The sequence below is a fragment of the Bacillus horti genome (genome assembly GCF_030813115.1).
In the GTDB taxonomy this organism is placed as follows: Bacteria; Bacillota; Bacilli; order Caldalkalibacillales; family JCM-10596; genus Bacillus_CH; species Bacillus_CH horti.
In genome coordinates, this window is sequence record NZ_JAUSTY010000022.1 from 1 (window position 1) to 57,671 (window position 57,671).

A 57,671-nucleotide genomic window follows, 5' to 3' on the forward strand; every position below is an offset into this window, starting at 1 on the left:
CTGTCACATAGAATAATGATTAGAAAGCTGAAAACAGTAATGATTTGCTTCTTACATAATATATTTTTAATAATTACTTTGACAGGTAGAGTAATATGCTGTACTATTACTCTGTCACATAGAATAATGATTAGAAAGCTGAAAACAGTAATGATTTGCTTCTTACATAATATATTTTTAATAATTACTTTGACAGGTAGAGTAATGTGAGTTATGATTATTCTATCTAATAGAGTAATTTTCGGTGGTAAGCAGGGAGGGGTTCGTCATTCGAAGTGATATTATTCGTGGACATTTAGAGCCGATTATATTGCGCCTGATTCTGGAAAGAGATCAATATGGCTATGAGATCTCTAAGGAAATCAGTTTACGAACAAAAAATAGATTTCACATAAAAGAAGCCACTTTATATGCTGTGTTTCAAAGGCTTGAACGTAAGGAACTTATCGAATCCTACTATGGTGATATCTCATATGGAGGAAAGCGGAAGTACTATCGTATCACTTCATTAGGCAAAGCCTACCTCAGGGAAACCATTCATGAGTGGCATGAAACTAAGGAAATCATTGATTTGTTTATGGAGGGGTTATAGTGAAGAGAATCAAACAGCATATAGATGAGCTATTCAAGGGTGTACCCAAAAGCGAAAAACGAGAGAAAATCAAGGAAGAAATCGTAGAAAATCTAGAGGAGAAAGTCTTTGATTTAATGGAGCAAGGGAAGGCTGAAGAGGATGCTATTAATAAAGCTCTTGTTGAATTTGGTGATATTGAAGAGATCAAGAAAGAGCTAGGGGAACGACATCCAAAGAAAAATACCTCCAAATATAATTTAGGGTTCTCCTTATGGGGAAGCGCACTAATTATCTTACTATTCGTTTTTATCAACCTTTATTATACGCCTAATCATATTTGGTTTGTATATCCTACATTTGTAGTATTATGGTGGCCTTTATCCTTATTTTATTATTGGCTGCGATCGAGATGAGGAGGTTTCATAAGTGGATAAATCTAAAGTAGGCTTTGTAGTAGCAGGAGGAATCATGACCATTCTCTTTTTATTGGTTGTTAATCTTCTTACTAGCACCCTTTTCATATGGTTTATCTATCCTGCTTTTGGTATTTTGCTGCTGATTATGAATATTGTTTTTATTAATAATAGACAATATAAGCTTCAGGCCGTGTTAGCAAGTGCTTTTCTAATAGGATTTCTTGTAACGGTTAATATGGTTCATAGTCCTTCCTACCCTTGGTTCATTTATGCTGTTTTTCCGATCATTTGGTGGCCGATCTCAGCCTTCATTGGAAGAAAAGCAGGAACCGTTACGTTTGCTCTAGTAGCGAGTACAAGTATAGTCCTATATTACGTCATATTGAACAATGTCATGGGTCACTCATATCCATGGGCTATCTATCCAGCTTTTGCAATTTTGTGGTGGCCATTAACGTTATACTACGTCAGGAAAAAAGAGTACTTCCGATTTTCCGTTGTCGCTGCTACCTTTGTCATCCTGTTTTTCACCACAGTAAACGTGGTTTCAACACCACATACAATTTGGGCGGTATATCCTATGTTTGCTGTGTTATGGTGGCCGTTAAGCATGTATTATTTTTACGTAAAAAAGCATGATCGTACACCTGTAGAGGAATAGTCAGCTTTAAGTATGTTAAACAAAAACAAAATAAATAAACACCTAAGGGAGGAAATTCATGCACAATCAAACTCATCGTCATTTGCTCAAGGAAGTTGCACCCTATGAGAAATCGAATTTGAAGGCAAGTATTTGGCAAGTTTGCAACACCCTTATTCCATTTTTTGTTCTTTGGTACTTAGCGTATCTAAGCTTAGATGTTTCGTATTGGTTAACCCTACCTTTAGCTGTGCTGGCTGCTGGCTTTTTAATCCGAGTATTTATTCTGTTTCATGATTGCTGTCATCATTCTTTTTTTAAGAACCGAGTAGCCAATGAAATATTAGGGACCATCACTGGTGTCTTGACGTTTTTTCCTTACCATAAATGGAAGAATGAGCACAATATTCATCATGCTACTAGCAGTAATTTAGACAAAAGAGGAGTAGGGGATATCTGGATCCTAACTGTAGAGGAGTATATGACGGCATCGATTTGGACGCGTATGGCCTATCGGATGTATAGAAATCCATTTGTTATGTTTGGATTAGGGCCGATCTTTATGTTCCTGTTCAAAAATAGATTTAATAGACCGAAAGCTAGGAAAGCGGAACGTCTAAATACGTATCTGACTAATATCATCATTGTAGGTGTAACGGCCCTGTTATGCTGGGCTATTGGCTGGCAAGCTTTCCTACTGATTCATGGACCTATCTTCTTGATCTCGGGAGCAGCGGGAATATGGTTGTTCTATGTGCAGCATCAGTTTGAGGAAACGTATTTTGAGCATGACGATGAGTGGAGCTATGTTAAAGCGGCTACAGATGGGAGCTCCTATTATAAGCTACCAAAGGTTTTGCAGTGGATAACAGGTAACATTGGCTATCATCACGTGCATCATTTAAGCCCTAGGGTTCCAAACTATTACTTGGAATCAGCTCATACAAATACCCCACCGTTACAGCACGTTACAACAATCACGATTTTGGGCAGCTTACAAGCGATTCGCTTTCGTTTGTGGGATGAAGCCAATAAGCAATTTATTAGCTTTCAGCAGTTTAAAAAAGGGCTAGCTACTAATCAATTTATTACCCCGCCTATTGAAAAAACAAAATCTGCGAGCTAGAGAGGCTCTAAGAGAGAAGGGCGTCAACAGAATACACATTCATGAAAACATCCTAAAATGCCTAGAGCTGAGGGATGTTTTTATACTTTCTGGCTGGCTGCATGGAAAGCTTCCTCTAATGATGGACTAGACAACCTCTTCGAGAGGGCTTTAATAGAAGCTTTTCTTATATGGGATACAGGCTTGCCAAGGCATGATAGGTTAATCCTAGGTTTAAGTAGTAAAAAAGTAGTGAAACACTCCCTTTACAACGTAACAGTGTTATGTTACATTGGATGAGAAGGGAGTAGTTAGAATTGAATGAAGAACTAATATCTAAGAAGGATATTCTTCAGCAGACGGGCATTTCCTATGGTCAGCTATACAGGTGGAAGCGGAAGAATTTAATACCAGAGGATTGGTTTATTCGGAAATCAACCTTCACGGGTCAGGAGACCTTTTTTCCCAAGGATAAAATACTAGAACGAATAGACAAAATTCAATTGATGAAGGATAAGCTGTCTCTTGATGAATTAGCCAGCCTATTCTCACCCAAACTTTCTGAATTAAATATGACTGAGGATGAGGTCATTCAGCAGGGAATAGCCTCCGAGAAGACTGTTCAGCTTTTTAAACAAGTTATAGAGATAGAGAGCTTCAGTACACGATCTATTCTTATCCTCTGTATAGTGGAAAAGAGTCTACAGATTAAGGGGATAAGTCCACTGGTTGGTAAAATGATCATCGAGCTCCTGCTTCAACACGAGCTATTAGAGGATATTGATCAGCTTAAGAAGAGCTCGCCAAGCCTTATTGTGATCCGTAAGCAAGATGTCACAAGTGCTCTCCTTCTTACACATACTGATAGAGTTTATACAGAAAGAGAAACAGAGCTTTTGGCCCACGTTTTTTTAATGGACTACATGGAAGAAATAAAAATGATCTTATTTTAGAAAGGAGATACAAAATTCATGACAACAACAAAAAATAAGCTAAGCATTCAAGGAATTGGCAGCGCCAGTGGCGGTGAATTTGATAAAGTACATGTAAATGGAAAAGGGACGATTGATGGGGATGTAGATTGTCAGGAATTTGACCTGAATGGGGCTGGAACGGTCCATGGAGATATTAAAAGTGAAGCATTTCGAGTCAATGGCTCAGCTAGCATAGATGGCAAGGTTGAGGTGGAGGATGGAAGACTAGATGGTGCTACTAAGCTTCAACACGAGCTTATTTTTAAAAGCTTTGAAGTCAATGGATCGATAACTGTTGGTGGGTTTGTTCAGGGTGAGAAGATGAATGTAAAAGGACGGTTAAAGGCTGGAGGAAATTGTGAGGTTGACGATTTTAAGCTAGAGGGTGCATTCAAGATTAATGGCCTTTTAAGTGCTGATCATGTAGATGCAGTTCTTTATGGTCAATCAAATGCGCGAGAAATTGGTGGACAAAAAATTGTCGTTAAGCGCCAACGAAAGGTTCTAAGCATATTTCAAGCCTTCTTTAAGACAAACCTGAAAGTTGAGTTGATTGAAGGAGACGATATTGAGCTTGAAAATACAGAAGCAGATAAAGTTTGTGGTAAAAATGTGGTTATCGGAGAAAACTGTAATATTGGAATCGTAGAGTATAGCGGTACGATTAGCAAGCATAAAAATTCTGTTGTACAAGAGAGTAAGAAGGTCTAAGGATAAACATAGTGAGTTTTAGAAAAAGACTTTTCTCGGAAGCTGATATATACAGCTTTGGAAAAGTCTTTTTATTTTTGCTTTGTTTGTTGTTCTATATAGGGGGAAAATGTATCCAATAACCTCGAAAGCTATCTGATTTTTGTAAAATCACTAAATAATTTTTAAACAATGAATTGACTATAAAGAATGAAAGTGGTAATCTTTTTAATAAGTTAAGTGACACTTAAATTTTATTATAAAATATAACTTATTTTTAAGTGTTATTGAAACAAAAATAGGGGGAACCCTGGCTACAAGTAGCTTAAGAAGATTGAAGACAAAAGGGGAGGAATTACAGTGTTGAAAAATTCTCGATGGTTACTCGCATTAATGATCGTATTTACGGTAGCGCTTGTTGGGTGTACAGCGGAAACACCTGCTGATCAAAACGCTACGGAAGGAACAGAAAATAACTCAACTGGGGAAACAGAATCGAATACAGAGACTGGTTCAGCTGAGCAGCTTTTACGTATGGTTATTCAGGAGGAACCTACAAATCTAGACCCACAAGTGGGGACAGATGGATACTCCATGATTGTGAATAACGCTGTATTAGAAGGGCTAGTACGCTTCCACGATGGGGAAATCATTCCTGGTATTGCTGAAGAGTGGGAGGTCTCAGAGGATGGTCTTACGTATACATTCCACTTGAGAGATTCCGTATGGAGTGACGGAACAGAGCTGACAGCAGAGGATTTTAAAGACTCGTTCATTCGACTTATCGACCCTGCTACTCAATCTCCATATGCGTATGTAGGCTACTATGTGGAAAATGCTCAAGCCTTTAATGAGGGAGATATCACAGATGCGGAGCAGGTTGGAGTAAACGTCATTGACGCAAACACTCTTGAATTTACGCTAGTATCACCGACAAAGCAATTCTTATCGTTAATGAGCTTCCTATCATACTTACCATCTAACGCTGGTGCGGTAGAGGAATTTGGACAAGAATACGCAGCAGATCCAAATAAAATGCTGTATAACGGACCATTTGTATTAACGGAGTGGAAGCACCAGGAGTCATTAACGCTAGAAAAAAATCCAAACTATTGGAACAGTGACGCTATCACCCTAGAAAAGGTTGAGATTAATATCGTTCCTGATGACGGTACGGCTTCTGGAATGTTTGAAACAGGAAATATTGACTTAGTATTAATTGGTCGTGAGTATATCGAGAAGTATGAAAGTGAAGGCAAAGCAAACTTCTACAATAAAGGAACGGTTCAATTCGTACAATACAACTTCGATAGTGAGGTTGGGGAGTTCCTAAGAAATGCAAACTTCAGAAAAGCCATCTCTCATGCTATTGATCGTGAAGGCTTAGTGAATGGAGTATTGAAGAACGGGTCTTCTCCAGCTCAGCGTTATGTTATGCCTACAACACTAGGAAAAGAAACAGATTTTGGAGAAGAGTATCCTTTCAGTCCATTCCCAGCTCAGGTTGATGTGGCGAAAGCAGAAGAGTATTTAGAAGCAGCGTTAAGTGAACTTGGAAAATCAAAGGATGACATCCCAACAATTGAATTCCTAGCGAGTGATCGTCCTGATGATCGCATTATCTCTGAGGCGATTCAGGATATGCTAGCTCAAAATCTAGGGATTAGCATTGATATTAGTGTAGCTCCACATAGCCAAAGACTACAAATGATGCTGGATTCCAATTATCAGATGATGTGGGGGGGCTGGGGACCAGACTTTAATGACCCAATGACCTATTTAGATATCTTTACAAGCTCAAGCGGATACAACACCACTGGCTTCCAAGACGAAATCTATGATGGATTAGTAGCTGAAGCGAATGCAAAAGCGGATGTTGAGCTTCGTGGAGATCTATTGTTTATGACTGAGCAACACCTTGTTGAGCATGGTCCTGTGACTACAGTATTTTTCGCAGGTGGTGCTTATGCGAAAGCAGACAACCTAGAAAACGTGAAAATGAACCATATCGGAGCAGAAATTGATTTCATTTTTGCTGAATTTAGATAAAGAGATTAATGATAGAGGGAAGCAAACAGCTTCTTAAGCTGTTGCTTCTCTCTCATTTTCTTTTTCCTACGAAAGGAAGTGAGCCTATGGCCAAGTATTTTTTGCAGCGTATCTTTATTGCACTTTTAACTATTTTTATCCTTGTCGTTGCAACCTTCTTCCTAGTTAAGCTTCTTCCAGGAGATCCATTCCTAGATCCCAAGCTACCGGATGAAACTAGACAGAATATGATCGAGTACTACGGTCTAGATAAGCCTGTCTATATTCAATTCTTTCAATATCTAGGGAACTTAGTGCAGGGCGATTTGGGTTATTCCTTAACGTATAAAAACCAGACGGTAAATCAGGTCATTGCCAACGCTTTTCCTAAATCTATGGAGTTAGGCTTAATCGCTTTAGTTATTTCGTTAATCATAGGATTGATATTAGGCATTATATCTGCCTTACAGCATAATAAAGCACTGGATTATATCAGTATGCTTATTGCAATTATTGGTATCTCCGTCCCAAGCTTTATTATCGGAGCCTTATTCCAATATGTATTTGCTGTTCGTCTTCAGTGGTTTCCTGTGGCACAGTGGCTTGGCTTTGAATACACCATACTTCCTGCCTGTGCTCTAGCCTTAGGAAGCGTAGCCCTAATTGCACGTCTGATGAGAACCAGTATGCTTGATATCGTTTCTTTAGATTATGTGAAAACGGCCGACGCAAAAGGACTTTCACAGGCACAAATTACAATGCGTCACCAAATTAGGAACGCTTTACTCCCTGTTTTAACTGTTTTAGGCCCGCTTGTGGCTCGCCTTGTAACAGGTACGTTTGTTATTGAACAGATTTTCGCTATACCAGGGCTTGGTCGTCACTACGTACAGAGCATGCAAACGTTAGATTACACCATGATCATGGGGTTAACGATTTTCTTTGGTGCGTTTTTAGTTGTGATGAATCTGTTAGTTGATCTTTCCTACGGTTTAGTTGATCCACGTATACGGGCGAGAAAATAAGGGGGTGCACAAAGTGGAAATATCTAAGGATAAGTTTCGGCATATAGGCTTAAATGAGCAAAAAAGCGAGGAAATTGTAAGGCCGAGCATGAGCTATTGGCAGGATGTTTGGCGTCGTTTAAAGGCGAACAAGATAGCGATGACTTCCCTTTTCTTTCTAATAGGTCTATCGATCATGGCTATTATTGGCCCGATGCTCACACCGTATAGCTACAATGTTAACAATCTCTCCTTTACCAATCAGCCGCCAAGTGCCGAGCATTGGTTTGGAACAGACTCATTAGGTCGAGACATGTGGGCTAGGGTTTGGGTAGGAGCCCGTGTTTCATTAGCTATCGGTATCGTCGCTGCTTTCTTCCAAACGGTTATAGGTGTAGTAGTTGGAGGCATAGCAGGATTTTACGGTGGAAGAATTGATATGATCATCATGCGCTTTATCGATGTGATGATTTCCATTCCATATTTAATTTTTGTTATTTTAATTATGGTCATCATGGGAGCTGGTATTATCCCGATTGTAATTGCCATAGCGATAACAGGCTGGCTTGAGATGGCCCGTCTGGTTCGGGGTCAAATTATGCAATTAAAGAATGAAGAATTTATTATCTCAGCTATTTCATTAGGAGCAAGCTCCTTTCGATTAATCTTTAAGCATCTAATTCCAAATACGTTAGGCGTTATTATCGTATCGTTAACGATGGCTATTCCTGCCGCTATTTTCTCTGAGGCGTTTCTTAGCTTTATCGGAATAGGTGTAAAGCCTCCGATGACTAGTTGGGGGCAGCTCGCTAATCTGGGGACATCTGTCATGCAAATTCATCCCTATCAGCTATTGATTCCTGCATTTTTTATCAGTATAACGATGCTTTCCCTGCAATTATTAGGGGATGGTCTTAGGGATGCGCTTGATCCGAAATTAAGAAAGTAGAGGGTGAGAAAAGTGAAAAAGGAAAAGGTGCTTGAGGTAAAGGATTTACAAATATCCTTTGACACATACGCTGGAGAGGTTCAGGCTGTACGGGGAATTTCCTTTGACGTTCACCGTGGTGAAGCGATCGCCATTGTTGGTGAATCCGGAAGTGGAAAAAGTGTAACGGTACAAGGCATCATGAAGCTTTTACCTACACCCCCTACTCGATATAAAAATGGGAGCGTCATTCTAGAGGGTGAGGATATTTCTGCCTACTCTAAAAAGAAGATGGAGAAAATCAAAGGCTCTAAGATGGCTATGATCTTCCAGGACCCGATGACTTCACTCAATCCAACAATGAAAATTGGCAGACAAATTGCCGAAGGAATTGAAAAGCATACGAAGCTGAATAAGGAACAGGTACGAGCACGTGTCATCGAGCTACTGCGTTTGGTTGGAATTCCAACTCCAGAGGACAGACTAGAGCAGTATCCACATGAGTTTAGTGGCGGAATGAGGCAGCGTGTCATGATTGCTATTGCGTTAGCGTGTGAGCCTAAGCTTCTCATTGCAGATGAGCCAACAACCGCTTTGGATGTAACCATTCAGGCTCAGATTTTAAACTTGATGAAAAACTTAAATGAAGAGCTAGGCACATCGATTATCTTAATTACCCATGATTTAGGCGTCGTAGCAAGAATGGCAGAACGTATTATTGTGATGTATGCCGGTAAACCGGTTGAAATCGCTGAAAAGCATGATTTGTTTTATAGAGCGAAGCATCCGTACACCTGGGGCTTATTAAGAGCTATCCCACGGATAGATTCCAATAAAAAGGATCCCTTGAAGTCCATTCCTGGTACACCGCCTAACTTAGTGTCTCCACCCGTAGGCTGTGCCTTTGCTAGCCGCTGTGAGTACGCCATGGAGATCTGCTACGAGCAGCAGCCAGAGCTTTCTGAGCATGGAGCTGGACACCAAGCCGCCTGTTGGCTGCACCATCCCTATGCCAAGGAAAGGTTAGATCAGATTATGGCAGAGCGTGAGGCAGAAGGGAGGAATGAGCATGGGCAGTCCACAACATTCTAAGAAACTACTTGAGGTTAAAGGATTAAAGAAGCACTTTCGGATGAATGGCGGAGCTGTGCTCAAGGCTGTAGATGATGTATCCTTTGATATTTTTGAAGGGGAAACACTCGGAATTGTTGGAGAATCTGGCTGTGGAAAGTCCACGACAGGTCGGGCCATAAAAGGTATTTATGAGCTAACTGATGGTGAGGTTGTATTTGATGGACGGCCTTTGACAAAGATGAACAAGAAAGAAAAGCTGGCCTTTACGAGAGACGCTCAAATGATCTTTCAAGATCCCTATTCCTCTCTCAATCCAAGGATGACCGTTGGTGAGTTGATTGGTGAAGGAATCGATATTCATCAACTGATGAAGGGCAAGGAAAAGCTGGAGCGGGTACGTGAGCTCATCAAATTAGTGGGTCTGAATGAAGAACATCTAAGCCGTTTTCCTCATGAATTTAGTGGAGGACAGAGGCAAAGGATAGGAATCGCACGAGCACTTGCTGTTGAGCCAAGGTTTATCGTCTGTGATGAACCCATTTCGGCCTTGGATGTATCGATTCAAGCACAGGTTATCAATCTGTTGGACGAACTACAGAAAAAGCTAAAGCTAACATATCTGTTTATTGCTCACGATCTATCAATGGTTCGGCATATTTCTGATCGGGTGGGCGTGATGTATTTAGGAAAGCTGATTGAGCTTGCTCCTACAGAAGAGCTGTATACGAATCCGCTACATCCATACACCAAGGCGCTAATGTCTGCTATTCCTATTCCAGATCCAATAGCTGAAGAGCAAAGAGATCCGATTCAGCTGACAGGTGATCTACCAAGTCCAATGAATATCCCGACAGGCTGTCCGTTCAGAACAAGATGCCCAATCGCTACAGCAGAGTGTGCTAAGGAGGTTCCAGAATTTCGTGAAGTCATTCCTGGACACTGGGTTTCTTGTATTCATGTCTAAGAGGAGGAAATTCCATGAAATTTAGAGTAAGTGAGGAACAGTATAGACAATGTATTGAATCGCTACAGGAACTAATCCGTATCCCCAGCGTGAAAGCGGCGCCTACCGAAGGAAATCCATTTGGTGAGCAGATTGGAAAAGCATTGGATTTCTTCTTAGGGCATGCCAAGCAATTAGGCTTTACTGTACGTGATATAGATCGGTATGTGGGGATTGTAGAGATGGGTGAAGGGGATGAAGAGCTAGGCATTCTTGTGCATATAGACGTTGTCCCTGAAGGAGATCATTCAGCTTGGCGTTTTGCTCCATATTCAGCAGAGATCCATGACGGCTCCATATGGGGTAGAGGAACCTTAGATGATAAAGGACCAGCGATGGCCGTTTTATACGCTATGAAGCTTCTAGCAGATCAAAATATCCAGTGGAATAAAAGAGTGCGTCTAATTATCGGTACTGATGAGGAAAGCTCATGGCAGGATATCGCTTATTATAAGCAAAAAGAAAAGCCACCAACTATTGCCTTTACACCAGACGGCTGTTTCCCTGTGACGAATAGCGAGAAGGGAATTTTGACATTAGGCTATGAAAAGCAAAGGGAACAAGCCTCAATTGCTTCTATTGTTAAAGAAGTACAGGCTGGTGAAAGGCATAATGTGACACCTGGAGTAGCCAAAGCTGTTATCCAGCTTTCTCATGAATCTTCTATTGAAGCTTTTAAAAGCACTGATCAGATTTCCATAGAGCTGCAATCTGACGGAAGGATCCTTATTACAGCAAAGGGAGTAGCAGGTCGTACAAGTGATCCAAACGTAGAGACAAATGCGATTCATATTCTATTAACCTATTTAAAGCAGTGTCTTCCGAAAAATGATGGCTTTAGAGAGGTCATTGACTTTTACAAGACGTATGTACAGGATTCAAACGGTGCAGGACATGATTGTCAGCTGTCCGACGAAATCTCTGGAGAGCTAACTCTTGCTCCTTGTGTTCTTGAATGGAACAGCTTTAGAGTCAATTTAGTGAGCAATATACGTTACCCTTCATCACTACAGCTAGAGGAGATATTGGATCGAGTGAGAGGTAAGCTAGCGTCTAGCTCGTTTACTTGGAGTGTAGTGGAGCACAAAGCACCCATCTTCGTTCCTAAGGATGATCCGTTTATTACGAAGCTAATGCATGTTTACACGAGCTATTTTAATCGTCAGGATGAGCCTTTATCCATTTCTGGAGGCACCTATGCAAGAGCTTTTCCCAACACAGTAGCCTTTGGTGCGCTTATTCCAGGGAAGCCTCTTAATGCTCATGAAGCAAACGAGCATGTGGAGCTTAAGGTCGTACAGGACTGGATTCAAATTTATGCTAACGCCATCTATGCGCTTGTGGCAAAAATCGAGTAGGTGACGGGCATGGAGAAAACCTTTTTTATTCAGAATCGAAAAAAAGTAGCCAAGCTTTTAGAATACGGTATTGTCCTCCTCCATTCGGGGGTGAAAGCTAGGGTTTCTTCACAGGAGACGTACGATTTTAGACCAAATAAAATGTTTTATTATTTAACTGGATTAAGCGAGCCAAACCTGGTGCTTATGTTATGCATAGAGCATGCAGAAGTGAAGGAGTTTTTACTTATTCCTGAACTTGATCCAGTTAAGCAAGCGTGGGATGGCAAGCAGCTTGATAAAGACTCAGCTGCTCAAATATCAGGAGTTGAGCATATTTTTGACCTTGGCGAGCTACAGCGAGTGTGGGATTATCTTCTATATGAATATAGCTATCTACCTATATGGATGAATATAAAGGATGGACAGTTAAGAGAGCTGTGTACGCATTTTAATCTAGCGTTTGAAACAGAGCATATTGAGTGTATTCATGAAAAGCTATCCTTTTTGAGAAGCTTTAAGGAGCCCGAAGAGATCGAAAAGCTATCTCAGGTCAGTAAAGTGGCTGCTTTAGGAGTGCAGGAAGCGATAAAGAAAAGCAAACCCGGCCTTTATGAGTATCAGGTGGAAGCCTTTCACGATTATGTAATGAAGTCCAACGGGCTAAAGCCCGGTCATTATAAAACCATTCTTGCAGCAGGCCAAAACGCAACGATTCTTCATTATCTTGATAACGATTCTATCATAGAGGGAAATGACTTAATTCTAATGGATATAGACGTAGAGATAGAACAGTATCATTGCGATTGTACAAGGGTTTTTCCGGCCAGTGGACGCTTTACCGAACGACAGAAGCAGATCTACTCAGCCGTATTACACGTTCAAAAAGGATTAATTTCATATCTTAAGCCTGGGGTGACGTACGGTGAGCTAAATGAGTACGCTAAAGCTTTATTAGGAAAAGCATGCCAAAAACTGAATGTCCTCCATGAGCATAATAAGCTAGAAGACTACTATTTCCACCAAGTAGGGCATGCCATCGGATTAGATACACATGATGTTGGTGTGCTGGAGGAGGATACCGTTCTTAAACCCGGTATGGTCTTGACGATAGAGCCTGGTCTATATATTCAGGAGGAGCAGATCGGTGTACGGATAGAGGATATGGTGGCTGTTACAGAGAATGGTAATATAAATCTAACTGAGCATCTTGTAAAGGAAATAGAGGATATCGAACAGTTAATGGCAAGGGGTTAATACAATTTTTTTATGAACGAAAAAAAGGAGGGGTCTACGTTGTTGAATATTCAAAGCGATGATCGTTCTGTGGGTATCTTACCGCTAGCGAAGCAGGAAGCGATTAGAGATCAATGGCTAGGTATTCGTCTGGATACAGTGCTAAAGGAAGCTATGGAAAAAGCTGATCTTCCGATGTGGATTGTAGTAAGTAAGGAATATAACGAGGACCCGGTAGTAGAGTCGCTTACACCTTGCGAGCATGACAGCTCCAGACGTTTATCTATCTTTGTGTTTGTATTAGATAAGGAGACGCAAGAGGTAAGCCGTTATTTAATTGGTTCTCCCCATCCAGCTCTAGCTGGGCTGTATTCCTTCATTTGGAACAGGCAGGAGGAGACACAGTGGGAACGGTTAAGAACACTGGTTGAGGAAAAAAATCCAGCTAAAATTGGAATTAATATGTCCGCACATATTGCTGTGGCTGATGGCTTGACTCACTCTTTATACGAAACGCTGCTGGAGTCTCTTGGGAGCAGTTGGTCAGAAAGACTTGTTTCAGCAGAGGAATTAGTGATCCATTGGTTCCTAAAAAGAAGTGAAGAAGAAATGGTAACCTATCCTTTCTTAGCTGATTTAACGAGTAATCTAGCCAAAAAAGCTCTCTCAAATGAGGTTATTTATCCAGGAATTACATCGACCAGAGATGTTGTAGATTGGATTAGACAAAAGGTGCTTGATTTAGGACTAAAAACATCTTTCTATCCCACAGTGGACATTCAACGTAAGGGTGCTGAGGTAGATCGGCTTGCTCCGGCAGTCATTATGCCCGGGGATATTGTTCATCTGGACTTTGGCTTAGAATATTTGGGATTAGCTACAGATACACAGCAACTAGCGTATGTGCTTAAGCAGGGAGAGCTAGAAGCCCCTCAGGGTCTGCGTGACGCCTTTGAGCAAGCGCTAGTGATGGAGGATATCGTGATGTCCTACCTGAAACCAGGTTTATCTGGTAACGAAGTGTTTGAAAAAAGTATCGCAGAGTCAAAAGAGGAATCTATTCAAGCCATGCTTTATTCTCACCCGCTGGGGCCGCATTGTCATGAGGCAGGGCCGACAATAGGCTTGTATGACCAGCAAAGAAAGATTCCTTTTAAGGGAGATATTCAGGTCGTAAGCAGATCAGCGTATGCTCTGGAATTTAATATTAAGGCTTATATCCCTGAGTGGGAGCAAGAAACATACATGTATTTAGAGCAGCCTGTCGCCGTTTACGAACAGCATGCAGATTATTTAACTCCAAGACAGGAAACCTTCTATTTAATTCGCTAATAGAAAAGAGAGAATTTCCAGTAGGTACTAGGAACAAAGAGAGACCTAGGTCCTGCTAAACCGATAAATAGATTAGTTTGAAGTGGAGGAGTTCCAATGGAGAATATAGGTGATCGTCTTAAAAGTGTAAGAAAAAGCAAAAAAATGACGTTAAAGCAAATCTCGGAGAAAACAAACCTTTCGATTAGCTTTTTATCACAGGTGGAGCATGCCAAATGCTCTGTTACCTTAGAATCCTTAATGAAAATATCAGAAGCGCTTGAGGTTAGTCCGAGCTTTTTCTTCTCCGATCAAAAGGGTCAGGAAATAAAAAGTAAAATTGCCGTCCATAAACAGCAGTCATTAGAGGAAGACATGGCCGTCTCAAACTTTACGTACAAGGACCTGTCTGGGAATTTTCCAAACCAAACCTTTTTACCGACACTCGTTACTCTCCAGCCCCGGAACGAAGGGGGCAGAGCTTTAGCCCATAATGGTCAAGAATTTATCTTTGTGTTAGAGGGAACCTTGACGGTTATTTTTGAGGATGGTGAGCTAGCTCTGCAGGCTGGAGAAAGCCTTCATATGGAATCTACGACACCGCATAACTGGCTGAATAAAACAAATGAAGCGATTAAGTTTTTATATGTAAGCTCTAGATAAGCCGCTTTACTCTTAAGACAACAAGTACAGCAGCTTTAGTGAAGATTGGGAGATGATGAATGATGGATAAACATTCTGTAGAGTGGAAGGGCTATCTACCAGCGATTTCTACGCCGTTTTTAGAGAATGGTGAGGTTGACTGGTCTGGTTGGAGAAGCTTATTAGAATGGCTTGTGGAGGAAGGGATGCACGGCCTAGTTCTTAACGGAACGACAGGTGAGTGGTTCAGTCAAAGCTTAGAGGAAAAGAAAGAAATCTTTAAGGTGGCTGCTGAAGTGGTTGAAGGCAGGATTCCTTTGATTGGGGGCTGTACAGCCTATACAGCGTTAGAGGTTGCTGAGCAAGCGGCTGCTGCTAAAGCAGTGGGACTTGACGGGATATTAGTAGCACCATCGCCTTATATTGTACCTACTGATGATGAGTTAGTTGCCTTCTACGAAAATGTAAGTGAGCTTGTAGAGCTACCGATTTGTATCTATAATTGGCCAAGAGGAGCGAACCTAGATATGAGCGCTGAATTGGTCAGTCGATTAGCGGATATAGAAAAGGTTGTAGCCATCAAAAACTCTACGCCTAGTTTACAAAACTTTGTATCTACGTTTTTTGCTGTGAAGGATAAGCTTCGTTATTTCGGCTTTCCGATGAATGAGCTGGGTCTTACATTGATTAAAGAGTACGGCGGAGACGGAACAATGGGAGCAGGAGCTGTACTTGGCCGTGTCCATCCTAATTTTTATAACTTTATCTGGCAGGGGGATGTTGAGCAGGCCCTGCAATGTGGGCGTAAGGATCAATTCCTGTTTCAATCTTGGTTTAATCAGGACTTCTCCGCTAAATACGGCTCACCGCAAGCGATTGTTAAAACCGCTTTAAATCTCAGGGGCTTGCCAGGTGGCTATCCGCGTCTGCCGATTCTACCATTAACCACAGAGCAGCAGCTTAAGGTTAAAGAAACACTAGAACAGGTTGAACAGGTTGAATATCAGTAAACGGCCTAGCCTGATTAAATGATTAAACATCCTGAGATGGATATTGGGTATTCATAGGAGGACGTGGACATGGTCCAAAGAGCAGATGTATTTGTCATTGGAGGAGGACTAGTTGGCTGTGCCACGGCTTACCATTTAGCTAAGCGTGGTGCTCAGGTGGTTCTCTCTGAACGGGGACAGCTTAATCGTCAGGCTTCTGGACAGAACGCCGGTAGCTTGCATTTTCAGCTTGAATTTCGGATGGTTAGGTTCTGGAAAGAGCTTGAGAAGGAGATGGGAGAGCTTATTCCCATGTCTATCACTTCAGAAAAAATGTGGCAAGGACTTGAAGAAGAGCTGCAAGCGGACATGGAAGTGATTCAGCATGGCGGCTTTATGGTGGCGGAAACGGCAGAAGAGCTTGAGCTTTTAAAGAAGAAATATGAGCTGGAGAAGAAGTGGAGCTTGAACACAGAGCTCTTGACGGGAGAGGAAGCCAGAGGGCTTGCGCCTTATCTGTCTAAGCGAGTGATCGGTGCTGCTTTTTGTCCCCTTGAGGGACATGCAAATCCACGTTTGGTTACGCCACAATATGCAAAGAGAGCCAGTGAGTTTGGCGCTACTATTTTAACAGAATCCAGAGTAACAGATCTGACAAGACGAAAAGGGAAATGGCTAGTACAGGTCAATGGGGAGGAGCGCTACGAGGCTGAACATATTGTCCTCGCTGCTGGAGCATGGATTGAGGATTTAGCTGAAATGCTGGGACTGCATATCCCTATGTTTGCTGTGCCCTTAACGATGAACGTAACTGAGCCAACAACTCCGTTTATTCATCATATGATACAGCATGTAGGGAAACGCATTACGCTAAAGCAGGTTAGAGATGGAAACGTCCTTATTGGTGGGGGCTGGTCCTCTAAATTTGCCAAGCGTGCAGGTAAGCTTGATTTCTCCCAAGCTCCTATCATTCTACCAGAGGCTGTGCAGCAAAATTGTGAGATTGCGATGGAGCTTGTGCCACATGTAGGTAATCTACGATTGCTGAGAAGCTGGCCAGGGGTGACAGGAATTACCGCTGATCAGCTTCCTTTGCTTGGGGAAGTACCGGAAAGAAAAGGGGTATGGATTGCAGCAGGAGGCTCAGGATTTACGTTTGGACCACTGTATGGCTCCATTCTTGCTGACCTAATTATGACGGGTTCAACAGACTTTAAAATAGATGCCTTTTTACCAAAAAAGCTATCCCATTTAAATTTATTTATGTCTTAATCTCTCACTTGCTCAAAGTAAGAAGGATGCCGGTGTGACATTGGCAAGGAAACCTGGGATTAGAGTAATTACCACTTTGGGTCTAGTAAGATGGATATAGATGGAGATGATTCGTATGAGTGAGAAGAAATCACTACATGTGTTAGAGCAACAGATAACGATCAACATTGATCATAACAACTATGCTATTCCTAAAGGATACTCCTTAGCGACAGCTATAAGTGAGGTAAAAGGCTTGGGCTATCGCCAAACTCGATTCGGTGATGTACGTGGTCCTGTATGTAACATGGGAGTATGCTTTGAGTGCTCTGTTTACGTGCAGGGAAAAGGGAACATTAGAGCCTGTATGATCGAGGTCGAGGAGGGGATGGTTGTCCATACTACTCCAGACTTTGAGCAGCTATCTATGGCTGAAGGGGAGGAAGAAGGACGAGCTGTTGGTGCTGACGGTGAAGGAAATAGACACATTGAGAGTAATCTGAGAAAGAATACGGCTCCTTATGATGTAGCTATAATCGGGGCAGGGCCAGCAGGACTAGGGGCGGGCGAAGAGCTTTCAGGAAAAGGGCTACGGGTTGTCCTCATAGAAGAACAGCAGGCATCTGGAGGGCAAATTTATCGTCAGGCCTCAGAGAATTTCCAAAAACAACATGTCCTCTCTCCGAATCCTTTGGTTCAGCGTGTCGCTGAGAAGCAGGATGTGTACCGTATCTTTGGTGCAACAGTATGGTCCATTTCCACGGTGAATGAAGAGGGGAACGTAAGCACGAGTGAGCATGATAGAGAAAGCTACCTCATTCATCTAGAGAATGAGGTAGCGATTCAAACGAAACAGATTATCCTAGCTACTGGTGCGTATGATCGCCTGTTTCCCTTTCAGGGATGGACTAAGCCTGGAGTGATGAGTGCGGGAGGCTTGCAAATTTTTGCTAAAACTCAGCGTTATATACCGGGTAAAGCGATCCTTCTTGCAGGGAGCCACCCCTTTATTCTTATTGTAGCCAAACAGATTCTGCAGATGGGAGGGCAAATTAAAGGAATCGCTTTTGCTCAAGGCTTTCCAAAGCTTCATGAATTGTTTACGTATGGAATGAGTGGATTAAGGCGTTGGAGGAAAAGCAAGGAGCTCTTAAGTGCCCTTCAAGCTGTGCGTAAAGCCAAGGTTCCATTGTGGTTTAATACGATTCCCTTGGAAGCTGAAGGGGATGATCAGGTGGAGAGGCTAAAGCTTGCAAGGCTAAATCAAAACGGCGAGGTTTCTGAGGAATCCGCGTATGAGGTTCAATGTGATGTGGTGGGACTGTGCTATGGTTTTACAGCATCAAGTGAGCTAGCCCGCCAAATAGGCTGTAAAACACGTTTTGATGGAGCTAACGGAGGTTGGTTGGTTGAAGTTAATGAAGAGATGCAGAGTAGTATCCCTACTATTCGAGTAGCTGGGGAATTGAATGGTGTAGGTGGAGCTGAGCTATCGGAAGTTGAAGGGAGAATAGCAGCCCTATCTCTATTGAAGGAGCTCAGTCCCCAACACTATGAGCAAAAAAAAGCATGGCATCAATCCTTAATTAAAGAGCGCAGCTCCTGGATGGCTTTTGCTGAAATGCTGGGGAAAGCAACAGATCTTACCTTTGACCCACTACCATTACTCAAGCGTAAGCCTGAAACGTATGTCTGCCGCTGCGAAGAGGTCTCCTATAGATCGATTGAAGACACACTGCAGGAGCATTCTCATGTTTCCTCCATGAATGCAGTTAAGCTAATGACTCGCTGTGGCATGGGGCTATGTCAGGGACGCTATTGTGAACGTACCCTACAGGAAATCGCTAGTCATCAATGGGGTGAAAAGGCTGTTGGGGACTCTCTAACGGCTCGTTTTCCGGTTAAGCCAGTAACTATTAAACAGATGGTTAAACAACTTGAGAAAACTAGATAATAAGCGCATGTGTACCATGTGCTTATAAATAACTATACAAATGAATCGTCTTGGTTATTATGTAATGGTCTAGCAAAGCCCACCTGATCTTTATGATGAGGTGGGCTTTGCTCTATGGATCTGTTATATGAAAATGGAACATAATTAATTGACTTGAGAGAGTAAGTAGTGATAGCTTGAGAATAAGATAGAATAAATAGTTGTAATATCAATAATACATATGAGCTAGTAAACTAATTATGGGGTCAATAATTGGCTTGAAAAATAGCTTAAATTAGGATATTTAAGGAGGAATGGCAATGGATCGAGAAGAGCTTTTAAAACCAGAACATATTGCACCGTTTGTACAATTAGACTATCACGAAGTCTTAAAAAGACTAAGTATTCCTTATTTCATTAATCCTAACGAGGATGAAGAATATCTGGTTCCTCCTACTATTCTATTTGCTGATGGAGATGTGGAGCTAGAGGAAAAGCTTCCTATCCCATTCGCCTACTATCCTTCAAGCATTTTACTTGTTGTGAATGGTAATCTGAGAGTTGCTCATGAGCATTCGTTAGCCTATTATGTGACAGGAGACGTTGACGTTGATGTGCTGAACATGAACAATTTTCAGATATGTAAGGGGAAGGAAACCATAAGGTATTTTCAGATGGTGCTTGCTGAAGATGATAACACAGTAACAACCTTCCCTCGTCGTAATGTCACTGCGCCCCTTTTTATAGCTTGGAATTATGATCTTAATGGCTACGATATTAGCCCTCATACAGCTATTTTTGCCTTATATGAAGATTATATGGTAGAGCCATACCGCTCGGAAAATCCTTTGTTTCGTGACCATGCTTCCTATTACGCCTTGAAAGAAGAGTACATTGATGAGGTCGAGTATTCCTACGAAAATAATTTTGTCTATCGGACATCTGACATGTATAAGGCGATGCGAAATGGAGAGTCGATATTTCGGGAGGGATTTGATGTAGCCTGTATGCCCTATTATCGTAAGGGGGTACCTGCGTTTCTTGAAAGGATGGCATATAAGGAGGCCTTTTTCTATTTCAAAGAGGTAATCCGAATTTCTCCAAGCATGGGCTCCGCTTATTCATACATGGCACAATGTCTTGATAAATCAGGGGATTGGGCTTCTGCAGAGTCTTACTACATTAAAGCTAAGGAGCTCATATCAGAAAAAATAATCTATATGCATGAAGGTTTAGATGAGTGTCTAGCAGCGATAGCTGGTTATAAACAGGATCCTAACAAGAAGTCGACACAGGTTACGTGGATCAATCAGTCATTAACTGATCTCTAAAGTGATTATTGGTGAATATAAACTTTAAGCTAATTCAATCTAATTCTTTTGTTCAAAAGCAAATAAAAGCCTACCTCTGTGTTTATGAGGTGGGCTTTCTATATACATGCAGTTTTTGTAATCTGAGTAATGGTAGACATTATCTCAGTTAAAGATGCATGGTAGATTAGCTTCTTCAAGAAAAAAACGATAAAAAATGAATAAGTTAACTTTAGTTAATATCCTTGTTATCAATGATTATATATACTTTTTAGTTATGAAGAAGTTGGTTTGATAACTGAGGAGGAGAAAGATTGATTCGTAAACGATGTATGGGCTTATTCATTTTGGTGGTATGTGTTGGGCTATCGACAGGCTTAATGGAGTCAGTCAAGGCTGCAGTAATCATGGAGCCACTCCCTGAATCTGCGGATATGCCTGTTTCATTAAATGGAGTCAGTGCGAGTACGATGCAAAATGGGTCGTTAATTCTAGTTACTGGAGGACGTAATTCTTCGAATGTTGATGATCTTACGTTTTTAATCCTGTAATCTTGTCATGGTCCACGTTTAACTCTACTGTCCCAATTGCTTATCATAGACAATCTGAGATGCTAGATGGGAGAGCGTTTGTATCTGGTGGTGGTAGCTATAACTTCGGTTCGGGGTATTCCTTTAATATTGAGCCGAAACTATATAATACGCTTCAACATTCATGGAGTAATGGGGCTGCTCTGCCTAAGATTGTTTACGGTAACTCACAAAGTGTCTTGTTAGATGGACGGATTATGATTGCTGGTGGATCATATGACTTATACAGTGCAAATATGCCAGCCTACAATGATGTTTATCTATACAACCCTTCAACGAATAGCTGGAGTGTGGGTGCATCAATGCCTAGTGGTGCCTTTGAGCCAGCTCAAAGCACACTGAAGGATGGGCGTGTCCTTTTAACAGGAGGGCAGGACGGATTTCTTCTTACAAGAAGAGCTTTGATTTACGATCCTGATACAGACGGTTGGGAGACTGTCAGGGATGTCCCATATCCAGATTCAGATTTCGATTCCCTCCAAAGGCATAGTCAAATTACGCTTCCTAATGGCAAAGTGCTTGTTATGAGTGATCGATATTTTTACTTATATGACCCTGATATAAATACGTGGACAGTAACAAGTCAGCACACCACTAGACTTACTAATACCAGCTTGGTAGAAACGAATGGGGAGATCTATGTCATAGGTGGTTATAATAGAGACACTTATGAGAACAATCGTAAGGTTTATAAGCTGAGCTTTGATTTTGAGCCGCCCTCTGCTCCAACGATCCACGGAGCTATGGAAAATTGGGTTACGGAAAATGTTCAGCTAACCATTACTCCAGGAGTGGATCACGAGTCAGGTGTTGCTTATACGGAGTACAGTTTGGCAGGGGCTACAACCCGTGACTGGACGGACTATACAGATAACGAAGTGATTACCATTTCTAATTCTGGTGAAACCACGGTATGGGCTAGAACGGTGGATCTCTCTGGAAATGTTAGTGAGCTGGCCTCTGCTGTTGTTCGAATTGATAAGCTTCCTCCAACAGCGCCCGTGATTAATGGACCTTCTGCAACGTGGAGCTCGTCCAATATTAATGTTACGTTAACAGGTAGTCAGGATTTTGGTGGATCAGGTGTAAGTCATATGGAGGTAAGCTTTTCTGGAGCTCTAGCCCTAGACTGGATGACATATACAGGTCAAATTATGGTGCCAAACGAGGGCATTACAACCATCCATGCCCGTGCCGTTGATAGAGCTGGGAATGTGAGTGAAGAAAGTTCAGCGGATATTCGAATTGATAAAACAGCTCCAACGACACCAACGGTCATTCCTGCAACAACTGATTGGAGCAGAAATGATGTTCAGATCACGATTACTCCTGGAACGGATACACTATCAGGTATGAACCGAACGGAATATAGACTTACTGGTGCTACAGGAAGTGCTTGGACTACTTATACAGCCCCGCTTACAATCAGTGCAGATGGCCAAACCTCTATTGAAGCAAGGAGCATTGACAATGCAGGAAATACGAGCCTAGGGGCCAGTGCTAGTGTACGTATAGATCGCACAGCACCAACAATACCGATAGTGACACACACCGCTACGGATTGGAGCAATGAAGACAGTGTTGAAGTAACCATTCAAGGTGGAACTGATACTCAATCTGGAGTTGCTTATACCGAATATAGCTTGTCAGGAGCAACCACCCTAGATTGGACGATCTATCCAGACAGCCCCATCACTATAGAAAATGAAGGTGAAACAACGATTCTCGCTAGAAGTGTAGATCTAGCGGGCAATATGAGCTCAGTCGTTGAAAGTGTCGTACGATTGGATCGCACGCCACCAGCTCTTCCAACGATCAGCCCAGCTGATCAGGAGTGGAGGTCAGAGGATATCCATGTAACGATTGTAGCAGGAAACGACAGCTTATCAGGTATTCGTGATATTGAATATCAGCTCTCTGGAGCGATGACCCAAGATTGGGCTATATATAGCTCACCTATTGTGATTTCTACCGAAGGACAGACAACGGTGTCTGCCAGGGTCGTAGACCATGCAGGAAACCACAGTGAAATTCGTACAGAAAATTTCTATCTTGATAAGACTGCACCAGAAGAACCGATCCTAATTGTGGGAGAGAGTGACTGGACCAACGCTAATCAAGTAGAGGTAGTCGCTACAGAAGGAGTGGATGATCGATCAGGGATTGATCGCATGGAATATAGTCTTTCTGGAGCTACTGTGCAGGATTGGACGATCTACGGAGAACCAATCGTTATCCTAGAAGAAGGAGAGACTTTCATATTTGCCCGCATGGTAGACAGAGCAGGAAATACCAGTGAGATTGCTGAAGCAAGCGTGAAGCTCGATAGAACACCACCTTCACCTCCACAGGTTGTACCTGCTACAGCAGAGTGGGTATCTGTAGATTCGGTAGCCGTTTCCATTATCCCTGGAGAGGATATGGGATCAGGTGTTGCTTTAACGGAATACAGAGTAACTGGAGCTACTGAATTAGATTGGGATGTTTACACGGGTGAGCTTAGCATAACAGAAGAAGGCGAAAGTTTAATTGAAGCCAGAAGCATAGATGCTGTAGGAAATAGAAGTGAAGTTGCTCAGAGCTTTGTCAGGATTAAGCGCACACCTCCGACCATACCATTCATTTTACAGCCTTTAGAAGATACGTATACGAATCAAACGAGTGTGAGTGTGTCTGGGTATGCTGAGCCAGAGGTACGGATAGTAGCTACAGTCAACGGTTCTCAGGCAGATGAGGTGATGAGTAACCATGCTGGAGAGTGGGCAATTACTTTGGATGGTCTACAGGATCAGAGCTATACAGTGAGTGTCCGAGCCATCGATCAATTAGGAAATGAAAGTGCAGAGAGTGAGGAGCGTACATTTACCGTGGATACGGCGGCTCCAGAGGCTCCAACCATTTTAAATCCTTTAGACGGTGCTATGATCGGTCAGGCACAATTCGAGATTACTGGGCTTGCTGAGTCTAGCTCACTAGTTACTATTTACCTAAATGGAACAGTTACTGGCGATGTGTATACCAACCTTCAGGGTGAATGGAGCTTCACTAGGTCAGAGCCACTAGCAGACGGAATATACACCGTTCAAGCGGATTCAACGGATCGTGCTGGTAATACGAGCCTATTGTCGGCTCCACTGACTTGGGAAATTGATACAGAGCCACCTTGGCCACCGGTTATCCTAACTCCAGAAGAAGAAAGCCAGACAACGATGCAGCTGCCAACTATTTCTGGAATAGCGGAGAGTCTAGCCACTGTTCATATTTCTATTAATGGAAATGGTGCAGGAACGACGCAAGCAGACGAACAGGGCAACTGGCACTTTGTACCCGTTTCAGAGCTTGATTTTGGCCAGTATATCGTTCAAGCTCAAGCTGTAGACGCCGTTGGCCATGAAAGTGAGTGGTCGATTGAAAGAAGCTTTTCTGTCGTTTCCACAAATTCAGGTCTTCGCTCTTTATCTATTCAAGGTGTTCCTTTGAATGAAACGGTGACAGAGTCCACTTATCATTATACAGCTCAGGTTCCTTTTAACATTCAAATCATTACAATTGAAGTGGAGCCTGCCGATCAAGGGGCAACGGTCGCCTTGCATCGGGACGGGGGTGCTGTGAGTAATCCGATCTCCTTAGAATTTGGTGAACAAACCATTGAGATCATCATTACGGCAGAGGATGGAGTGAGTGTACAGGTTTATACCCTTGCTATCACTAGAAGCGTCCGTCCGAATCCAATTAATCCAGAGTACCCGGTGGAACCCCCGTGGCCAAGTCCTCCTACACAGGTAGAACCTAACAAGCCTGAGGATAAGGAAGAAGAGTCACCGAAACCACCAGAAAAACCAGATTTACTAGAAATACATTGTCCTGCACCAGCATCAACACAAAGCCAATTTGCAGATGTAAAAGGACACTGGGCAGAGCAAGCCATTACTCAGGTTTCTAATTGTGGGGTTGTTCAAGGCTATGGTGATGGTTCATTTAAGCCAAATGCCCCCGTTACACGAGCGCAGTTTATTCAGATGCTGATGAACGCTCTAAGCTTAGAGAACTCGGCTGATCTTCACAAAGAAGATAATGGTGTATTTGAACTAAATGAAAGTATTGAAGAAAGAAATACAGAAAGAAATACAGAAAGACATACAGAAGAGGCAGGTACATCGTTTGTAGATGACCAAAATATACCGGATTGGGCCAAAGATGCCGTTACTCAGGCAAAATCCTTAGGAATTGTTACTGGTTACGAGGATGGTTCGTTCAGACCAAACCGATTAGTAACTCGTGTTGAAATGCTTACCATGATAGCTAAAGCGTTTGGACTGGAATCATTGTCAGGAAATCTACTGACAGATCAATTTGCAGATGCAACAAATATTCCATCTTGGGCATTGGGTTACGTTGCAGCAGCTAGTGAAAGAGGGCTTGTTCAAGGAAGAGATGCTCTGCATTTTGTTCCACAAGGTAACTCGACACGAGCTGAGGCCGTTGTTCTTTTACTTCGCTTCCTTCAGAAATAATCATATCAAGAGCACCACTGCTTCTGAAGTAAACAGGATAAATAATTTAATCTTAATTAAATGGTTTCCCTTAAGGTCGGTAATATGATCTCTGGGAAGCCTTTTATTTTTCTTCTCTAAAACCAAAACTCACCTTCCTTATTATGCCAAGCTAAAGAGAGTACTTGATATAGAAACTAAGAAAACGACGAAAGATAGATGTACTTTGTTGGTGTCTTATCAATAGATTTACCACCTTTTTGGAAGCATGTGCTTTCAATTTAAGAGAATGAAAGACCAAAAAATTGAATATATATGAAAAGGCTTTCGATACTTTATCATTTACATTTGATCCTGAGATAGTATAATATAACATAGTCAATTTATAAATATACATTTTTTAGTTAAGCAAGAGTATTCGCACAATTTGTTCGACTAGTCTATGATGAAACTAAAAATGATTAGGGGGAAATGAAATTGAAACGTGTATGGAAAGGAAAGCTAGGATTTTTAGTTGTGGCCTTACTACTTGTTCTTGTAGCAGCTGGCTGTGGACAAGACTCTTCGGATGGACAGACGGGATCAGGAGAAGGAAATGGAAGTGGAGAAGCGACACAAAAGCTAGTGGTTGGTACAGATGCAGCTTATGCTCCATTTGAGTATGTTGAGCCAAGTGGTGACATTGCTGGTTTTGATATTGATATCCTAAGTGCGATTGCTGAGGAAGAGAATTTGGAGCTAGATTTCCAAAACACAGCATGGGAAGGGATCTTCCTAGCGCTACAAAATGGTGAAAGAGATGTATTGATCTCTGCTGTTACAATTACAGAAGAGCGTCAACAGGATATGGACTTTACTGATTCTTATTTTGAAGCGACTCAGTTAATTGCTGTTCCAGCAGATTCAGATATTGAAAGTTTTGCTGACCTAGAAGGGAAAAAGGTTGGTGTACAAACAGGAACAACTGGTGATATTGCGGTATCTGGCTTACTAGGAGCAACTTCAAATGACATTAATCGTTACGAATCAACACCAGTTGCATTAATGGAAATGGTGAACCAAGGAATTGATGCTGTCGTAGCAGATAACGTTGTAATCCTAGAGTATATTAAAAATAATCCAGATGCTAATTTTAAATCCATTCATGATGATTCGTTTGACGTTGAGAACTATGGAATTGTTGTGAAAAAAGGAAACACAGAATTACTGGATACACTAAATAGTGGATTAGCTAAAATTAAAGAAAATGGGAAATACGACGAGATTTATAGCAAGTATTTCGGAGAAGAGCCTGGTGAAGAGTAAGAAAATGAGTGTATAGCTCGAATGGATATAAAGCGCAACATGCAGCGCCATGTTGCGCTTTCCTTATCTTTAGCTGAACGAGAGCTCAGCAAGCGTTACTAGCTTAATGCAGGAAGGAAGTGAGCGAATTGGATTGGCTTTTTGATTTTTTTCAGAACGTATTAAATTTTGACCTAAGGTTGGTATACGCCTATCGCTCCATATATTTACAAGGTGCTTGGAATACCCTTCAGATTACTTTTATATCAGTGATTATAGGTACGATACTTGGTGTCATAATTGGTCTGGCAAGGCTATCAAGCTTTAAGATCTTAAGGGGTATTACCCTAACTTTTATTGATGTATTTCGTGGTACGCCTCTTTTGGTACAAATCTTGATTATTCATTCTGCCTTATTGCCTACTATATTTGGTTCATCACAAGGTGTATGGGTTTCAGGTATCGTTGCTTTGTCTCTAAACTCCGCAGCGTATGTGGCAGAAATTTTTAGAGCGGGAATTCAATCTCTAGATAAGGGACAAATGGAGGCTTCTAGATCCTTAGGAATGACGTATTGGCAGGCGACGTGGAACATTATTTTGCCTCAAGCATTTAAGCGTATGCTTCCACCGCTAGGAAACGAGACGATTATGCTATTGAAGGACTCATCCTTACTTATGGTTATTTCATTTAAGGATATTATGTATGCAGGAAAAACAGTTCAAGGTGCTACCTTTAAAGCATGGGAGGCATATTTACCCGTAGCTGTTATCTATCTTATCATGACTTTAGTATTAGCTAGATTTGTTCGTTACCTAGAAAAACGCTACAGTACGGAGGGTGTAAAATGATTAAGGTCGAGCACTTAAACAAAAAATTTGGCATGCTCGAGGTACTTAAGGATATCTCCTGTGAAATTAAAGCACAAGAGGTAGTCTGTGTGATTGGCCCCAGCGGATCGGGGAAAAGTACTTTTTTGAGATGTCTTAATCTACTTGAAGAGATTACAGGTGGACATGTGTACATCAATGGACAGGATATCACAGCAAAGGAAAGCAATATTAATCAGATTCGAACAGAGGTTGGGATGGTGTTCCAGCAGTTCAATCTCTTTCCGCATAAGACCGTTCTAGAGAATATTACGTTAGCGCCGATCAAAGTGCGTAAGTGGACAAAGGAACAAGCAGAGCAGAAAGCTCTCGATTTGCTGCAAAAGGTTGGACTTTCCGAGAAGAAGGATCAGTACCCTGATTCTCTTTCGGGTGGACAGAAGCAGCGTGTCGCTATTGCTAGAGCATTGGCGATGGAACCCAAAATTATGCTTTTTGATGAGCCTACGTCAGCTCTTGATCCAGAAATGGTTGGTGAGGTGCTGGAGGTTATGAAGCAGCTCGCCCTAGAAGGAATGACTATGGTCGTGGTTACCCATGAAATGGGCTTTGCCAGGGAGGTAGGAGATCGAGTTCTATTTATGGATGGGGGGTATATTGTAGAGGAAAATATCCCTTCGGAATTATTCTCTAATCCACAGCATGAAAGAACGAAGGCTTTTCTAAGCAAGGTTCTATAGGTCATTAGAACTATTCTGCTTATTTGTTTTATAGCCTTATAACAGAAGGACTTCGCAGATCGTGAAATAGCTCAATACTAAAAAATGAAAATTGCACAAGGTATAAATACCTATATTTCTGTCGAAATATGTAAGAACTTGTTAACAAGAATGGCTTGTACTCCTAGGTAATTAGTCATATAATTAAAAAAGAATATAAAAGCATACGGTTAATGTTAAGGGCAAACTTCTCCGAAAGGGAAGGACGCAAAGCGATGAACCTAAAGGTGATTCAACTTTTTATGAAGTTGATTGATTACCTATGGTTGTCACGTTACCAGTAGCGGCGTTCTAAATCACTTTTCGGAGTGATTTTCTTTTTTATCCATATATGTGCCGGAGGAGGTGAGAATTTGTTTAACACAGGTCAGACAAATAGTCAGTTTCATTTTGAGATGCTGCAGAAGTACTATGCTGTATTTAAGAAGATTGATACCGAAAACCTATCTCCTTCTTTTTTAGCGAAACTTGAACAACAGATCGTTGACTCTGAAACAGTATCCAAAGAGGAGAAGAGGTTGCATCAGGATTTTATCCAAGAATTCCTCAAGATTAATGAAGAAATTAAGACCCTGCACTGGATGTCTAAGCATCTTAAAGTGTTACATGATTTAGGTCAAACATTTTCTCACACCTTCGAAAAGGACAAGATTTACGAAAAAGCATACGAGTTAGTTTCAAGTGTAATGGACACTGATGCATTTATTATTGCTTTGTACCGTGAAGGGGAGCAAGAATTTCATATCCCATTTCGCATGGATAATGGTGTATCCTATGAACCAGTCTCCTACTCCTTTGGCACGGGAATTGTTTCTACTGTTATCAAGAATCGGAGTACGGTACATATTCGCAATGGACAAGAAGCCTTCCAGCATGCAGAAGGGATTTTGAAGTGGGGAAATCCTGAGCAAAATACCGAGACATGTATTTTTGTCCCGATGATTCTAAATAACCAAATTAAAGGGGTCATCTCTGCTCAGAATTATCGTCAGTTTGCTTATCGTATTGAGCATGAGGAGCTTCTAAGTATTATTGGTGTTCAGGTTGCTAGCGCCATTGAAACGGCTACATTATATGATAAAGTGTATGAGATGTCTGTTAAGGATGATCTAACGAAGATTAAAAACAGCAGGAAGTTCCACCTTGATCTTGAAAAGAAAACAAAGTCGGCAAACGATCAGCCGATTTCCCTAATCATGCTTGATTCGGACAGCTTAAAGAAGATTAATGATCGTTATGGGCATCATGTGGGAGATCAATTGATACAGTATATTTCTGAGGTCTTACTGAAGCATTTAAAGGAAGGGGAAGAGGCGTACCGGTACGCAGGTGATGAATTTATGATTATTACGCCGGTTACAGACATTCAAGCTCTCCTTCAGAAAACACATGAGATCCAAGAATTTCTGCAAAACAACCCACTTGACTACAATGGTGAATACATCTCATCAACGATCAGTGTTGGCATTGCTCAATTTCCTATGGACACAACAAATGGGGATGAGTTGAAAAGGCTGGCAGATATGGCCATGTATCGATCGAAAAAGAACGGGAAAAACACGGTCACTCTATACAGTGAATTACATTCTATGTAACAAATAGCTTTCACAGAAAAAGGACTTCATGACGTGCTGAAGGGGTTCCTTTCCTGCGAAAGCTTTTTTACTCCCTTTATTCTTCCTAACTATTCATGTATGATGAGAACAGAACATTTGTTTCTGTGGAGGTGTTATTGATTATGAGTTTTCGATTTATACATACAGCAGATATTCATTTAGGCAGTCCGTTTAAGGGGTTAGTTAAGGTTCCAGAGAAGCTTAAGAAGAGGATCATCCACTCGGTTTCGCAAGCCTTTCAAGAAATGATTACCTTTGCTATAGATCAAGAGATCGATTTTATCGTCATCTCAGGAGATATTTTTGATCAAAGTCATAGAAGTGTACAGGCCCAGCTTCTGTTTAAGAATGAAATGGAACGCTTACATCAAGCAGGCATTATGTGTTACATCATTCATGGAAACCACGATCCTTTGGATGGCACTTTTATAGAGCTTAGCTTACCGCCAAATGTTTATGTTTTCCCGGCCAATACGGTGGGGAGACAAAGCTTTACAATAGAAGGTAGAGAAGTCGCTCACATCTATGGGATTAGCTATGAAACAGCTAAGGTATCTAGGAATCTAGCGACTTTGTTTACTAGAGAAGATGAAGAGCTGTTTTCTCTTGGTATGCTGCATACGAACTGTGAGGGAGATCGAGCGCATGAAAATTATGCCCCTTGCTCTAGGCAGGATTTGCTAGACGCAGGCTTAGATTATTGGGCACTGGGCCATGTACACCAAAGGAAAGTGCTACAACAGACTCCTTTTATTGGGTACCCTGGTAATATACAAGGCAGACATATTCGTGAACATGGGGAAAAAGGCTTCTTTGTAGTTACTGTGGAGGAAAATCGGGTGCTTGATGTGGCCTTTGAAGCCGTACAGCAATTTGTGTGGCTAGAGCAGGAAGTGGATGTAACAGATTTAGAAACGGTAGATGAGCTAATGGAGAGGCTTGAGCAGGATATAGAGAAGTTAGAAGAGTTGTATTCTGGAAGTGCATTGATTTTACGACTAAAGGGAACAGGAATCACAGAGTTAGCCAATATTTTAATAGAGCGTGAGACGATAGAGGGGATTGTTCAGCATATTCAACAGGGACAGGAATATGGTGGTGAAAATGAATCTAATACTTGGCTGGAATCCTTCAGTTTTCATGGTACATCAAGCTATCTGAGAGAGGATGCTAGGCAAACCTCTGCTGTATTTCAGGACATTATGAATCTAGTAGATCATTGGGAAAGCAATCAGTCCAATTTAGAGGAGGAATGGAGCAGTATTAATAAGGAGCTATTAAAGCACCAACGAGCTAAAGTGTTTCTTGAGCCTTTTAGCCCTGATGAACAAAAAGAGGTGCTTCGTCAAGCTGAATCGTACTTGCTTCATGAATGGTTAGGAGATTCAAGGCGATGAGAATGACCTCCTTATTCTTAGAACAGTATGGTCAGTATGCACAACTAAAGCTCACTGAGGAACAGCTTGCTTCTCCTATTACAATTATTTATGGTCCAAATGAGGCAGGGAAGTCAACAATTCATGCGGCTATTCGTGCTGTGCTTTTTGGTTTTAATTCAAAGGGTATTCTGTCTACCTATGCGAATCCAAATACTTCTGCTCAGCTTATGTTGACAAATGAAGACGATCAGCTCTTAAGGATTGAAAGGAACGCTTCAACTAAAGCGGGGAAAGTATCCTTGTATGATGAGCAAGGACATTTTATAGCAGAAGGTCAAAGAGCTGTGCAAGAAAAACTAGGAGGTATCTCATCCTCTTTGTTCTCCAATATTTTTTGCTTCAGTCATCAGGAGCTCCAGCGATTAGAAACGCTACAGGAGGACGAGGTTACGGCTTATCTGCATAGTGCTGCTATGGGCGGAGGCGGTCTCAGCCTACTCGACGTTGAAAAGAGGCTGAAAAAGAAGCAGGAAGAGCTATTTAAGCCAAGGGCAACGAACCCTGAGCTAAATCAGCTTCTTGCACAATTAGAGCTGGAACAGAATCGGATCACGGCATTAGAGAAGAAGCTTATCCAATACAAGCCTATTCAGCAGGAGCTTCAGCGTGCTGAAGAACAGTTAGGCTTATACAAAAAGCATAGGACTCAGCTAGAAAGAGAAAAAGAAGCGTATGAGATTCTGGCTCAGCTGTTTGTCCTTCTTCAAAGAAGGCGAAAGCTTCAGGTCACGATGAGCGAGCTCGAGGCTATTGAAAGCAAGCTGCTGCCTTATGAGGCCGAGCTTTATGAGCTTCAAATGAATGCGATGATGATTCGTGAAAAGGAACAGGAGCTAGCCAGTGTTGATCGGGAGCAAAGTAAGCTGAAAGAAGACATTCAAGCGAGTATAAGCCGCTTAGGACCACAATGGAGTATAGAGAAAGTGGAGCATGTAGTCTTATCCATTCCGGTTAAAGAGCAGCTTCTAGATATGATTCAACTCTATGATCGGGATGAATCTAGACTGCACATGATGAAGGAAAGATTAATAGAAAAGCAGGAAGCGTCCAAGCGGGCCGAGCATAAATGGCAGGAAACACAGAAAAGCTATGCCGATCAACAAAGTAGGCAGGACGAAGGAATAGGAAATGAAGGCTTTGCTGCTCGTGGTAGAACTAAAAATAAACGCCTACATTTAACAAAGAACTGGCTTTGGATATGTACGGCGTTACTGGGACTGGTCGTGACTGGTGTTCTAGGGATTCAGGGACATGCTTGGGAGGCAGGGCTTGTAGGGGCAGCCTTTATCTTGGTGGCTGTACTAGCTTACAGATGGACTAATGGGGCAGAAGGAGTACATGAGCACTGGTCTAATCTTATGCATAAGCAGGAGGAGCATTTAGCTCAGCAAAATATAGTGCTTCAAGCAGCTAAGCAGGATGCTCAGTTTTTACGGCAGGATGTTCAGGAGTATGAAGGGAAGGTGCTTGAAGCTGAGCAAGAGCTCCAAAGCACATATCAACGAGCACTGGAGTCTCTAGCTTTGTTAGGCATTAAGCCATTGGGGAAATCCTTGCGTGTAGAGAAGCTTCTGGAGACCATTGAAAAGGTACAGCAGGATATACTGAAAAGCAAGAGTTTAGAGAAGATGAAGGCTCAGCTTGAAAGCCCAATTATAAAGTGGGAGCGAGCGCTGAGGTCCCTCTATCAGGTGTTTGAAAAACAGGGAATAAATCGGGAAGATCGAGTAAATCTAGACGAGCGATATCAAGAAGAGGAAGGGAACGCTTCGTTCTACTCGTCTGAAACGGAAACAGGAGGACAAGCTATCCTAGAGCTTTTAAGCCATAAACTTAAGCTGGAGCAGGAGCAGCATAGAGAATGGTTAGAATGCAAAAGGAGCTATACACAGCTTAGCGCGGAATACAGCGCGCTCCTTGAACAGCTTCCACAGGAGCTGTCTCATCTAAAGGATGAGCTTGATCAATGGACAATAGCGGAGATTGAGGGAAAAAGCAAAGAGCTTGCCGCGAGCTATGAAGAACTGCTCAAACAGATCGAGGATCATGCTCAGTATATGGGGCATTTGAAGCAAAGCCTTGAGCAAATAGAGCAGGAGGATACTCTAGCCTCCCTACAGCATGAGTTTGAACAGAAAAAAGCGAGCTTTAGAGAAAAAGCTAAGGAGTGGGCGGCTTATTCTGTAGCTAGAGAGCTATGTGAGAGGACACGCCGGGTGTATGAGGAGGAACGTCAGCCAGCTATTTTGCAGCAGGCAAGTGCCTTTATGAGTGCCTTCACGTTGAAGCGCTATCAGCAGGTTATTGCTCCTATGGGAGAAAAGGAGCTAGTCCTTGTGGATCATAACGGGAAGCGCTGGGAGTCCTCCATGCTTAGCACGGGAACGAAGGAACAGCTCTATTTAGCGATGCGTTTTGCCCTAATAAAGCAGTATGAAGAACAAGCTGTGCTCCCCATCATTATGGACGATCCTTTTGTTCACTTTGACTCAAAGCGATTACAAGAGGTGTTTAGAGGATTGCTTAGCTTAGCGGATACACACCAAGTTATTCTTTTTACCTGCCATGAGCATTACATCGATCAATTTCAAGCTTTGGATTCGGGGAGTAAGCTCCAAGTCATTGAGTGGAACAAGGCTCAAAGGTCACCGGTATCTATATAAATCTGTAATACAATGTGAAATTTCATCATCTTTACGCCTTACCCTTTGATTTTTTGCGCGGATTAGGCTTAGGGTAACTTGGAGGAAATGAGCCTTGGTGATATACTTTTGAATGAGTGAAGAAAATGTAATTTAAACAGAACGTGGAGGGAAACAGACATGACTGTAAAATTTGATTATACCAACGCCTTACCCATTGTACGTCAAGAGGAATTAACCCATTTAGAGCCACTGCTACAGACTGCCCATCAGATGCTACATGATAAATCAGGAGCGGGAAGTGACTATGTAGGCTGGGTTGATCTACCACAGGATTATGATCAGGAGGAGTTTAAGCGCATTCAGGAATCTGCCAAGCAGATCCAAGAAACAAGTGATGTATTGCTTGTAGTCGGGATTGGTGGCTCATATTTAGGAGCGAAGGCAGCGTTAGACCTTCTAACGCATTCTTTTTACAACCAGTTGCCTAAAGAGAAGCGAGCAACACCAGAGATCTATTTCGTAGGTCAGAACATAAGCTCAACCTATTTGAATCATGTCATCGAGATGCTTGAAGGAAAGGATTTTTCCATTAACGTCATTTCAAAATCTGGAACTACAACAGAGCCTGCTGTAGCGTTCCGTATCTTTAGGGAGCTACTAGAAAAGAAATATGGGGAAGAGGGAGCTAAGTCTAGAATCTTCGCCACAACAGATAAGGAAAAAGGAGCTTTAAAACAGCTAGCAACGGAAAAAGGATATGAAACCTTTGTCGTTCCTGATGATGTAGGAGGAAGGTATTCTGTTCTGACGGCTGTTGGTTTGTTACCTATTGCTGTAGCAGGGATTAATATTACTGAAATGATGGAAGGGGCTCAGGAAGCTCGTCTTGAGTATGCTAATCCTGATCTAGCACAAAACCAATGCTATCAATATGCTGTAGTGAGAAATGCCCTATATAATAAAGGGAAGACAATTGAGCTGATGGTCAACTATGAGCCTTCTCTACACTACTTTTCAGAGTGGTGGAAGCAATTGTTTGGAGAAAGTGAAGGCAAGGATCAAAAGGGAATTTTCCCTGCAGCCGTAGATTTTACAACAGACCTCCATTCCATGGGTCAGTACATACAGGATGGTCGTCGTGATCTATTTGAAACAGTCCTTCAAATTGAAAAGATAGAAAATAAGCTTGTGATTCAGGAGGACCCGCAGAACCTAGATGGTTTAAACTTTGTAGCTGGTAAGACTCTAGAGGACGTTAACAAAAAGGCGTTTCAAGGTACGTTAATTGCCCATGTAGATGGTGGAGTTCCTAACCTAGTTGTAACGATTCCAGAGATTTCAGCTAAGGCGTTTGGACATCTTGTCTACTTCTTTGAAAAAGCATGTGGAATAAGTGGATATTTATTGGGCGTTAATCCGTTTGATCAACCAGGCGTTGAGGCATATAAGAAAAATATGTTTGCCTTACTAGGTAAGCCAGGCTTTGAAAAGGAAAAAGAGGAGCTTGAGAAACGCTTATCTAACTAGTGTCCGTTTATAGAAGGAGAGGAACGGTTATTGGTTAACTATAACGTTGTACAGGATTAAGTGTAAAAGAATTCAACTGTAATCAGTCAACTGTTATGAATTAGCAGAAATGAATGAGCCGTAATGAATCAAATCAAGAGGAAGTGGAGGAATAAAGCATGAAAATAACGTATCATGGACACAGTGTGGTGCACGTTGAAACAGAGCAAGCTTCTATTCTTATTGATCCTTTTATTACAGGAAATCCTTTAGCCAAAATTAGTGCGAACGATGTAAAGGCTGACTATATTCTATTAACGCATGGTCATGGAGATCATGTAGGAGATACGGTTGAGCTAGCCAAACGTCATAATGCCACCGTTATAGCACCAAATGAGCTAGCTGTATACTTGAGCTGGAAGGGCTGTAACACGCACCCGATGCATATCGGAGGAGCACGTGAATTTGAGTTCGGGAAAGTGAAATTTACTCAAGCGTTTCACGGTTCGGCCGTAGTAGATGAAGAAGGGCAAAATATTATCTACACAGGGATGCCAGCAGGGATTTTGTTAACTGTTGAAGGAAAGACGATATATCATGCAGGTGACACTGCTTTATTCGGAGACATGAAGCTCCTCGGAGAGCTACATTCTATCGACCTTGCCTTCCTACCTATTGGTGATAACTTTACTATGGGACCTGAGGATGCTCTGTTAGCTGCGGAGTGGGTGAAAGCGAATAAAGTTATTCCTATGCATTACAACACGTTTCCTCCTATCGAACAGGATCCACATCAATTCGTACAGCAGCTTAAAGCAAAAGGGATAGAGGGGCAGGTTCTTGAATCTACGGAGTCGATTACCCTGTAAGCTTTCAAACGGCTCAACTAAGGGGTGTTTGTGTCGAATTAATAAAAAATAAAAAACGGAAGATGAAAAAAGCAAGGGCTTTGTTAGGAAATGTAACGAACTTGACATGTTGTTGTAACACTCCTGTAATATTAATCCGTTAGAATAAAGACAAGATGAAAAACCCCCTTAAAATAAACAGGCGTAGCTCTCTAGCTACGCTCTTTTTTTGTATATATTTTAGCTTGAGCTTGTACTGTTTGCCTATATTCTCCGTTTAAGATAATCTTCAGTTTTATCATATTTTAATTTGAACATATTTTCCTCTCTCATGTCGTATACATGAAACAAGATAAGTGGAACAAGCCTTGTTCCTAAAAATGTTCTGTTACAGGAGGAAATATGATGAAGCTGAAAACAAGACTATGGATCTCATTTACCTTAGCGTGTGCCTTATTTCTTTTTGCCTTACCTAGACTTCCCTTTTATGGGACAACGATAGAATTTGGCTTTGGCGTATTATGGCTTGCTTTATGTGTTCTTGTAATTGGGGCTAATCTATACGGAATCCTCCGATTAGGGCGGGGTGAAAGAGTGGCTAAGCCTGTGTCAACTAGAGAGCAAAGGGAAGCTATTCGAAGAATTAATCGGTATAAGCCTAGACGGATGAGATCCCATTAATTACGCAGATTTTCTGATAAGTTGCTTTCTTTTCAGTATTATCTGTATAATTATAGGATAGGGTAACTGCAAAGAAAGTATGGTGTAAATCGATGACCAAACACGAATTAATTATCTCCCATATTCAGTCCTTAGAGGTTGGCAGTAAAATCTCTGTTAGGCAGGTAGCAAAGGAGCTCCAAGTCAGTGAGGGGACCGCTTATAGAGCGATCAAGGATGCTGAGGTCAAGGGCCTTGTTAGTACAATCGGACGTGTCGGTACGATTCGCATCGAAAAAAAGCACAAAGAGAACATTGAAAAGCTTACTTTTGCTGAGGTCGTCAATATTGTTGACGGTACTGTAGTAGGAGGGCAAAAGGGCTTGCATAAATCCTTACATAAATTTGTCATAGGAGCGATGGAGCTCGAAGAAATGATGAAATATGTGGACAAGGGTAGCCTTTTAATTGTAGGAAATCGGAAGAAGGCTCATCAGCTTTCCTTACAGCATGGAGCAGCTGTCCTGATTACCGGTGGTTTTGAGCCTACCTCAGAGGTGAAGAAGCTTGCCGATACACTGGAGCTACCTGTTATTTCCTCGTCCTATGATTCGTTTACGGTTGCTGCGCTCATTAATCGTGCTATCTACGATCGGCTTATAAAAAAAGAAATTGTCATGGTAGAGGATATCCTGATCTCTATCACCAACACTCATTATCTCTATACGACGAGTAAGCTTGCGGACTGGTATCAATTAAGCGAGGAAACAAAGCATAGTCGATACCCTGTTGTTGATCATAAGCTCAGAATAAAGGGAATGGTTACATCTAAGGACATTCTTGGACATCCAACAATTATACTTGTAGATAAGGTAATGACGAAGGATCCTCTCTGTGTCACAATGAAGACCTCTGTCGCCTCTGCTGCCCACATGATGGTGTGGGAGGGAATTGAGCTTCTCCCTGTTGTGAACGATCAGAAAGTATTGCTTGGTATTATATCTCGTCAGGATGTATTGAAGGCTCTGCAATATACACAAAAACAGCCACAGATGGGACAAACGTATGAAAGCCTGATTACAGGTCATTTTGAAGAGTTCGATGAAGAGGATGACTTTTATATTCGTGGAGACGTCACTCCCCAAATGATTAATGATGTAGGAACATTATCCAGTGGAGCATTAACAACAATCATGACAGAAGCAGGTCACAGAGCCATTAGAAGGGGCAAGCGAGGAGATCTAGTAGTTGAAAATCTCTCACTATATTTCTTTAAGCCTGTACAAATTGAGCAAGTTATCGAGGTACATCCAAGATTATTAGAGGTTAGCCGCAAGTTCGGAAAAGTAGATATTGAGGTGTTCCATGAAGGAACGGTTATTGCCAAAGGAATTATGACCGCTCAGCTTATCGATCGATGAAAAATAAGTGGTCATTGTACTTGTGAAATAAGGAATGTATTTTCATTCCATATAAAAAGTCCAACTATCTAACGGATCAAGTTGATCTAAGTAATAGTTGGGCTATTTTTAATACTTTTCTATAAATGATAGATTATATACGACTTCAGAGGCCACTTCCGAGAGGGAGATGACAGAAGCAATTTACTTTTGCTGCTGCTTCCATTTGGTAAACTCTAAGAAATCCTTAAACTCCTCTTTTGTTATATTTGATTCCATGGCTTCCTTTACAAGCTCAAGCCACTCCTGATCTAAAGCCTCAGTAACACTCTCCTCATGAATGAGACTTTGTATCGGAACGTCTAGAACACCGGCAATCTTTTCTAAAAACTGTATAGAAGGATTCTTTTGTATATCCCGTTCTATTGAACTTAAATAGGACTTGGCAATATCGGCCTTGTCGGCTAACTCGGATAAGGAAAGCCCTCTTTCCTTACGCAATGCTTGAATTTTCTTGCCGATCATGCGCTACGTTCACCTCTCTTACGGAGCAGTACCCTTAATAAATAGGAAGATGGCATACGTTCAATGCAATGAACGAAGCTAATAATTTCTATTATAGCATACAATTTTAGATTTTAAATCAGTAGCTTATCCGGTGTATGAACACGACTTTTGATCAAAAAGAAAAGCGACCGAACCATAAGGATTCTATCGCTATACGTTTACTCTCAAAATAACGAAAAAAAATAAGAAGAATTATTTTATTTGCACAGAATGCTGCTTTCTAAGAAATTGCCGTACCTCGTCTGGAGAAAGTTTCATTTTCTTTGCGGCCAGCATGAGAATGACCCATTCACGATCGAGGTTCACAGGTATTTGATAGAGAGGCTTTTTACTAGGTATTTTCTCCAACCCCCTAAGATAACCTGCCTTGGTAGTCCAGCCATCATAGCTTAGCGCCTTAGATCTGAAACTTTGCGTCCCTGTTTTTCAACAGATTTGCCTTTACAAAGCACGCTTCTATAAAATGTCTTCCTATGTTTTATATTAACTTCTCTTTCGAAATATTCCAATCAATAAAATTCTAAAAAAACCTTTCTTTCCCAACAATTGATTGTATGTATCGACAATAATCCTTAATTTATTCCTGTAAAGCTGTCGATAAAAAGTCATGCTTGTTTGAGATCATTCTATATAAAGAACGGAAACTTTTCAAAACATAAAATAGTGAGGATTAGGAAGCTACATCTAGGAAATTAGAGGTTTATTGTTCTTTATAACGAATTTTAGTTGAAATTAGTGTTTTTTCTTTTATTTATCGGGGTATATACTTTATTTGTGTTCTTTATAAAGAACGTTTGGCAGTTTATTTTACAATCGCTCCTGTATGGTGAGAAGGAGGGGAGAGGAATAAGAAGAACAAGGGTTCATCGCTATAGAATTAGGGGTGTAGAAAAAGTTAAGAGAGTATCCATGATCTTATTTTTAAAAATGTGGATTATTAGTTACCTGCTTCTGGTTTGCTTTTCTCAATTTGTAGCCCCTACTACTGCATTACATAACGATATTGAGACGAGTTTAGGAACGATTCAAGTGCAGTGGGAGGAGGATCTTAAGGGCTTAGAGAATGCACAGCTAGCTTTTATAGATCTAGGACTAAAAGAAGTGGATGATTCTATTCAAATTTATGCCGTAATCATGAATCAGAGTGAATCTGTCGAAATGAGTGAATCCATTCCTTATGAGCTGCATTGGTCTGAGGACGGTGAGCCATTAGAAGGTGTGCTTGTAGAAACAGAATCTATTCCAGCGCTGGGAGCAGGAGAACAGTACACCATAATAGCTATTCCTGCACAAACAGGAAACTACGGATTTAATATACCTCTTTCGGATGAAGAAATGTTATGGAGTGGCAGCATTTTTGTTGATCTACAACCGTCGATTGAGAAACCAAGCACTGGTCTGCCTGATAATTTAGATCCAGCCATTTTAGAAGCATACGCCAATGGACTTTTGACAGATGAAGATTTACTCGCTCTCTCTCAAGGATTAGTTGATACCCATCAATTGCTCTTATTTATTAATGGTGAATTAACTAGAGAAGAGCTTGAACGGATAAAAGCTGGTGAAGATCCTGTAGAAGGCTCAGAGCCTGAGGAACCAGGAGAAGAAGATAAACAAGAAACAGATGAAGAGTCTGATGAAAACAAAGAGGAACAGAACGAAGAATCTGACGAAGCCAGTGATGGGCAGGATGATGATTCTAACGAAGATGAAAATGAGCAGAGTGATGATCAGCCTGTAGATGAACCGAATGATCATGATGCAGGTAATGAGTCTTCAGATACGGATGAACAAGAGCAAGAGCAGAATCCTGTAAATGATGAAACGGAAGAACAACAGGATGAGAAAACCGTGGGTGAAACGGACACTCTGGATAGCCCGCCGAGCAAGGAGAAAGAAGCTGAGTAACCCTAGAGAGAGAACAACCTTATACTTCCTGTCTGAGAAGGGATGGTGAAAAATGAAAATTAAACGTTTACTAAGCACGACCATTAACATTCTACTATTTGCCGTGCTTTGCCTCATGATTATGATTGTGGTTATTTCTAAGGCATCTGGTGGAGAACCTAGCCTATTTGGAAACGAGTTTAAAATTGTTCTTTCAGGGTCTATGGAGCCTACCTTCAAAACTGGATCAGTCATAGCTGTTAAGCCTGAAATTAATACAGCTGATCTAAAGGCTAATGATGTGATTACGTTCTTAAGAGATGAACGTACCTTAGTTACCCATCGAATTGTTGAGGTCATTGAAACTGGGGCTGGCAATCTATTTAAAACACAAGGTGATTCTAACGCTTATGCGGATGCTGAGCTAGTTTTGGACCAGAATGTTGTGGCGCAGTATACCGGCTTCACCATCCCTTACCTTGGTTATATGATGAACTTTGCTAACTCTCAGCTAGGTATTGTTCTGCTTCTTATTTTACCAGGGGTTTTACTTCTAGGATATGCCATTCTATCTATTTATCAAGGATTCAAAATACTAGACAAAGAAGCGAAGAAAATCTCAGAAAGTCATTAATCAAGTTTTAAAGAACAAACATCTTAATCGGTTAATTTTCCTTATTTTCTATAGGGAATTAATAATATTAGAGCTTTTTAGGAGGAATAATAATGAGTCTGAAAAAGAAGCTAGGAATGGGTATTATGTCTGGTGCGTTAGGTTTAACTTTAATTGGAGGAGGAACATGGGCAGCTTTTAATGATGTAGAAACGGTCAGCAATACATTTGCTTCAGGTACATTAGATTTAGGGATTGGCTATACGGATGCACATTTTAAAATTAGTAACCTTAAGCCGGGGGATACGTTCTCTGAAGCTCTAACTCTAACAAATGATGGTTCGCTAGACATCAACCAAATCTTTTTACATTCTGTGTACGTTGAGAATAGCTGGAAGGATTACGATAAGCTCAACCTAAATAGTAAGGTGGGAGCAGGTGCGGGGAATAACACCTTAGAGGATTTTCTGCAGCAATTTTCTGTAACGGTAACCAATAGCTCAAATACTTCTGTCTTTGCTGGTACGCTACAGGATCTAGTTGCTGCCGTAGGTACGCAATCTATTGAGCTAACAGGGACGCCTGCTGATGTTGTAGGTTTACCGGCAGGGAACGGATTAGAAACGTATACGTTCCATGTGGAATTTGTAGAAGACGGTGAGACCTTCCCTGGAAGTCGTCTACATAAACAAAATAGGTTCCAGGGTGAAGGTGCGACGTTAAACTTTGTATTTGAAGCCACTCAGATGCCTGGTGAAGCTAGGTAATTCGTTTAGATCAATCTGGTGAAACTAGATATTTACTGTAGATCAGCTAGAGTACTAGCTTGCTCATCGCTTGTGAAAGCCATCAAAATCTATGGGATGATTTGGAGGAATAAGGATGACTATTAAAAGAAAATTAACAATGGGTGCGATTTCCGCAACGTTGGGTCTTGCTTTAATTGGTGGAGGAACCTGGGCCGCCTTTAATGATATAGAGACGGCAAGTGCCAGTCTTGCTGCTGGTAAACTAGATTTGGTGGTTGATTTACAAAAGGCGGATACATCTACACACCTCATTAATGTTTCCAACTTAAAGCCGGGAGACTCTATGGAAAGAACGTTTAGAATGAAAAACAACGGTACATTGGCGATCAAAGATGTTCTCATGTCAGTCGAATATGATGGCTTTGCTGCCGATACATCAAGCTATAATTCTGCTATTCCGCAAAATACAGATGCGGTAGAGTTCCTATCTCAGTTTCAGGTCGAGGTGCTCCGCGTAGGAACTGAAGGCTCAGGAGAATTCCCTAAAGAAATCATCAGTGAAAGTGACAATATCACGTTGTCAGATATCTATTATGCTACTACCCTTGATGGTGTAAACGGATCATTGCGTTCAAACGCACAAAGCAAATTGGCGGGTGCCATTCCAAGTGCATATTGGGTGGATAACCGAATCAATGTAGCTACCGTTAATCCTGATCAATGGACGGGACTTCCTGTTGTTCCTCATGACGACGATGATGTTCTTGTGGTCATCACATTTATTGATGATGAAAGTAAAAATGCTAACGGATTGTATGACCAAAATGCGTTCCAAGCGAATAGCATTAACGTCTATTTTGACCTAGAGGCTAGACAATGGGAAGGGATAGATGTGCAGCCTTCAGATATTGGTAATGGTGCTAGAGGAAGTGGAGCAGACGGTTATATTCAGAACAACGAAAGAGCAAAAAGCGGTAGACCATAAGCCATAGCTTTACTTAAAATCTACTAATAGTTTCTCATAATGTCTTCTTGCAGAATGTGAGTGGTGGGGAGCAATCCTCACCCTTATTATTTATTCAGGTAAATTTAGAATTTATCTCACGGTTAAAGTGAGGGATGTGGATGAAAGAAATGAAATACATGAAATACGTCGGTTATTATTGTTTATTTATTCTTCTCGTGTTATATCTAGTACCTCCAGAAAGAACCAGCGCAATTGACTCTCAGCCTAGGGTAGATTTGACCACATCTGCTGAGGAAGGTCGCTTATTTACGGTGAGTAATTTTAAACCCGGGGATTGGGCTGAACGAGAAATTGTGATTGGGAACAAAGGGAATCGAGATTTCTTCTATACAATGAGTGCCTCTCTCGGTTTGCAGGGAGAAGAAAGTGAAAAGTTCTATGAAGCATTAGAATTAACAGTAGAGGATTCAACAGGAGAACTGTATGCCGGAAAGCTGAGTAAGTTTACGGGACTTGAGCCAAGGTTCTTGAGAGTTTCCAGGGAGGAAGCCCTAACACTTACGGTAAAATTCCCCTTCGAGTACGGGAATGATTATCAAGCTCTAGAAACAGTCGTGCTATTTATATTTTCAGCAGAGGCTAGACCTGACCGACCACCAGAGACGTGTGAGGATCGTGGAGATTGCCCGGAGCCTCCTGGACCAAATCCACCAAGACCACCCAATCCACCAACTAACTGTGCTGAAAGAGGAGACTGTCCAGAGCCGCCAAAACCAAGACCAGACCCACCAAAAACATGTGTGGAGCTAGAGAATTGTGAGGAAGGCGAACCACCAGCTGAGTCTCCAGAGGAGGTAGATCCTCCAGGGCAAGGACCTGAAACACCTACACCTGATCCAGGTTCAGGTGAACCACCTGATGATCCGAATGATTCATCATTGCCAGGCGAATCCGTTCAACCACCAGGGGGGAATCTTCCACCAGGTGAAGGTGGTAGACTGCCGAACACATCCTCACCATGGTATAACCTCCTTCTAATTGCCTTTATCGGCATAGTTGCTTCTGCAGCTATGATGTGGCTTATTCAGAAGAGGAGTCTATACAGGGGAAATAGTCTTGAACAGTAAAAAATAGTTTAAGCAGTAAATGGGAATTAGAACCTAAGCATATTTTTGCACCGTGCGCTGGGAGCTGCGCATGGTGCGAAAAATAACCGTGTAAAAAAGGAGGGAGAATATGCAAGCAAACAAGCTGATTTTCAAGCTCATGTTTGTCGTATTCTGCCTTTCTTTTATTCTACTAGGATTTGCAGGCTGGAGTATTTATATGGAACAAAAGTTTATGGATGATGCTCTAAGGGAATGGGAAGCGATGTTCCAAGAGGCTGACATGTCACAAATTGAGGATGATCTTACGTTAACTCAGCTTGTGGCTTTGGAAGATACACAAAAGGAAAATTCATATAAAACGGCCAAAGAAGGAGATGTCATAGGGAAACTAAGCTTACCCTCAGTCGATATTGAGGTGCCAATCATTATGGGTACAGGAGATCAAGAGCTGGCAATGGGTGTAGGTCATTACATAGGAAGTGCTTTTCCAGGAGAACAGAACCAAACTGTTTTGTCAGGACATAGACAAACGGTATTTCGTCAGCTTGAAAAGGTACAACTAGGAGCAGAGGCTATTGCGGAAACCCTCGATGGTCGCTTTACCTATGAAATTGTAGACATGTTTGTTGTAGATAAAGAGGATCGGGGTGTTATTGTCCCTCAGGACAAAGCGATTCTAACTCTTGTAACATGCTACCCTTTTAACTTTGTCGGTGCTGCACCAAAGAGATACATTATTCAGGCTGAATTAGTGGAGGAGCACTACAGTGCACGTAGATAAGTAATAAAGATTAAGAGATGCATTGTACGAGTCAGAAAAGACGTAATCATATTGAGATTTGAAATTAACGATTAGCTAGACAAATAGTAATCTACTAACACAGAATAAACCACATATTTCTGTAAGGAGTTATGACCTGGATTGTCGTAAATGGCAGCAAGACTAAGAGAGGCTTCACCTGTATATTCAGAAATAGTAGTATTCTCATCGTGAACGGCATACATTCTATCGACGGCATAGGTGAACGTTCCTGATGGAGTTTGAACCACAATTTTCTCCCCTTTTTTCAATTCGCTGAGCTTTTCTAAGACAGAATGACCGTCCCCCATTAGAACACTATGCTCAGCCTCACCGGGAAGCACGCTGTTTTTATCATGGGTAATAAATTCATCTGCTGCTGTATCATAATAAACAGGGATATCAATGGAAAGAGCATCAATCTTCAATGTCCCAAGCTGTTGACCCGCTTGAGGTAAAGAGGGGTATAGAAGGGAATTAGAATGGTAAAGTGAAAGCTCTGCTCCCTCAATATTGATCGAGTATTCATTATCGTCCAAGGTATCATGCTCAAATATTAAATGATGTGGGCTATCCATATTGTAATCACCGTTATACGACCCTTCTAGGTAATTAGCTGAGCGGCTCATTTGCAAAGGGTCAGCCTGCTGAAAGCTAGATGTAAGAAGGGAATGACCAAACACAAACATAGAAAAGCTGAGGACAAACATTAACGCCCCTATGATATAAATAAGAATGACCTTCTTCATGGGATCCGTACTCCTTTCTTCAAGAAAGTTTGTTATCCGTGCTTTTGTGTTCTATATATAGTATTCCCATGTAGAATCAAGCGCCAAACCTATTTTATGTGTCATTCCAAAATGTTCTTGTGTCAGGAAAAATGTTTGATGTGTGGGTAAGAATTATCATAAGAAAAGCTTCTATTGAAGCCTTCTCGAAGAGGCTGTCTAGTCCATCATTAGAGGAAGCTTTTACATGTAGCCAGAATTCATAAAACTTGAAGAAATCATTGTATCAAATTTTATAAATTCTTAGACTGTAAGAAAAAGCTAGCTACAGTATGATCTGTAACTAGCTTTTTTGGCTTTTATCAAGGTATATCCTTATTAGTTATCTTATGAATTTGTAACCTTGGCAGCAAAGATACGGTGATATTTGATCCCCATAATAAAGTTAAACAAACCTAACGCTAGGAAAACAACACCTACCCCAATTCTCCAGCCTGTAATCTCAGGGTAAAAGCCGACCAGTTGAACAAGGGCCATAGCAATGAGCATAGTTCCCATCGCAATGTTGGTTTTGGCTGTATAAAATCTCATCATATCGAATTCGCCTTTTTTCTTATAGCTTCTTCCTCTGAAGCTATAAAAAATAGAGAACCCGGCAGCGAGAATAACGACAAAAAATAGTACAATATCCACCTTTAGCACCTCCATCAAGTCAAATAAAGTCCAAGCTTAAAAATCACTAATAATCCAAGCCTACTTTCTACTTCCTATTGTAACCTATTTTTCCGCCTGAAATCCACAGATACGATGAACATTAAATGACGCATTATTTTCAGATTTTTGAAAATAAATATTATACAAATGTGACATTTTTCGACTTTGTTCTACCTAAACATATAGTAGCATAGGAACTGAATATGTTTATTATTGGAAGAAAATTGATAGAAACAGAAAAGTAGAACAGACATAGATTTAGCCTACTAGACTTATTTGAGGGGGGTCTCATGGATGTTAACGTATTTTGTACTTTCTCTAAAGCGTCGCTGGTTAACGTATTTATTACTATGTGCTATTCTTGTGGTTTTAGGTCTGGGGTATAGTGGAACACAGATGATTACTCAGGGTATCGTCATGACGGCACAACAGGATTTAGATGAGCATTGGCGTTGGCAATACGATATTCTCGTCTACCCAAAGGAAGCTCAGGAATACCAAGGATTAGGTGATGGATGGGTAGCACCGCAAACGAGCATTGCTAGCTATGGTGGGATATCGATGGAGGATTTAGAGATCATTAGGCAAGTACCAGGTGTTGAGGTGGCTGCTCCACTTTCAATACTAGGTTATTTTGAACATTCATCAATTGATCTTAAGTATGAGGATGCAAAGCTTGGAGAATATTATGAGATTTCTCATAAAACTACTGCTTTTGATGGGTTAAGGAATATTAGTCTCTCTAGTTTCAAAAGGTATATGGAGTATCGAGAAATTGCAGAGGAGAGCCAATTCTCTTTTTCCGTAGATATTATATACACAGATGATGGGATCGAGCTTGCTTCGGGCTCAATTGAACCTGGAGTATATATAAGAGATAGAAATGAAATGATGGTTGTAGCTATAGATCCAGAGGCAGAGGATCGTTTATACAAGCTATCTGGGGCTATTGTTGATGGAGAGGATTTGCTACAAACTAGATTAACTAGAGACTCGTCTTCCCAAGATCCGCTCATCCCTCTATTTTTCATTAGAGATCAAGGCTTGCAGGTTGAAGAAAGTATCAGCATTTCACGTTTTGAAGTTCCAGAATCTATGGATTTTGGGAAATTCTTAGATGATAGTGTGATTGAAAGATTGGAAAATATGCCGTTAACCCCTCTTTCAATCGTCCATATAAACACATTTTCGCCTGAGTTAAGGTACAAACAGGTGATACTTAAATTTGACCAAGAAGGTCAGATAAAAGAACATGTTATTCCTTATGGTCTAACTAATCGTTTACACTTACACTATTCACCACTTGATTATCAGCAACTGGAGATGGAGGATGATGGCATTCCGCTTCTATATGTTGAGGGGGAGGAAAAGCTACATAGCTGGTATTTTGGTGAACAAGATACGATTTACACCTACAGAGTACTAACAAATGAACAGGAGCTTGCGGCCAGACAAAGTCCGAATGGTTATTATACCTTTGAACACCTTCCGAAATTTGGATTCCTATCACAAGGTTACTTCGATACGAGTTTAATAGTCCCACAATATGCCTCTTCGTGGAGCTTTGGAGATCCGGTTGATGTCTATACCCCTCAGCATAGTATGATTTTGGCGGATGGTGCAGGTCAGGAGGTAGAACCCCGGCCATTACTGCCTCTACCGTATAAGGATACGTACTATTCCGGTGCTCCAGATGCTATCACTATTTTAGAAGCAGCCCCTGTTGTCTATAGAGATGAGCCCCCTATCTCATCCATTCGAGTTGTCGTCCATGGAGTTGATGAGAGGAGTGAGGAAAGTCAAAGGAAAATAGAACAAGTAGCCAATGAAATTATGGAGAGTACAGGACATAATGTGGAAATTATGCTAGGCTCTTCTGCTGGAAAAGTGCAGATACAACTAGGTGGCGCTGGAGAGGGAGAGGTCGGTCTTCTGGAAGAGGGTTGGCAGCAAATGGGGGTCAGTTGGCAGATTGAAGAGCAGATTTCAGAGGCGAATAAATGGTTGTTCTTCTATTTGAGCGTAATTATTTTTGTGCTTAGCTTCACCGTTATCACACATAGTTTGCTAAAAAGATCGATAGAGTTCTCTACGTTACGGGCGATTGGTTGGACTAGAAGCAAGATCATCAGTGTGCTGTCCTATGAGATTGTCTTTCTATCGTTACTGCCAGTAGTGCCCTTACTATTTACATCTGGAATGTGGAATATTTCTATAAGCTGGCAGGAAGGAATTGGATTGGCTTTTGTTAATTTCTCAATCATTACCGTAGGTTATTATGCAGGAAGTCGAAGGTCCTTGTGGTCATCCCCACGTGATGGATTGGCAGGAGAAGGATCAAGTTCTACAAAACGTCTTTTCCCTATTTCGGGGGTGTGGGGCTTTATATTCCATCAATTACTGAGAAGACCTCTACGCTTTGGCTTAATGATCCTGAGTATTGTATTAAGTACGTTAATGGTGCTATTATTTGTGGCTACACAACAAAGTCTTTCAGACTTTCTATTCCTATCTTTTTTAGGGGAAATAGTAGATCTACAATTAAGTACACATCAGTTCTATTTCTTAGGGTTTGGGATTTTATTTACACTAGCGGTTGTTGGGCTGTTATTGCTACTCAATTTATTAGAAAGGAAAAAAGAGTTCTATCTGTTGCGTTCTATAGGATGGTCACTAGATAAATTGAGATTGTATCTATTAGTTGAGTCCGGTGTGATCGGTATGCTTGGTGGAGCACTTGGGACGATCATTGGATACGCCATACTCACTTATTTCTCTTCTTTATGGCTGCCTGTATGGGTAGCATTTATTTCCATAGTCGTTCCTTTAGCAATGCTTATTTGTTTTACCTGGTTAATATTTGGGTGGGTTAAGCGGTCTAAGTTGGGGAGTGAGTTGTAACAACGAGTGTTCAAGATTGTCAAAGCTTTAAACGATATGAGTAGGTCTTGCACAGAAGGGGGAGGAGTAATGATCAGGTTAAAGGATGTTGTCAAAAGCTATAAGGTTGGAGATAACCAAATCAATGCGTTAAATGGGGTATCCTTGGAATTAGAAGAAGGCTCATATGCTACAATAGTAGGCCCATCTGGTTCAGGCAAGTCAACATTATTTCATATCATTGGAGGATTAGAAGAAATCGACCAAGGCGAGGTGTGGGTGGATGAAGAACCTATTCATCAGCTAAAAGATAAGGAATTGGCTCGTATTAGACGTGAACAGATCGGCTTTGTCTTCCAACAGTTTCAATTGCTACCTACTGCGTCTGCCCTAGAGAATGTGATGATGCCTTTACTTAACTTTACATCCTCTAAAACACTTAGAGATAAAGCGGCTGCCGTTCTAGAAAGAGTGGGGCTAGGTGATCGCTTGGATCATCTCCCTTCACGTTTGTCTGGCGGTGAGCAACAGCGTGTTGCTATAGCTAGAGCATTTATTACTGAGCCCAAAGTGATTCTAGCTGATGAACCAACAGGTAATTTAGATAGTGAAAATGGGATGAAGATTATACAGCTCTTAGAGGACTTTCATCAAAAGGATGGAGGGACTGTAGTCATGATTACACATGATCTTAACCTAGCAGAGCGTGCAGAGCAGAAAATCAGCATCTTGGACGGACAGATTGTTAGTCATGATCGGAGGATTCTAACGTGACTTTTATAAGGCACACCGTTGTTTTTAGCTTTATCCTGACTATGCTGCTATTAGTAGGTTGTAACCCTAAACCTGTTCAAATAGAGGAGACCACTGAGGAACTACCTGAATTTCTGATTGATAACCCTAAAAAGTTAGTTGAAGCAAACCCTACCATTCAAGAGTCTGATCTCCTATTACAGGGCTTAGAGAGGCTAAGTCATTATTATGATAGTGTCTTTGATCAATCAGAACGAGCACAAATATTTAATGTTCCTGAAACAGGATATTCCTCTTATATTGACTACTTAGAAATCATGCTTTCTAAAGGCAAACCTATTCTCCCAATGTATGGAGGCACAGAGGATATTAAACGACAGATAGATGAAGGACATCCTGTTTTAGCTGTATTTCCTTTAAGTGGTGGTATGGAGGCGCAGACTGTTTTTTATGGATACGATGATGACTCTTTGTTCTATTACCACTTACCTAATATGAATGAGAGAAGTGTCTCGATAGAAAGAATGAATTCGTATGAAGAGAAGGAAGTTAAGCTCTTTATGTATGAGGAAGGGTTAACAGAGCTTGATTCAGATTACTACTTCCTTTTATACATAAGAGATATATATTTGAAGGATGACTCAGAGCTATTGGGCCAAGCTATTGAAAGGATTGAGAAAGAGAATTTGTTTGAGCAGGACGATGCTTATATCAGATTCTATGTGTTGTATTACACGTTTTATGATCCACAGCCCGAGTTAGTTGAGCCATATGTTGAGGAAATAAGCTATAGCCCTATTCTGTATGCGGAGATTAACTTTATGCTACCTGTAATAAAAGGCGATGACGAGCAAGCGTTAGAAGCTATGTCAAAGATGAACCTCTCTGTTGCACAGCTTCCCATGTACAGGGATGATACGATCTATCATGTTGGGGTACTTGCCTTAGAGAACGATCGAATGGAATTGGCTCGTACTACGTTACAATTTTTAAACGAAAGAAGCCCTGATTTCCCGGGATTAGCTGAAGCGTTGGCTCGGGTTGAAGAGTAGATATTTTATTTGAGAGCATCGTCATGAAGAATAGAAATTAAATAAGTAAAATGATTTCCATTCGAATTACTTATTACTTTTGACTAATTACTCATAAAATACTATACTAAAAATAACGAATGCGTTATTTTGAATTTCTTTAAGGATTTTTGAGTACAATAACAAAAGAGGGTGCGCTAACACCCTCCACATACAATAGTTGGCCTCTTTGGAGGCTAGGCTCGGTTTTGAGAAAATAGACCCACAACACTTGTTGCCTCAAGGGGGTCTATTTTTTTGCGTTGTTTGCCAATATAGCGACTAACGCTCCGAAAGAGATCATAAGACAGATCGTTTCAAATGTTGTCAGCATAAAAGCATCACCTCCTCCAAAAAGGAGTAAGTGAGCCTAGACCACCCTTGAGAAACCTATTCTATTGTATGATTCAATCATATAACATTTTTCTAAAGTAGACGTTATATATTAATATCTTTATTAAAAATTATCTAGCTTAATTAATTCTTTCTTTCTATTTTTCAATAAGAAATGGGAGCCTCTATAACCTAACGTGGTTAGAGACTCCCATAATCTATATACATTAGATGTTTTGCTTATCTTCTGTGATGTACTTGCCAACTATTGCTCCACCTGGACTACCTAATACTGATGCACCGCTATTATTAACATTTAATTTTGTAGGGCTAGTGATGGTAAATTCTCTTTTAACACTGTTAGTATCAACACCTATTCCTCCTGGACCTGCCAACACTTCGATTGAACCAGAAAAAACTATACAAAATACCAAGCTACTAGTCCACGAGAGTTAAGATCTTCTTTATAAATAGATCCTCTTTTCGATAGAATTTTTAGGGCTTCTTCACTTTCATCTAGTAGTAAATTAAATGTTATGTCCACTTTTAACACTATTAATATCAACAACAGGGCCTGCAGGGTTACCTAAAACTTCTGTTGCACCAGAAAAAATAACAAAAAATACCAAACTAGAAGTCAACATGAGAGTTAGAATTTTCTTCATAGATAAGTCCCCTTTTCGATAGGATTTTTAGGGCTTCTTCACTTTCGCCTAGCTTTTGTAGTTTTAATAAAGGAAGATGAATAAAAAAGTAGTTATCTGCACTAACAAAAGAGTCTACTGATTTATAGAATGTACTCACATCTTCATCTATTAATCCCTTATAATAAAAATAAAATCCTTTATCCCAATCTGTCAAGCTATTTATGTCAATTTCTTCTAAGTAGCCTTGAGCAAGTGAAATATCACCTTTATTAATAAGGTAAAAAATATAATTAGCAAGAGTCTGATGGTCATCAAGAGGTTGTGTGAACTCGAAATCAATTCCATAGAATGAGTTTAAGAAAGAGTGGTTTAGGTTTGCCATTTTTAAATAATTTGAATGGCTAAATGTAATGGCAACATCAATACTTCTTTTAGAATACTCCAAAGCCAATTGGTAATTAGAAAATAAATATGTTTGCGATAAATTTATGTAGGCAGCAGCTTTAACATGCTCAATAAAATCTTGTCCAATAATGGAATAGCAAGATTGTCTTGCTTTTTCAAGGTTATATGAAAATAGATGGACAGCGAAAGAAAGTAACCCTAATCTAACAGAATAAGAAGCCTGAATATAATCACTTCTAATCTCTTCAATTTGTTCATGAGTATCTTGATTGTGAAGGAGGATTGATTTATTCTCTCCGAGATCAAAGTAGATTAAGCCTTTTAAAATAGACTTTAATACCCTCATTTCAACTTCTCTCGGTTTAAATTCTTCGACTTCACTTAATAGCTTAATAGAGGGAAGCTTTGCGTCCTTCCTCATCTTAATAAGACTATACATTCGAGCCCACTCTCTATCAGCGGGATTCGAAGAGTTGGAAAGAAGCTCAATTAGGTAATCAAACTCTGCCCACAATTGGTTGTTAGAGCAATATTCTAAACCATGTCTAGCATTTCTAGATCGTTGGGTTAAAATATACTCTCCCATAATGTTCACTTGGTCGTTAGGGTACAAATACTTTACTATTCTTAACACGGATTCAAATCTCATTTCCCCGTGTCCGTGTAAAAAACGAGAAATGGTTGATTCCGTTGTGTTGGCAACTCGTGATAGTTTGCGCTGATCCATGTTGTCTAGATGATCAAGAGTTTGCAAAATTCTCTCTTGCAGCACACTACCTTCCCCCTTATCACAAAATATTCCAATCTATGATAAGCTTACCCCAAAGGCTAAGTTGAGTCAAATATTTTATAGAAAATTGCAAAATTAATTGTTTTGTAGAATTTTAAAGAAATAGACAACAATATCTATGTCTTAATTTGTAGGGAAGAACATACTAAAGAGCTAAATCAAATCGGAGATGGGCAGAGATATGGAAGTATACTATTATCTAAAGAGCCGGGGATACAAGGGGATATGGCTTCTGGATAGATGAACTTTATGTGCAAATGGAACAGTTAGTGCTTTCTTAGAAGATAGAAGACAATCTTTATGATAGGGAAATTCTTTAGTATAATCATCCTTTATAAAATATTTAGGAGGAGGAGACTCTTTGCAAAAATTAATCGTGGTCTTTATTCCAATTTTACTTTTTATCGCTGGCTGCACTTACCATAGTGATTCTGAACAAAATTTTGACTTGGATAAACAAATGATTAGTTACCATTGGACGGAGAGATTAGAATCCCATGCCACTTTCCTTCAATTGATTAAGGAAAATTTGAAAGATAAACAAGCATTAACTAATCTCTTTACAGGGTATTTCGTTGCAACTCAAAGAGATTCATTCTTTCAAGTATTTCGAAATGACGCCATAGAGTATTTAAAACAGGTGTACAGCGAAGCATTTGTTAATCAACTTTTCGATGTTCATAACAGCGTAAATGATTTATTGAGTGACATCCAACAGGTTTTCCAGGATGATCAAGTAGATTTAGATATTGAGGAGTTAGGTACAAAATTAGATTTAGTAAGTCATTTAATTCTTCATGCTGGTTCTACTGAATATAGGTCGACTAACTCAGATTTAAATTTATATAATGTATTTGCCTTTCCTAATCAAGTTAGTGACAAACATTCCATGACGAGTATAGCTGATCTTATTGAGAATATAAATGATCTTTTAGAAGAAGTGAAAAGTGATTTATTACCCTAAATATTCCAAGTGCGTTTATTGGGCTAATGTTGTTAGTTGTATGTAATGATAGACTTACTTTTTAACAGATTTAAAAATATAATATATAGGCTTGTGTTCTATAGTTTTTTATTTTACCTGGTTATGGTTGCTCACTTTAGACTAGGCGGGATATACATACCACCATTGGAAAATAGAGTTGTAGCTGTACAGACTTATCCGTTCTATTTCATCAATAATTTAGCTCAAATTTACAGCCAAAATGGTTTGGATAGAGCTTTCTTGAACCCTTTCAGATTATCATTTCTTAATATCATGCTGCTTGTTCCTTAGGAGTGTATTTAGCCCTTTTATTTAAATGGAACTCTGTAAAAAAGGCCACTGTTGTTATTTTTTGCTCGAGCTTAACGATTGAATTTGTCCAACTTATTTCGACCAACTTTGGCTGGTTATATGGAAGAGCATTTAACGTAGATGATTTAATATTAAATACTTTAGGGGGAGTTATAGAACTGCGAAAGTTCTAAGTAAATATATAAAAATTCCACAGAAGACCGGTGAAAGCCTACGGTAAAAATTTCTGTTGGTAAATTGAATTCAATTAATACACTTGGCAATGCTTTCTTTCGTCATTGCAAATTATGAAAAAGAGATTTTTTCTCTCTTTTTTTTTGCATTAAAATAGGGCTACATAGGTCGAAAGAATCGTTACTCAATATATTTATTTTAAAAATAATCAATTTCCCGGACAAATTTCGACAATATTCTGTTTTTTGATATGCTAGGATATAACTAGTTTAGTAGAAAAGTTGGATTTCATGCAGGAAATTCTTACTATTTATGACCATATAAACCTATAAGGTTGAAATGTAGGTGAAGTCATGAAGAATCGCTGATTCCGATCAAGAGTACCTGAACTACCTCATCCGGTATGTCCAGACCAGTGCTCTTATGCCCACAAATACATCATGAAGAGTTTTACAGAAGCTAACAAATTACTCACATCTTAACTGATCAAATTCCAGACATACTGATCGTGCATCAGGATTTACTCACTCAGATTGATTCTTTATCTACCTCCACGCTGGTGATTAAGCTACTAGAGCACCATATCCCTTTTGATACAACCGACCTATACTCCGTTTACAGATATCAGCCCTTCACCCTGCTATTTCAAAATATCTCTGACTAAATACAGCATAGAGGAAACTCTGTAAGCTATGATATGGAGCGATTACAAACACGAGTTATTTCTATTTTTTCACCCGTAGGAGGAGTAGGTAAAACAACACTAGCATTAAATTTATGCGTACTTTTATCCAATCAAGACTATCGTACCCTTTATTTAAACCTTGAAGAATTGTGTTCTATGTATCCATTATTTCAACGAGAAGATGCTGATCCATTTTCACGATTGATTTATTCCATTTACGCACACCCTGAACAGCAGATATTTACTTTAGATCAAGCTGTTTGCTATGATGCAAGGTAAAACTCTCTTATTTCCCTCCTCTGTACGCCGGCACCAATTAATATCCTTTATTACAAAATGTGAGCAATCATTAATTAAACTTGATATATTTGGATACAATATGTTAACTAAAATTCAAAAAATAAAAAAATGTAAAATATATGTTTACAAATAATTATAAATATGATAAATTATTTGAAAAACAAACTGAAATTGGTGAAAAAATGAATTCTACTAGAAAAAAAATTTATTTTATTTTACTAGTATTAATAATAATTCTGATGTTTTATATATCTGACAGTTATACTGTAGCTTATGAACATGTGAGATTGTTGAGTATAGATAATGAAAATAATCATATACTTGTTGCTTATATATTGGAGGATGAAGTGTTGCTCGATTTTATTATAAATGTTCCAAAATCGATAGTTTACAGAGGAAACTATTCTACATTTGATGTTAAAGACAAGGATTTGTATGAAATATTGGAAATAAATAAAATGTACATAATAAAGTATGACTATTTTGATTTTCTCTTTTTAAATTTTTTTGGAAAAAAATTGATCATGATAGAGGAAAAACCTTAGAAAGGGGGGAATTTAGTATAATTTGAATTCCTCTACATCAATTTTTTATAAAATTCTAACAAAGAAGGTGAATTTAATGAGAAGATTTCTATATTTATCATTAGTAACAACAATAATAGTTACTGTTTTTCTATCATTTCAAACTGGAATTAGTGCTACTATGGACACTCCAATTAATATAAAGTTAGAGAGTGGTTTAGACATATACATTGATGCCGATGGAAGATTACTTCCTATTGAGGAATTTGATTCAGTAGATGATGAGAGCATGGATGAGTATTTGATTCAGATGGGCTTCCCAAAATGGTATGTAGACAAAATGACAATTGAAGATAAGGAATACCACTTATCATTAGGTGGAAAAGTTGTTTACTTTGGAACAGAAAATTTAACTAGGGAATATCAAGCATTGGACGGTACTATTTACGAAGTTAGTAATAATAACATTGATGAAATTAGGGATATACAGGAAAAAGACTTTAAAATATTGAGCAATCAAGGATTAGAAGTATCACCAAATTTTATTGAAAATCAAGAAATTGAATTAATGTGTGAAACTGAATTTAATAACGGATGTTCAGATGGAAAGTGGATGGCATATACTTATGCAGTAAAATTACAAGATTTTAGCTCCACTCAGTACAGGTATCTCTTTAGGGTGAATTCAGAGTGGTCTGATACTCCAGTTGCTGTATTTTATGATAGTATGGGGATGCATTGGGGAGTAAATGGACAACCAGTTGGTCAAACTGCTTATGGAAAAAGAATGTTAGTCTTTGGGTCAACTTTACATGAGTTTAATCTTAGTGTTGATGAAAGCAGTAATTTTGGATTGAAGACAGGAAATATTTTGTTAGAGTGGGCAGATTATCAAAATGCATATATTGAACAACAAGTTCTTGTTAGTAAATCACTAGATGGGCATCAACTAGCACTTTCAAGTGCATACACGCATCCTTGGACCCCGGGTACACTATCTGTCAGTATTGGGATAGCAGGGATTTCGTTTAGTGGAATTGGGATAGGGGATAGATGGTCTTGGACGGCTAATTTTACAGTAGGAAATTAATATCTTTTTAAATCAAGCGAATATATCCAAACTAGAATTTTACATATGCCTTGAT

Annotated in this window: 51 protein-coding genes and 2 riboswitches; of the genes, 45 read left to right on the forward strand and 6 right to left on the reverse strand. The window is 40.4% G+C overall.

Annotation, left to right across the window (positions count from 1 at the left end; genetic code table 11):
- Positions 1-244 precede the first annotated feature (244 nt).
- From J2S11_RS19010 to J2S11_RS19160, 31 genes are all read left to right on the forward strand, one after another.
- Entirely contained in the window at positions 245-592 is a 348-nt protein-coding gene (locus J2S11_RS19010; RefSeq protein WP_307397304.1) for a PadR family transcriptional regulator, read from the forward strand.
- On the forward strand, positions 592-987 hold the full coding sequence (locus J2S11_RS19015; RefSeq protein WP_307397306.1) for a permease prefix domain 1-containing protein: 396 nt from the start codon (positions 592-594) through the stop codon (positions 985-987). The genes J2S11_RS19010 and J2S11_RS19015 overlap by 1 nt, the downstream gene beginning before the upstream one ends.
- 13 nt (positions 988-1,000) lie before the next feature.
- Entirely contained in the window at positions 1,001-1,651 is a 651-nt protein-coding gene (locus J2S11_RS19020; RefSeq protein ID WP_307397308.1) for a hypothetical protein, read from the forward strand.
- Positions 1,652-1,709: 58 nt separating this feature from the next.
- Positions 1,710-2,756: a Delta(5) desaturase DesA gene (gene desA, locus J2S11_RS19025; RefSeq protein WP_307397310.1), complete on the forward strand. Its 1,047-nt coding sequence runs from the start codon at positions 1,710-1,712 to the stop codon at positions 2,754-2,756.
- Between the two features lie 296 nt (positions 2,757-3,052).
- On the forward strand, positions 3,053-3,688 hold the full coding sequence (locus J2S11_RS19030) for a DUF4004 family protein (protein WP_307397312.1): 636 nt from the start codon (positions 3,053-3,055) through the stop codon (positions 3,686-3,688).
- 18 nt (positions 3,689-3,706) lie between these two features.
- Positions 3,707-4,420 (forward strand): polymer-forming cytoskeletal protein, encoded by a 714-nt coding sequence (locus tag J2S11_RS19035; protein ID WP_307397314.1) that lies wholly within the window; start codon positions 3,707-3,709, stop codon positions 4,418-4,420.
- A gap of 339 nt (positions 4,421-4,759) precedes the next feature.
- Positions 4,760-6,448, forward strand: coding sequence for a peptide ABC transporter substrate-binding protein (locus J2S11_RS19040; RefSeq protein ID WP_307397316.1), 1,689 nt, complete (start codon positions 4,760-4,762; stop codon positions 6,446-6,448).
- A gap of 86 nt (positions 6,449-6,534) precedes the next feature.
- The gene (locus tag J2S11_RS19045) at positions 6,535-7,452 is read left to right on the forward strand and encodes an ABC transporter permease (protein WP_307397318.1); all 918 of its coding nucleotides are present in this window, start codon (positions 6,535-6,537) and stop codon (positions 7,450-7,452) included.
- 13 nt (positions 7,453-7,465) lie between these two features.
- The gene (locus J2S11_RS19050; RefSeq protein WP_307397320.1) at positions 7,466-8,380 is read left to right on the forward strand and encodes an ABC transporter permease; all 915 of its coding nucleotides are present in this window, start codon (positions 7,466-7,468) and stop codon (positions 8,378-8,380) included.
- Positions 8,381-8,383: 3 nt separating this feature from the next.
- Positions 8,384-9,451, forward strand: coding sequence for an ABC transporter ATP-binding protein (locus J2S11_RS19055; RefSeq protein ID WP_370875569.1), 1,068 nt, complete (start codon positions 8,384-8,386; stop codon positions 9,449-9,451).
- Positions 9,423-10,397 (forward strand): ABC transporter ATP-binding protein, encoded by a 975-nt coding sequence (locus tag J2S11_RS19060; RefSeq protein ID WP_370875570.1) that lies wholly within the window; start codon positions 9,423-9,425, stop codon positions 10,395-10,397. Before J2S11_RS19055 ends, J2S11_RS19060 begins: the two co-directional genes overlap by 29 nt.
- A 14-nt stretch (positions 10,398-10,411) precedes the next feature.
- A complete protein-coding gene (locus J2S11_RS19065; RefSeq protein WP_307397327.1) occupies positions 10,412-11,794 on the forward strand; it encodes a Sapep family Mn(2+)-dependent dipeptidase in 1,383 nt (460 codons plus the stop codon).
- A gap of 9 nt (positions 11,795-11,803) precedes the next feature.
- Positions 11,804-13,030 carry an aminopeptidase P family protein gene (locus J2S11_RS19070; RefSeq protein ID WP_307397329.1) on the forward strand — a complete coding sequence of 409 codons (1,227 nt, stop codon included), beginning with the start codon at positions 11,804-11,806 and terminating at the stop codon, positions 13,028-13,030.
- A gap of 39 nt (positions 13,031-13,069) precedes the next feature.
- Positions 13,070-14,341 (forward strand): M24 family metallopeptidase, encoded by a 1,272-nt coding sequence (locus tag J2S11_RS19075; RefSeq protein ID WP_307397331.1) that lies wholly within the window; start codon positions 13,070-13,072, stop codon positions 14,339-14,341.
- A 96-nt stretch (positions 14,342-14,437) separates the two neighbouring features.
- Positions 14,438-14,983, forward strand: coding sequence for a helix-turn-helix domain-containing protein (locus tag J2S11_RS19080; protein ID WP_307397333.1), 546 nt, complete (start codon positions 14,438-14,440; stop codon positions 14,981-14,983).
- A gap of 59 nt (positions 14,984-15,042) precedes the next feature.
- Positions 15,043-15,972, forward strand: a complete 930-nt coding sequence (locus J2S11_RS19085) for a dihydrodipicolinate synthase family protein (RefSeq protein ID WP_307397335.1) — start codon at positions 15,043-15,045, stop codon at positions 15,970-15,972.
- Between the two features lie 69 nt (positions 15,973-16,041).
- A complete protein-coding gene (locus J2S11_RS19090) occupies positions 16,042-17,223 on the forward strand; it encodes an NAD(P)/FAD-dependent oxidoreductase (RefSeq protein ID WP_307397336.1) in 1,182 nt (393 codons plus the stop codon).
- A gap of 115 nt (positions 17,224-17,338) precedes the next feature.
- Positions 17,339-19,156: an FAD-dependent oxidoreductase gene (locus J2S11_RS19095; protein WP_307397338.1), complete on the forward strand. Its 1,818-nt coding sequence runs from the start codon at positions 17,339-17,341 to the stop codon at positions 19,154-19,156.
- 299 nt (positions 19,157-19,455) lie between these two features.
- Positions 19,456-20,466: a tetratricopeptide repeat protein gene (locus J2S11_RS19100; protein ID WP_307397340.1), complete on the forward strand. Its 1,011-nt coding sequence runs from the start codon at positions 19,456-19,458 to the stop codon at positions 20,464-20,466.
- Positions 20,467-20,759: 293 nt separating this feature from the next.
- Positions 20,760-20,996: a hypothetical protein gene (locus tag J2S11_RS19105; RefSeq protein WP_307397342.1), complete on the forward strand. Its 237-nt coding sequence runs from the start codon at positions 20,760-20,762 to the stop codon at positions 20,994-20,996.
- A gap of 59 nt (positions 20,997-21,055) precedes the next feature.
- Positions 21,056-25,549 carry an OmpL47-type beta-barrel domain-containing protein gene (locus tag J2S11_RS19110; RefSeq protein ID WP_307397344.1) on the forward strand — a complete coding sequence of 1,498 codons (4,494 nt, stop codon included), beginning with the start codon at positions 21,056-21,058 and terminating at the stop codon, positions 25,547-25,549.
- 456 nt (positions 25,550-26,005) lie between these two features.
- Positions 26,006-26,833, forward strand: a complete 828-nt coding sequence (locus tag J2S11_RS19115) for a basic amino acid ABC transporter substrate-binding protein (RefSeq protein WP_307397346.1) — start codon at positions 26,006-26,008, stop codon at positions 26,831-26,833.
- A 128-nt stretch (positions 26,834-26,961) separates the two neighbouring features.
- Complete coding sequence (locus J2S11_RS19120) at positions 26,962-27,663, forward strand: amino acid ABC transporter permease (protein ID WP_307397348.1); 702 nt, start codon at positions 26,962-26,964, stop codon at positions 27,661-27,663.
- The gene (locus tag J2S11_RS19125; protein WP_307397350.1) at positions 27,660-28,382 is read left to right on the forward strand and encodes an amino acid ABC transporter ATP-binding protein; all 723 of its coding nucleotides are present in this window, start codon (positions 27,660-27,662) and stop codon (positions 28,380-28,382) included. The genes J2S11_RS19120 and J2S11_RS19125 overlap by 4 nt, the downstream gene beginning before the upstream one ends.
- Before the next feature lie 210 nt (positions 28,383-28,592).
- A riboswitch (cyclic di-GMP riboswitch) is annotated at positions 28,593-28,703 on the forward strand.
- 71 nt (positions 28,704-28,774) lie between these two features.
- Positions 28,775-30,016, forward strand: coding sequence for a sensor domain-containing diguanylate cyclase (locus tag J2S11_RS19130; protein ID WP_307397352.1), 1,242 nt, complete (start codon positions 28,775-28,777; stop codon positions 30,014-30,016).
- A 143-nt stretch (positions 30,017-30,159) separates the two neighbouring features.
- Positions 30,160-31,434, forward strand: coding sequence for a metallophosphoesterase family protein (locus J2S11_RS19135; protein WP_307397355.1), 1,275 nt, complete (start codon positions 30,160-30,162; stop codon positions 31,432-31,434).
- Entirely contained in the window at positions 31,431-34,139 is a 2,709-nt protein-coding gene (locus J2S11_RS19140) for an AAA family ATPase (RefSeq protein ID WP_307397357.1), read from the forward strand. Before J2S11_RS19135 ends, J2S11_RS19140 begins: the two co-directional genes overlap by 4 nt.
- Before the next feature lie 159 nt (positions 34,140-34,298).
- Complete coding sequence (locus J2S11_RS19145) at positions 34,299-35,648, forward strand: glucose-6-phosphate isomerase (protein ID WP_307397359.1); 1,350 nt, start codon at positions 34,299-34,301, stop codon at positions 35,646-35,648.
- 158 nt (positions 35,649-35,806) lie between these two features.
- Positions 35,807-36,496 (forward strand): metal-dependent hydrolase, encoded by a 690-nt coding sequence (locus J2S11_RS19150; RefSeq protein ID WP_307397361.1) that lies wholly within the window; start codon positions 35,807-35,809, stop codon positions 36,494-36,496.
- 384 nt (positions 36,497-36,880) lie between these two features.
- Positions 36,881-37,156, forward strand: a complete 276-nt coding sequence (locus tag J2S11_RS19155) for a hypothetical protein (RefSeq protein ID WP_307397363.1) — start codon at positions 36,881-36,883, stop codon at positions 37,154-37,156.
- Positions 37,157-37,248: 92 nt separating this feature from the next.
- The gene (locus tag J2S11_RS19160) at positions 37,249-38,556 is read left to right on the forward strand and encodes a DRTGG domain-containing protein (RefSeq protein ID WP_307397366.1); all 1,308 of its coding nucleotides are present in this window, start codon (positions 37,249-37,251) and stop codon (positions 38,554-38,556) included.
- A 183-nt stretch (positions 38,557-38,739) separates the two neighbouring features.
- On the opposite strand, the gene J2S11_RS19165 is transcribed toward J2S11_RS19160, so the two are convergent.
- Positions 38,740-39,060, reverse strand: a complete 321-nt coding sequence (locus tag J2S11_RS19165) for a helix-turn-helix domain-containing protein (RefSeq protein WP_307397368.1) — start codon at positions 39,058-39,060, stop codon at positions 38,740-38,742.
- A gap of 234 nt (positions 39,061-39,294) precedes the next feature.
- The gene (locus J2S11_RS19170; RefSeq protein WP_307397370.1) at positions 39,295-39,450 is read right to left on the reverse strand and encodes an anti-repressor SinI family protein; all 156 of its coding nucleotides are present in this window, start codon (positions 39,448-39,450) and stop codon (positions 39,295-39,297) included.
- An 18-nt stretch (positions 39,451-39,468) separates the two neighbouring features.
- Positions 39,469-39,552, reverse strand: a riboswitch (cyclic di-GMP riboswitch).
- A gap of 459 nt (positions 39,553-40,011) precedes the next feature.
- On the opposite strand from J2S11_RS19170, the gene J2S11_RS19175 reads away from it, so the two are divergent.
- From J2S11_RS19175 to J2S11_RS19200, 6 genes are all read left to right on the forward strand, one after another.
- A complete protein-coding gene (locus J2S11_RS19175; RefSeq protein WP_307397372.1) occupies positions 40,012-41,010 on the forward strand; it encodes a hypothetical protein in 999 nt (332 codons plus the stop codon).
- Positions 41,011-41,062: 52 nt separating this feature from the next.
- A complete protein-coding gene (sipW, locus tag J2S11_RS19180) occupies positions 41,063-41,623 on the forward strand; it encodes a signal peptidase I SipW (protein ID WP_307397373.1) in 561 nt (186 codons plus the stop codon).
- 92 nt (positions 41,624-41,715) lie between these two features.
- Positions 41,716-42,369 (forward strand): TasA family protein, encoded by a 654-nt coding sequence (locus tag J2S11_RS19185; protein ID WP_307397375.1) that lies wholly within the window; start codon positions 41,716-41,718, stop codon positions 42,367-42,369.
- Positions 42,370-42,484: 115 nt separating this feature from the next.
- The gene (locus J2S11_RS19190; protein ID WP_307397378.1) at positions 42,485-43,336 is read left to right on the forward strand and encodes a TasA family protein; all 852 of its coding nucleotides are present in this window, start codon (positions 42,485-42,487) and stop codon (positions 43,334-43,336) included.
- 140 nt (positions 43,337-43,476) lie between these two features.
- Positions 43,477-44,445, forward strand: coding sequence for a hypothetical protein (locus tag J2S11_RS19195; RefSeq protein ID WP_307397379.1), 969 nt, complete (start codon positions 43,477-43,479; stop codon positions 44,443-44,445).
- A gap of 109 nt (positions 44,446-44,554) precedes the next feature.
- Positions 44,555-45,208: a class D sortase gene (locus J2S11_RS19200; protein ID WP_307397382.1), complete on the forward strand. Its 654-nt coding sequence runs from the start codon at positions 44,555-44,557 to the stop codon at positions 45,206-45,208.
- Positions 45,209-45,279: 71 nt separating this feature from the next.
- Here J2S11_RS19200 and J2S11_RS19205 read toward each other — a convergent pair whose 3' ends face one another.
- Positions 45,280-45,975, reverse strand: coding sequence for a sortase domain-containing protein (locus J2S11_RS19205; protein ID WP_307397384.1), 696 nt, complete (start codon positions 45,973-45,975; stop codon positions 45,280-45,282).
- Positions 45,976-46,341: 366 nt separating this feature from the next.
- Positions 46,342-46,647, reverse strand: coding sequence for a YtpI family protein (locus tag J2S11_RS19210; RefSeq protein ID WP_307397386.1), 306 nt, complete (start codon positions 46,645-46,647; stop codon positions 46,342-46,344).
- Between the two features lie 315 nt (positions 46,648-46,962).
- Here J2S11_RS19210 and J2S11_RS19215 point away from each other — a divergent pair, with 315 nt between their 5' ends.
- The 3 genes from J2S11_RS19215 (at position 46,963) to J2S11_RS19225 (ending at position 51,353) form a co-directional block, all read left to right on the forward strand.
- Complete coding sequence (locus J2S11_RS19215) at positions 46,963-49,569, forward strand: FtsX-like permease family protein (RefSeq protein ID WP_307397387.1); 2,607 nt, start codon at positions 46,963-46,965, stop codon at positions 49,567-49,569.
- 69 nt (positions 49,570-49,638) lie between these two features.
- The gene (locus J2S11_RS19220) at positions 49,639-50,322 is read left to right on the forward strand and encodes an ABC transporter ATP-binding protein (RefSeq protein WP_307397389.1); all 684 of its coding nucleotides are present in this window, start codon (positions 49,639-49,641) and stop codon (positions 50,320-50,322) included.
- On the forward strand, positions 50,319-51,353 hold the full coding sequence (locus J2S11_RS19225; protein ID WP_307397391.1) for a cysteine peptidase family C39 domain-containing protein: 1,035 nt from the start codon (positions 50,319-50,321) through the stop codon (positions 51,351-51,353). The genes J2S11_RS19220 and J2S11_RS19225 overlap by 4 nt, the downstream gene beginning before the upstream one ends.
- An 878-nt stretch (positions 51,354-52,231) precedes the next feature.
- Here the strand turns inward: J2S11_RS19225 and J2S11_RS19230 are convergent.
- Positions 52,232-52,369, reverse strand: a complete 138-nt coding sequence (locus tag J2S11_RS19230; RefSeq protein WP_307397393.1) for a hypothetical protein — start codon at positions 52,367-52,369, stop codon at positions 52,232-52,234.
- A complete protein-coding gene (locus J2S11_RS19235) occupies positions 52,335-53,483 on the reverse strand; it encodes an AimR family lysis-lysogeny pheromone receptor (RefSeq protein WP_307397445.1) in 1,149 nt (382 codons plus the stop codon). Before J2S11_RS19235 ends, J2S11_RS19230 begins: the two co-directional genes overlap by 35 nt.
- A 424-nt stretch (positions 53,484-53,907) precedes the next feature.
- Here J2S11_RS19235 and J2S11_RS19240 point away from each other — a divergent pair, with 424 nt between their 5' ends.
- The 5 genes from J2S11_RS19240 (at position 53,908) to J2S11_RS19260 (ending at position 57,616) form a co-directional block, all read left to right on the forward strand.
- On the forward strand, positions 53,908-54,510 hold the full coding sequence (locus tag J2S11_RS19240; protein WP_307397395.1) for a hypothetical protein: 603 nt from the start codon (positions 53,908-53,910) through the stop codon (positions 54,508-54,510).
- Positions 54,511-54,824: 314 nt separating this feature from the next.
- The gene (locus J2S11_RS19245) at positions 54,825-55,016 is read left to right on the forward strand and encodes a VanZ family protein (RefSeq protein WP_307397397.1); all 192 of its coding nucleotides are present in this window, start codon (positions 54,825-54,827) and stop codon (positions 55,014-55,016) included.
- 698 nt (positions 55,017-55,714) lie between these two features.
- Complete coding sequence (locus J2S11_RS19250; protein WP_307397399.1) at positions 55,715-55,981, forward strand: nucleotide-binding protein; 267 nt, start codon at positions 55,715-55,717, stop codon at positions 55,979-55,981.
- A gap of 140 nt (positions 55,982-56,121) precedes the next feature.
- Positions 56,122-56,547 carry a hypothetical protein gene (locus J2S11_RS19255; protein WP_307397400.1) on the forward strand — a complete coding sequence of 142 codons (426 nt, stop codon included), beginning with the start codon at positions 56,122-56,124 and terminating at the stop codon, positions 56,545-56,547.
- Between the two features lie 76 nt (positions 56,548-56,623).
- A complete protein-coding gene (locus J2S11_RS19260) occupies positions 56,624-57,616 on the forward strand; it encodes a hypothetical protein (protein WP_307397402.1) in 993 nt (330 codons plus the stop codon).
- Positions 57,617-57,671 lie beyond the last annotated feature (55 nt).

Coding starts and splice junctions, on each gene's coding strand:
- J2S11_RS19045 (WP_307397318.1), top strand. CDS start 6,535: ATGGCCAAGTATTTTTTGCAGCGTATCTTTATTGCACTTTTAACTATT.
- J2S11_RS19250 (WP_307397399.1), top strand. CDS start 55,715: ATGGAGCGATTACAAACACGAGTTATTTCTATTTTTTCACCCGTAGGA.
- J2S11_RS19060 (WP_370875570.1), top strand. CDS start 9,423: ATGAGCATGGGCAGTCCACAACATTCTAAGAAACTACTTGAGGTTAAA.
- J2S11_RS19110 (WP_307397344.1), top strand. CDS start 21,056: ATGCTAGATGGGAGAGCGTTTGTATCTGGTGGTGGTAGCTATAACTTC.
- J2S11_RS19160 (WP_307397366.1), top strand. CDS start 37,249: ATGACCAAACACGAATTAATTATCTCCCATATTCAGTCCTTAGAGGTT.
- J2S11_RS19080 (WP_307397333.1), top strand. CDS start 14,438: ATGGAGAATATAGGTGATCGTCTTAAAAGTGTAAGAAAAAGCAAAAAA.
- J2S11_RS19255 (WP_307397400.1), top strand. CDS start 56,122: ATGTTTACAAATAATTATAAATATGATAAATTATTTGAAAAACAAACT.
- J2S11_RS19155 (WP_307397363.1), top strand. CDS start 36,881: ATGAAGCTGAAAACAAGACTATGGATCTCATTTACCTTAGCGTGTGCC.
- J2S11_RS19135 (WP_307397355.1), top strand. CDS start 30,160: ATGAGTTTTCGATTTATACATACAGCAGATATTCATTTAGGCAGTCCG.
- sipW (WP_307397373.1), top strand. CDS start 41,063: ATGAAAATTAAACGTTTACTAAGCACGACCATTAACATTCTACTATTT.
- J2S11_RS19175 (WP_307397372.1), top strand. CDS start 40,012: ATGATCTTATTTTTAAAAATGTGGATTATTAGTTACCTGCTTCTGGTT.
- J2S11_RS19145 (WP_307397359.1), top strand. CDS start 34,299: ATGACTGTAAAATTTGATTATACCAACGCCTTACCCATTGTACGTCAA.
- desA (WP_307397310.1), top strand. CDS start 1,710: ATGCACAATCAAACTCATCGTCATTTGCTCAAGGAAGTTGCACCCTAT.
- J2S11_RS19140 (WP_307397357.1), top strand. CDS start 31,431: ATGAGAATGACCTCCTTATTCTTAGAACAGTATGGTCAGTATGCACAA.
- J2S11_RS19035 (WP_307397314.1), top strand. CDS start 3,707: ATGACAACAACAAAAAATAAGCTAAGCATTCAAGGAATTGGCAGCGCC.
- J2S11_RS19125 (WP_307397350.1), top strand. CDS start 27,660: ATGATTAAGGTCGAGCACTTAAACAAAAAATTTGGCATGCTCGAGGTA.
- J2S11_RS19065 (WP_307397327.1), top strand. CDS start 10,412: ATGAAATTTAGAGTAAGTGAGGAACAGTATAGACAATGTATTGAATCG.
- J2S11_RS19190 (WP_307397378.1), top strand. CDS start 42,485: ATGACTATTAAAAGAAAATTAACAATGGGTGCGATTTCCGCAACGTTG.
- J2S11_RS19215 (WP_307397387.1), top strand. CDS start 46,963: ATGTTAACGTATTTTGTACTTTCTCTAAAGCGTCGCTGGTTAACGTAT.
- J2S11_RS19230 (WP_307397393.1), bottom strand. CDS start 52,369: ATGAAGAAAATTCTAACTCTCATGTTGACTTCTAGTTTGGTATTTTTT.
- J2S11_RS19085 (WP_307397335.1), top strand. CDS start 15,043: ATGATGGATAAACATTCTGTAGAGTGGAAGGGCTATCTACCAGCGATT.
- J2S11_RS19235 (WP_307397445.1), bottom strand. CDS start 53,483: ATGGATCAGCGCAAACTATCACGAGTTGCCAACACAACGGAATCAACC.
- J2S11_RS19205 (WP_307397384.1), bottom strand. CDS start 45,975: ATGAAGAAGGTCATTCTTATTTATATCATAGGGGCGTTAATGTTTGTC.
- J2S11_RS19220 (WP_307397389.1), top strand. CDS start 49,639: ATGATCAGGTTAAAGGATGTTGTCAAAAGCTATAAGGTTGGAGATAAC.
- J2S11_RS19090 (WP_307397336.1), top strand. CDS start 16,042: ATGGTCCAAAGAGCAGATGTATTTGTCATTGGAGGAGGACTAGTTGGC.
- J2S11_RS19185 (WP_307397375.1), top strand. CDS start 41,716: ATGAGTCTGAAAAAGAAGCTAGGAATGGGTATTATGTCTGGTGCGTTA.
- J2S11_RS19165 (WP_307397368.1), bottom strand. CDS start 39,060: ATGATCGGCAAGAAAATTCAAGCATTGCGTAAGGAAAGAGGGCTTTCC.
- J2S11_RS19100 (WP_307397340.1), top strand. CDS start 19,456: ATGGATCGAGAAGAGCTTTTAAAACCAGAACATATTGCACCGTTTGTA.
- J2S11_RS19200 (WP_307397382.1), top strand. CDS start 44,555: ATGCAAGCAAACAAGCTGATTTTCAAGCTCATGTTTGTCGTATTCTGC.
- J2S11_RS19150 (WP_307397361.1), top strand. CDS start 35,807: ATGAAAATAACGTATCATGGACACAGTGTGGTGCACGTTGAAACAGAG.
- J2S11_RS19195 (WP_307397379.1), top strand. CDS start 43,477: ATGAAAGAAATGAAATACATGAAATACGTCGGTTATTATTGTTTATTT.
- J2S11_RS19070 (WP_307397329.1), top strand. CDS start 11,804: ATGGAGAAAACCTTTTTTATTCAGAATCGAAAAAAAGTAGCCAAGCTT.
- J2S11_RS19260 (WP_307397402.1), top strand. CDS start 56,624: ATGAGAAGATTTCTATATTTATCATTAGTAACAACAATAATAGTTACT.
- J2S11_RS19095 (WP_307397338.1), top strand. CDS start 17,339: ATGAGTGAGAAGAAATCACTACATGTGTTAGAGCAACAGATAACGATC.